At 57.6% G+C, this 56,324-nt stretch carries 59 protein-coding genes, 4 tRNA genes and 1 pseudogene (1 of these 64 running past the window's edge); 8 read left to right on the top strand and 56 right to left on the bottom strand.

Annotated features, from left to right (window positions below; genetic code table 11):
- Positions 1–531, bottom strand: partial view of a sugar nucleotide-binding protein gene (locus QLG10_RS15940; RefSeq protein ID WP_110755047.1) — the 5' portion only. The gene continues 354 nt to the left of window position 1, outside the view; only the first 531 of its 885 coding nucleotides appear in the window; it begins with the start codon at positions 529–531; the stop codon falls past the left edge of the window.
- Positions 532–837: 306 nt separating this feature from the next.
- Between QLG10_RS15940 and QLG10_RS15935 the strand changes: the two genes are divergently transcribed.
- On the top strand, positions 838–5,142 hold the full coding sequence (locus QLG10_RS15935; protein ID WP_282487659.1) for a DEAD/DEAH box helicase: 4,305 nt from the start codon (positions 838–840) through the stop codon (positions 5,140–5,142).
- A gap of 113 nt (positions 5,143–5,255) precedes the next feature.
- Here the strand turns inward: QLG10_RS15935 and QLG10_RS15930 are convergent, their stop codons facing one another.
- A complete protein-coding gene (locus QLG10_RS15930) occupies positions 5,256–7,385 on the bottom strand; it encodes a mechanosensitive ion channel domain-containing protein (protein WP_188265190.1) in 2,130 nt (709 codons plus the stop codon).
- A 78-nt stretch (positions 7,386–7,463) separates the two neighbouring features.
- On the opposite strand from QLG10_RS15930, the pseudogene QLG10_RS15925 reads away from it, so the two are divergent.
- The 5 genes and pseudogenes from QLG10_RS15925 to QLG10_RS15905 form a co-directional block, all read left to right on the top strand.
- A pseudogene (locus QLG10_RS15925) lies at positions 7,464–7,592 on the top strand (MFS sugar transporter); the annotation flags it as partial.
- Between the two features lie 125 nt (positions 7,593–7,717).
- Positions 7,718–8,644 carry a DUF72 domain-containing protein gene (locus QLG10_RS15920; RefSeq protein WP_282487658.1) on the top strand — a complete coding sequence of 309 codons (927 nt, stop codon included), beginning with the start codon at positions 7,718–7,720 and terminating at the stop codon, positions 8,642–8,644.
- Entirely contained in the window at positions 8,641–9,438 is a 798-nt protein-coding gene (locus tag QLG10_RS15915; protein WP_248679040.1) for an endonuclease/exonuclease/phosphatase family protein, read from the top strand. The genes QLG10_RS15920 and QLG10_RS15915 overlap by 4 nt, the downstream gene beginning before the upstream one ends.
- Positions 9,435–10,721 carry a cardiolipin synthase ClsB gene (gene clsB / locus QLG10_RS15910; protein ID WP_110755001.1) on the top strand — a complete coding sequence of 429 codons (1,287 nt, stop codon included), beginning with the start codon at positions 9,435–9,437 and terminating at the stop codon, positions 10,719–10,721. Before QLG10_RS15915 ends, clsB begins: the two co-directional genes overlap by 4 nt.
- A complete protein-coding gene (locus QLG10_RS15905) occupies positions 10,718–11,704 on the top strand; it encodes a lysylphosphatidylglycerol synthase domain-containing protein (RefSeq protein ID WP_110755002.1) in 987 nt (328 codons plus the stop codon). Before clsB ends, QLG10_RS15905 begins: the two co-directional genes overlap by 4 nt.
- Before the next feature lie 100 nt (positions 11,705–11,804).
- Here the strand turns inward: QLG10_RS15905 and QLG10_RS15900 are convergent, their stop codons facing one another.
- The 3 genes from QLG10_RS15900 to QLG10_RS15890 all read right to left on the bottom strand — a co-directional run bounded on the left by QLG10_RS15900 (position 11,805) and on the right by QLG10_RS15890 (position 14,871).
- Positions 11,805–12,563, bottom strand: a complete 759-nt coding sequence (locus QLG10_RS15900) for an alpha/beta fold hydrolase (protein WP_020800587.1) — start codon at positions 12,561–12,563, stop codon at positions 11,805–11,807.
- The gene (locus QLG10_RS15895; RefSeq protein ID WP_248679042.1) at positions 12,553–13,662 is read right to left on the bottom strand and encodes a DUF3182 family protein; all 1,110 of its coding nucleotides are present in this window, start codon (positions 13,660–13,662) and stop codon (positions 12,553–12,555) included. The genes QLG10_RS15900 and QLG10_RS15895 overlap by 11 nt, the downstream gene beginning before the upstream one ends.
- Before the next feature lie 216 nt (positions 13,663–13,878).
- A complete protein-coding gene (locus QLG10_RS15890; RefSeq protein WP_282487657.1) occupies positions 13,879–14,871 on the bottom strand; it encodes a GlxA family transcriptional regulator in 993 nt (330 codons plus the stop codon).
- Positions 14,872–14,973: 102 nt separating this feature from the next.
- Between QLG10_RS15890 and QLG10_RS15885 the strand changes: the two genes are divergently transcribed.
- Positions 14,974–15,528 (top strand): cysteine hydrolase family protein, encoded by a 555-nt coding sequence (locus QLG10_RS15885; protein ID WP_110755005.1) that lies wholly within the window; start codon positions 14,974–14,976, stop codon positions 15,526–15,528.
- A 187-nt stretch (positions 15,529–15,715) separates the two neighbouring features.
- Here the strand turns inward: QLG10_RS15885 and QLG10_RS15880 are convergent, their stop codons facing one another.
- Positions 15,716–16,234: a single-stranded DNA-binding protein gene (locus tag QLG10_RS15880; RefSeq protein WP_008065729.1), complete on the bottom strand. Its 519-nt coding sequence runs from the start codon at positions 16,232–16,234 to the stop codon at positions 15,716–15,718.
- Positions 16,235–16,243: 9 nt separating this feature from the next.
- Positions 16,244–17,641, bottom strand: coding sequence for an MFS transporter (locus tag QLG10_RS15875; RefSeq protein WP_008065728.1), 1,398 nt, complete (start codon positions 17,639–17,641; stop codon positions 16,244–16,246).
- Between the two features lie 191 nt (positions 17,642–17,832).
- Between QLG10_RS15875 and uvrA the strand changes: the two genes are divergently transcribed.
- Positions 17,833–20,667: an excinuclease ABC subunit UvrA gene (gene uvrA / locus QLG10_RS15870; RefSeq protein ID WP_110755006.1), complete on the top strand. Its 2,835-nt coding sequence runs from the start codon at positions 17,833–17,835 to the stop codon at positions 20,665–20,667.
- Positions 20,668–20,733: 66 nt separating this feature from the next.
- Here the strand turns inward: uvrA and bfr are convergent, their stop codons facing one another.
- The 49 genes from bfr to birA all read right to left on the bottom strand — a co-directional run bounded on the left by bfr (position 20,734) and on the right by birA (position 56,157).
- On the bottom strand, positions 20,734–21,198 hold the full coding sequence (gene bfr / locus QLG10_RS15865; RefSeq protein ID WP_008053867.1) for a bacterioferritin: 465 nt from the start codon (positions 21,196–21,198) through the stop codon (positions 20,734–20,736).
- A 149-nt stretch (positions 21,199–21,347) separates the two neighbouring features.
- Positions 21,348–22,802, bottom strand: a complete 1,455-nt coding sequence (locus QLG10_RS15860; RefSeq protein ID WP_282487656.1) for a catalase — start codon at positions 22,800–22,802, stop codon at positions 21,348–21,350.
- A gap of 238 nt (positions 22,803–23,040) precedes the next feature.
- Positions 23,041–23,427: a 50S ribosomal protein L17 gene (rplQ, locus tag QLG10_RS15855; RefSeq protein WP_007970429.1), complete on the bottom strand. Its 387-nt coding sequence runs from the start codon at positions 23,425–23,427 to the stop codon at positions 23,041–23,043.
- Positions 23,428–23,469: 42 nt separating this feature from the next.
- Complete coding sequence (gene rpoA, locus QLG10_RS15850; protein ID WP_007970428.1) at positions 23,470–24,471, bottom strand: DNA-directed RNA polymerase subunit alpha; 1,002 nt, start codon at positions 24,469–24,471, stop codon at positions 23,470–23,472.
- A 22-nt stretch (positions 24,472–24,493) separates the two neighbouring features.
- The gene (rpsD, locus tag QLG10_RS15845) at positions 24,494–25,114 is read right to left on the bottom strand and encodes a 30S ribosomal protein S4 (protein WP_003176404.1); all 621 of its coding nucleotides are present in this window, start codon (positions 25,112–25,114) and stop codon (positions 24,494–24,496) included.
- Between the two features lie 18 nt (positions 25,115–25,132).
- Positions 25,133–25,522 (bottom strand): 30S ribosomal protein S11, encoded by a 390-nt coding sequence (gene rpsK, locus QLG10_RS15840; protein WP_002555466.1) that lies wholly within the window; start codon positions 25,520–25,522, stop codon positions 25,133–25,135.
- 30 nt (positions 25,523–25,552) lie between these two features.
- Positions 25,553–25,909: a 30S ribosomal protein S13 gene (gene rpsM, locus QLG10_RS15835; protein WP_009045849.1), complete on the bottom strand. Its 357-nt coding sequence runs from the start codon at positions 25,907–25,909 to the stop codon at positions 25,553–25,555.
- Between the two features lie 130 nt (positions 25,910–26,039).
- On the bottom strand, positions 26,040–26,156 hold the full coding sequence (rpmJ, locus tag QLG10_RS15830) for a 50S ribosomal protein L36 (protein ID WP_002555468.1): 117 nt from the start codon (positions 26,154–26,156) through the stop codon (positions 26,040–26,042).
- Between the two features lie 24 nt (positions 26,157–26,180).
- Positions 26,181–27,509, bottom strand: a complete 1,329-nt coding sequence (gene secY / locus QLG10_RS15825; RefSeq protein WP_003228718.1) for a preprotein translocase subunit SecY — start codon at positions 27,507–27,509, stop codon at positions 26,181–26,183.
- Positions 27,510–27,947, bottom strand: a complete 438-nt coding sequence (gene rplO, locus QLG10_RS15820) for a 50S ribosomal protein L15 (RefSeq protein ID WP_003228720.1) — start codon at positions 27,945–27,947, stop codon at positions 27,510–27,512.
- A gap of 3 nt (positions 27,948–27,950) precedes the next feature.
- The gene (gene rpmD / locus QLG10_RS15815) at positions 27,951–28,127 is read right to left on the bottom strand and encodes a 50S ribosomal protein L30 (protein ID WP_003176408.1); all 177 of its coding nucleotides are present in this window, start codon (positions 28,125–28,127) and stop codon (positions 27,951–27,953) included.
- Positions 28,128–28,129: 2 nt separating this feature from the next.
- Positions 28,130–28,630: a 30S ribosomal protein S5 gene (gene rpsE / locus QLG10_RS15810; RefSeq protein ID WP_003186035.1), complete on the bottom strand. Its 501-nt coding sequence runs from the start codon at positions 28,628–28,630 to the stop codon at positions 28,130–28,132.
- 3 nt (positions 28,631–28,633) lie between these two features.
- Complete coding sequence (gene rplR, locus QLG10_RS15805) at positions 28,634–28,984, bottom strand: 50S ribosomal protein L18 (protein WP_003186037.1); 351 nt, start codon at positions 28,982–28,984, stop codon at positions 28,634–28,636.
- 10 nt (positions 28,985–28,994) lie between these two features.
- Positions 28,995–29,528 (bottom strand): 50S ribosomal protein L6, encoded by a 534-nt coding sequence (gene rplF / locus QLG10_RS15800; protein WP_003176412.1) that lies wholly within the window; start codon positions 29,526–29,528, stop codon positions 28,995–28,997.
- Positions 29,529–29,540: 12 nt separating this feature from the next.
- Positions 29,541–29,933 (bottom strand): 30S ribosomal protein S8, encoded by a 393-nt coding sequence (gene rpsH, locus QLG10_RS15795; protein WP_008065722.1) that lies wholly within the window; start codon positions 29,931–29,933, stop codon positions 29,541–29,543.
- Positions 29,934–30,142: 209 nt separating this feature from the next.
- Positions 30,143–30,448, bottom strand: a complete 306-nt coding sequence (gene rpsN / locus QLG10_RS15790; RefSeq protein ID WP_003176414.1) for a 30S ribosomal protein S14 — start codon at positions 30,446–30,448, stop codon at positions 30,143–30,145.
- A 13-nt stretch (positions 30,449–30,461) separates the two neighbouring features.
- The gene (rplE, locus tag QLG10_RS15785; protein ID WP_003210069.1) at positions 30,462–31,001 is read right to left on the bottom strand and encodes a 50S ribosomal protein L5; all 540 of its coding nucleotides are present in this window, start codon (positions 30,999–31,001) and stop codon (positions 30,462–30,464) included.
- Between the two features lie 20 nt (positions 31,002–31,021).
- A complete protein-coding gene (gene rplX, locus QLG10_RS15780) occupies positions 31,022–31,336 on the bottom strand; it encodes a 50S ribosomal protein L24 (protein ID WP_003186046.1) in 315 nt (104 codons plus the stop codon).
- Positions 31,337–31,347: 11 nt separating this feature from the next.
- Positions 31,348–31,716 (bottom strand): 50S ribosomal protein L14, encoded by a 369-nt coding sequence (rplN, locus tag QLG10_RS15775; protein ID WP_002555479.1) that lies wholly within the window; start codon positions 31,714–31,716, stop codon positions 31,348–31,350.
- A gap of 23 nt (positions 31,717–31,739) precedes the next feature.
- The gene (rpsQ, locus tag QLG10_RS15770; RefSeq protein ID WP_003176419.1) at positions 31,740–32,006 is read right to left on the bottom strand and encodes a 30S ribosomal protein S17; all 267 of its coding nucleotides are present in this window, start codon (positions 32,004–32,006) and stop codon (positions 31,740–31,742) included.
- Positions 32,007–32,008: 2 nt separating this feature from the next.
- Complete coding sequence (rpmC, locus tag QLG10_RS15765) at positions 32,009–32,200, bottom strand: 50S ribosomal protein L29 (RefSeq protein ID WP_002555481.1); 192 nt, start codon at positions 32,198–32,200, stop codon at positions 32,009–32,011.
- Positions 32,200–32,613 (bottom strand): 50S ribosomal protein L16, encoded by a 414-nt coding sequence (gene rplP, locus QLG10_RS15760; protein WP_003228729.1) that lies wholly within the window; start codon positions 32,611–32,613, stop codon positions 32,200–32,202. Before rplP ends, rpmC begins: the two co-directional genes overlap by 1 nt.
- Positions 32,614–32,625: 12 nt before the next feature.
- Positions 32,626–33,312 (bottom strand): 30S ribosomal protein S3, encoded by a 687-nt coding sequence (rpsC, locus tag QLG10_RS15755; RefSeq protein ID WP_008065719.1) that lies wholly within the window; start codon positions 33,310–33,312, stop codon positions 32,626–32,628.
- A gap of 13 nt (positions 33,313–33,325) precedes the next feature.
- Positions 33,326–33,658 carry a 50S ribosomal protein L22 gene (gene rplV, locus QLG10_RS15750; RefSeq protein ID WP_003103908.1) on the bottom strand — a complete coding sequence of 111 codons (333 nt, stop codon included), beginning with the start codon at positions 33,656–33,658 and terminating at the stop codon, positions 33,326–33,328.
- Positions 33,659–33,669: 11 nt separating this feature from the next.
- Positions 33,670–33,945 carry a 30S ribosomal protein S19 gene (gene rpsS / locus QLG10_RS15745; RefSeq protein ID WP_002555486.1) on the bottom strand — a complete coding sequence of 92 codons (276 nt, stop codon included), beginning with the start codon at positions 33,943–33,945 and terminating at the stop codon, positions 33,670–33,672.
- 16 nt (positions 33,946–33,961) lie between these two features.
- Positions 33,962–34,786, bottom strand: a complete 825-nt coding sequence (rplB, locus tag QLG10_RS15740) for a 50S ribosomal protein L2 (protein WP_003186055.1) — start codon at positions 34,784–34,786, stop codon at positions 33,962–33,964.
- A gap of 14 nt (positions 34,787–34,800) precedes the next feature.
- Complete coding sequence (gene rplW, locus QLG10_RS15735; RefSeq protein WP_002555488.1) at positions 34,801–35,100, bottom strand: 50S ribosomal protein L23; 300 nt, start codon at positions 35,098–35,100, stop codon at positions 34,801–34,803.
- A complete protein-coding gene (rplD, locus tag QLG10_RS15730) occupies positions 35,097–35,699 on the bottom strand; it encodes a 50S ribosomal protein L4 (RefSeq protein WP_003228735.1) in 603 nt (200 codons plus the stop codon). Before rplD ends, rplW begins: the two co-directional genes overlap by 4 nt.
- A gap of 12 nt (positions 35,700–35,711) precedes the next feature.
- Complete coding sequence (gene rplC / locus QLG10_RS15725) at positions 35,712–36,347, bottom strand: 50S ribosomal protein L3 (protein ID WP_003186059.1); 636 nt, start codon at positions 36,345–36,347, stop codon at positions 35,712–35,714.
- A gap of 80 nt (positions 36,348–36,427) precedes the next feature.
- Positions 36,428–36,739 carry a 30S ribosomal protein S10 gene (rpsJ, locus tag QLG10_RS15720; RefSeq protein WP_003186070.1) on the bottom strand — a complete coding sequence of 104 codons (312 nt, stop codon included), beginning with the start codon at positions 36,737–36,739 and terminating at the stop codon, positions 36,428–36,430.
- Positions 36,740–36,897: 158 nt separating this feature from the next.
- Positions 36,898–38,091, bottom strand: coding sequence for an elongation factor Tu (tuf, locus tag QLG10_RS15715; RefSeq protein ID WP_008065716.1), 1,194 nt, complete (start codon positions 38,089–38,091; stop codon positions 36,898–36,900).
- Positions 38,092–38,121: 30 nt separating this feature from the next.
- Positions 38,122–40,227, bottom strand: coding sequence for an elongation factor G (gene fusA, locus QLG10_RS15710; RefSeq protein ID WP_046815908.1), 2,106 nt, complete (start codon positions 40,225–40,227; stop codon positions 38,122–38,124).
- Between the two features lie 30 nt (positions 40,228–40,257).
- The gene (gene rpsG, locus QLG10_RS15705; RefSeq protein ID WP_002555493.1) at positions 40,258–40,728 is read right to left on the bottom strand and encodes a 30S ribosomal protein S7; all 471 of its coding nucleotides are present in this window, start codon (positions 40,726–40,728) and stop codon (positions 40,258–40,260) included.
- A 119-nt stretch (positions 40,729–40,847) separates the two neighbouring features.
- Positions 40,848–41,219, bottom strand: coding sequence for a 30S ribosomal protein S12 (gene rpsL, locus QLG10_RS15700; RefSeq protein ID WP_003186084.1), 372 nt, complete (start codon positions 41,217–41,219; stop codon positions 40,848–40,850).
- A 215-nt stretch (positions 41,220–41,434) separates the two neighbouring features.
- Positions 41,435–45,634, bottom strand: coding sequence for a DNA-directed RNA polymerase subunit beta' (gene rpoC, locus QLG10_RS15695; RefSeq protein ID WP_008065703.1), 4,200 nt, complete (start codon positions 45,632–45,634; stop codon positions 41,435–41,437).
- Positions 45,635–45,698: 64 nt separating this feature from the next.
- Positions 45,699–49,772, bottom strand: coding sequence for a DNA-directed RNA polymerase subunit beta (rpoB, locus tag QLG10_RS15690; protein WP_008018199.1), 4,074 nt, complete (start codon positions 49,770–49,772; stop codon positions 45,699–45,701).
- Between the two features lie 220 nt (positions 49,773–49,992).
- Complete coding sequence (gene rplL, locus QLG10_RS15685; RefSeq protein ID WP_034148078.1) at positions 49,993–50,358, bottom strand: 50S ribosomal protein L7/L12; 366 nt, start codon at positions 50,356–50,358, stop codon at positions 49,993–49,995.
- 75 nt (positions 50,359–50,433) lie between these two features.
- A complete protein-coding gene (rplJ, locus tag QLG10_RS15680; protein WP_110755008.1) occupies positions 50,434–50,934 on the bottom strand; it encodes a 50S ribosomal protein L10 in 501 nt (166 codons plus the stop codon).
- Between the two features lie 198 nt (positions 50,935–51,132).
- Positions 51,133–51,828, bottom strand: coding sequence for a 50S ribosomal protein L1 (gene rplA, locus QLG10_RS15675; protein WP_003186095.1), 696 nt, complete (start codon positions 51,826–51,828; stop codon positions 51,133–51,135).
- The gene (rplK, locus tag QLG10_RS15670) at positions 51,828–52,259 is read right to left on the bottom strand and encodes a 50S ribosomal protein L11 (protein ID WP_007933726.1); all 432 of its coding nucleotides are present in this window, start codon (positions 52,257–52,259) and stop codon (positions 51,828–51,830) included. Before rplK ends, rplA begins: the two co-directional genes overlap by 1 nt.
- A gap of 117 nt (positions 52,260–52,376) precedes the next feature.
- Positions 52,377–52,910, bottom strand: coding sequence for a transcription termination/antitermination protein NusG (gene nusG / locus QLG10_RS15665; RefSeq protein ID WP_007933727.1), 534 nt, complete (start codon positions 52,908–52,910; stop codon positions 52,377–52,379).
- 9 nt (positions 52,911–52,919) lie between these two features.
- Positions 52,920–53,288, bottom strand: a complete 369-nt coding sequence (gene secE / locus QLG10_RS15660) for a preprotein translocase subunit SecE (protein WP_192345266.1) — start codon at positions 53,286–53,288, stop codon at positions 52,920–52,922.
- A 45-nt stretch (positions 53,289–53,333) separates the two neighbouring features.
- Positions 53,334–53,409 (bottom strand) — tRNA-Trp (locus QLG10_RS15655).
- Positions 53,410–53,582: 173 nt separating this feature from the next.
- Positions 53,583–53,658: transfer RNA gene (locus tag QLG10_RS15650), tRNA-Thr, on the bottom strand.
- Positions 53,659–53,684: 26 nt separating this feature from the next.
- Positions 53,685–53,758, bottom strand: a tRNA-Gly gene (locus QLG10_RS15645).
- 24 nt (positions 53,759–53,782) lie between these two features.
- Positions 53,783–53,867: transfer RNA gene (locus QLG10_RS15640), tRNA-Tyr, on the bottom strand.
- A gap of 143 nt (positions 53,868–54,010) precedes the next feature.
- Positions 54,011–54,451 carry a hypothetical protein gene (locus QLG10_RS15635; RefSeq protein ID WP_110755009.1) on the bottom strand — a complete coding sequence of 147 codons (441 nt, stop codon included), beginning with the start codon at positions 54,449–54,451 and terminating at the stop codon, positions 54,011–54,013.
- Between the two features lie 7 nt (positions 54,452–54,458).
- Positions 54,459–55,208, bottom strand: a complete 750-nt coding sequence (locus tag QLG10_RS15630; RefSeq protein ID WP_110755010.1) for a pantothenate kinase — start codon at positions 55,206–55,208, stop codon at positions 54,459–54,461.
- On the bottom strand, positions 55,198–56,157 hold the full coding sequence (gene birA, locus QLG10_RS15625; protein ID WP_110755011.1) for a bifunctional biotin--[acetyl-CoA-carboxylase] ligase/biotin operon repressor BirA: 960 nt from the start codon (positions 56,155–56,157) through the stop codon (positions 55,198–55,200). The genes QLG10_RS15630 and birA overlap by 11 nt, the downstream gene beginning before the upstream one ends.
- Positions 56,158–56,324: the final 167 nt, after the last annotated feature.

The raw sequence follows: 56,324 nt of genomic DNA, 5'->3' as shown, positions 1-56,324 counted from the left end.
GGCCATCAACAGCTCCTGTGACTGCTCGGCGCGGCTGAGGAAGCGCCCGAGGGTGCCGTCGGGACTGTCATCGAGCAGCCAACCGAAACGCAACAGCACGTGTTGCGGGCAGGTGGCGCGTACGCTTTGTTCGATTCGCCACAATGCCTGGCCACGCAGGCCCAGCGGCTGCGGCTCGTCTTTTTCGCTGTAGGCTGTCGCCCGGGAGCCGTCGAACACGCGATAACTCGAGGGTTGCAGCAAGACGATGTTGTGATGCTGGCACAGTTCGGCCAGGCGCTCGATCGCCCGCTCCTGCCCGGCCAGGCGCTGTTCGCTGACCGTCTCCGCCTGGAACCAGTCAAAGTAGTAGGCGAGGTTGATCAACGCGTCCGGACGGGTGTCGTCGAGCAGTTGCGTCAGGCTCGCGGCATCCCAGCCGTCTTGAGGTGGGCGGGGGGCGAGGAAACCGATGTCTTCCTCCGCACCGAGGCGAATCAGCGCCTGCCCAAGGGCATTTCCGCCGCCCAGTAACATAAGGCGCATTCGCATAGAGTCAGCAGGCCCAGTCTGATTGGAACGATGGCTTAATCGACAGCGCCCGCGGGCAATGTCGTCGATAGTTGCCGGAATCGTTGCATTTTGCGGGTTTAGTGCGCAACCGTCATCCGTAAAGTGTAGATGTCCGAGATTTGTAGTGCAGCTACTGGCCTCTTCGCGAGCAGGCTCGCTCCCACAATGAAATTGTGTACACCGGCCCAATGTGGGAGCGAGCCTGCTCGCGAAGGGGCCGTAAAGCCCAGCAAAGGTCTTGAGCGGTACTTGCATCTTCACTGAGTCACCCGCATAAATCAGACCATGAACCTGCCCATTTCCGCAGACAGTGCCCTGGCCGGCTTCCACCCCGCCGTCAGCGCCTGGTTCAGCAAGACTTTCGCGACGGTCACCGCCGCCCAGGCCCAGGCGTGGCCGCTGATCCGCCAGCGCCGCTCGACCCTGATTGCCGCCCCCACGGGTTCCGGCAAGACCCTCACCGCCTTCCTCGCCGTCATCGACGACCTGGTCCACCGTGGCCTGGAAACCTTCGAAGGCTTGCCTGACGAAACCCTGGTGGTCTACGTTTCGCCGCTCAAGGCGCTGTCCAACGACATCCAGATCAACCTGCAAAACCCGTTGGCCGGCATCAGCGAACAGTTGAGGGTGATGGGCCTGCCCGAGTTGCGCATCAGCACCGCCGTGCGCACCGGCGATACATCGCAAAAAGACCGCTCGGCGATGCGCAAGACCGCGCCGCACATTCTGGTCACCACCCCGGAATCGCTGTACGTGCTGCTCGGCTCCGACTCAGGCCGAAAAATGCTCGGCACCGCACGCACGGTGATCGTCGACGAAATCCACGCCATCGCCGCCAGCAAGCGCGGCAGCCACCTGGCCCTGAGCCTGGAACGCTTGCAGGCGTTGTGCGCCGAACCGCTGGTGCGTATCGGCCTGTCGGCCACGCAAAAACCCATAGAAGCGGTATCGCGCTTCCTGGTCGGCCGCGATCGAGACTGCGAAATCATCGACATCGGCCATGCACGCCCACGAGATCTGGGCATCGAGGTTCCACCCGTGCCGCTGTCGGCGGTGATGGCGAACGATGTCTGGGAACTGGTCTATGACCGTCTGGCCGCCCTGGCCCGCGAGCACCGCACTACGCTGGTGTTCGTCAACACCCGGCGCCTGGCCGAGCGCCTGAGCCGGCACCTGAGCGAACGCCTGGGCAAGGACGCCGTAGCCGCCCACCACGGTAGCCTGGCCAAGGAGTTTCGCCTGGACGCCGAACAGCGGCTCAAGCGCGGCGAGCTGCAAGTGTTGATCGCCACCGCGTCGCTGGAATTGGGCATCGACATTGGCGACGTCGACCTGGTGTGCCAGATCGCCTCGCCGCGTTCGATTGCCGGCTTTTTGCAAAGGGTTGGACGCTCCGGACATCAGGTCGGCGGCACGCCCAAGGGCCGTTTGTTCGCGACCACCCGCGACGACCTGATTGAATGCGTCGCGCTGCTCGACTGCGTGCGCCGGGGCGAGCTCGACACCCTGCTGATCCCCGAGGCACCGCTGGATGTCCTGGCGCAACAGATCATCGCCGAAGTCAGTTGCCAGGAATGGCCAGAGGACGCCTTGCTGGCGTTGTTCCGGCAGGCCTCGCCCTATGCCGCGCTCGACGAAAAACATTATCAGGCGCTGCTGCGGATGCTTGCCGAGGGTTACAACGGGCGACAGGGTATTCGCAGCGCCTATCTGCACCGCGACGCCGTGAACCGTACCCTGCGTGGTCGTCGCGGCGCCAAGCTGACGGCCGTGACCAGCGGCGGGACGATTCCGGACAACGCCGACTACGCCGTATTGCTGGAGCCGCAAGCGCTGAATATCGGCAGCGTCAACGAAGATTTCGCCGTGGAGAGCATCGCTGGCGATGTGTTCCAGTTGGGCAATACCTCGTACCGGATCCTGCGGGTCGAAACCGGCAAGGTCCGGGTCGAAGACGCTCAGGGCCAGCCGCCGACGATTCCGTTCTGGCTTGGCGAAGCCCCGGGGCGCAGTGCTGAACTGTCGTTTGCCGTAGCGCGCCTGCAGGCCCGACTCGATGAGCTCTTGGGCGCCACGCCAGGCAATTTGCAGCCAAGCCTCGATTGGTTGACCGACAACCTCGGCCTGAACCTGGCCAGCGCCGAACAACTGGTCGAATACCTCGCCCGTGCGCGCCAGTCCCTCGGCGCCCTGCCCTCTCAAGACACGCTGCTGATGGAGCGGTTTTTCGATGAGTCGGGCGGTACGCAACTGATCATCCACAGCCCGTTCGGCAGCCGCATCAATCGCGCGTGGGGCTTGGCCCTACGCAAGCGTTTTTGCCGCACCTTCAATTTCGAATTGCAGGCGGCCGCCAGCGAGGACGCCATCGTCTTGTCGTTGTCCACCAGCCACAGCTTTGAACTCGATGAGGTCTGGCGCTATTTGCACAGCAATAGCGCGCAACACATTCTTATCCAGGCCGTGCTCGACGCGCCGTTGTTCGGTGTGCGCTGGCGCTGGAATGCCGGTGTGGCACTGGCGTTGCCGCGCTATACCGGCGGGCGCAAGGTCGCGCCGCAGATCCAGCGCATGAAAAGTGAAGACCTGATCGCCAATGTGTTTCCCGATCAGATTGCCTGCGTGGAAAACCTGGTCGGCGAACGGGAAGTCCCCGACCATCCGCTGGTGGAACAAACCCTCGATGATTGCCTGCACGACGCCATGGACAGTGAAGGCTGGCTGGCGCTGTTGCGGCGCATGGAGCGCGGTGAGGTCCGCCTGATCAGCCGAGACCTGCCGGCGCCCTCGCCGCTGGCGGCGGAAATACTCAGCGCCCGGCCATACACCTTTCTTGACGACGCGCCACTGGAAGAGCGCCGCACACAAGCCGTTATCAATCGACGCTGGAGCGAGCCAGAATCCACCGATGACCTCGGTGCATTGGACCTCGAGGCGATTGCCGCCGTGCGCGAAGAAGCCTGGCCGACACCAGGCGGTGTGGATGAAATGCACGAGGCGTTGATGAGCCTGGCGTGCATCACCGAGGCCGAGGCCAGCGCCAACGCCCCGTGGCTCGATTGGCTCAATACCTTGGCCGACAGCGGCCGCGCCTGCCGCATCAGCCATTCACTTTGGCTGGCGCGGGAACGACTGACCTGCCTGCGGGCCATTTATCCACAGGCTGTCTTGATGCCGGCGCTGGAGGCGTTGCCGGGGTTCGATGAACACTGGGAAGTGGACGACGCGGTGCTTGAAGTGATTCGCGCACGGCTCAGCGCGTTTGGTCCATTGCCGCTGCAGGCGATCGCCGAACCGCTCCAATTGCCAGCGACACACGTCACCCGGGCGCTGGCGCTACTCGAACACGAAGGCTATGTGCTGCGCGGCCGGTTCACTCCGGGCAGCACTGAAGATGAGTGGTGCGAGCGACACCTGCTGGCACGGATTCACCGCTATACGGTCAAGCGCCTGCGCCGGGAAATCGAGCCCGTGGCCTTGCAGGATTTCATGCGCTTTCTGTTCGATTGGCAACACCTGTCCAACGCCACCCGAGGCCAGGGCAGCTCGATGTTATCGGCCATCAGTGCTCAGTTCGAAGGCTACCCCGCTGCTGCTTCGGCCTGGGACAGCGACCTGCTGCCCGCGAGGCTCAAGGACTATTCGCCCACCTGGCTCGATGATGCCTGCCGTAGCGGCAAGCTGGTCTGGACCCGGTTGACCGCACGCAACCGCAGCACCGGCACCGCGCTGCGCAGCACGCCGATCGTGTTGTTGCCGCGTCAGCGGGTCGGTCTCTGGAGCGACTTGACCGAGCAGACGCCGGTCAGCGAATTGTCGCCCAAGACACAGAAGGTTCACGCCGCCCTCAGCCAGCACGGCGCGCTGTTTTTCGATGAGCTGATTCACGAAGCCCACCTGTTGCGCACGGAACTGGAAATCGCCCTGCAGGAACTGGTCGGTGCCGGGTTGGTCAACGCCGACAGCTTTGCCGGCCTGCGTGCATTGATCACCCCGGCCAGCAAGCGCCAGCAGCGTAGTGGCCGGCGCGGGCGCGGGGCCTTTGTCGGCGGCATGGACGATGCCGGGCGCTGGGCACTGTTGCGTCGTGGGACTGCCGCGCCAGTGGTGGATAATCCGCGACCGACGCCAACACCCGCAGACACCCTGGAACACATCGCCATGACCTTGTTGCGCCGCTACGGCGTGGTGTTCTGGCGATTGCTGGAACGTGAGGCCGATTGGCTACCGAGCTGGCGGGAATTGCTGCGCACCTTCCATCGCTTGGAGGCGCGCGGAGAAATTCGGGGCGGGCGCTTTGTCAGTGGCTTGGCGGGCGAACAGTTCGCACTGCCGCAGGCTATTCCACTGCTGCGCGAAGTACGGCGACGGCCCCACGACGGCAGTTTGATCGCAGTCTGCGGGGTCGATCCGCTGAACCTCGCCGGCACCCTGCTGCCCGGTGCGAAAGTACCGGCGCTGGCGAGTAATCGACTGGTGTATCGCGATGGTCTGCCGGTGGCTGCGCAGATAGCTGGCAAGCAGCATGTGTGGCTGGAGCTGGATCAGCCGGGCATGGCTGAAGTGCAGAGCAAGCTGATCCGGCATTGATGTTGTCTCATCCGGCCCCTTCGCGGGCAGGCCCGCTCCCACATTGGACCGGTGTACATAAATCCATTGTGGGAGCGAGCCTGCTCGCGAAGAGGCCATCACTGCCAACAAATTTATTGGGGCCGAAGCTGATCCGGCATCAACACCGCCGAATGCCCAGGCTCGGCCACCCCATCATTCACAGGTTCCGCCGCCTTCCTCGGCATCAAGACCTGCTGTGGATAAGTCTGCGCAAAATGCACCTCGGGACTGTTATCCACAAGCTTTTTCAAACGCTGGTTGAATGCCCGGCTTACCGCATACTGCCCTCCCGACACGGTGCGAAATTGTGCCGTCAAGACCACGCCATTGAGGTCCATCTTGTCGACGCCGAACACATCCAGCGGCCCTTGCAGGTTGTACCTGAGGAACGGGTCGTCGCTGATCGAATGCCCGGCTTCGCGAATCAGTTCGATGGCCTTGTCGACATCGGTGTCATAGGTGAACTGCACGGAGAAGAACGCGTAGGCAAATTGCCGCGATTGGTTGGTCACGGCCTTGATCTGGCCAAAGGGCACCGAGTGCACGAACCCTTTGCCGTCGCGCAGGCGCAGGGTGCGGATAGTCAGGCCTTCGACCGTGCCGGCATGCCCGGAATCGAGCACCACCCAGTCGCCGATCGACAGGGTGTCTTCAATGATGATGAACAAACCGGTGATCACATCCTGCACAAGTTGCTGGGAGCCGAAACCGATGGCCAGGCCAATGACCCCGGCACCGGCCAGGAACGGCGCAACATTGATTCCCAGATTGGCCATGGTGGTGATGGCGCAGATCACCACCAAAATGATTTTGATCGCATTGCGCAGCAACGGCAGGATCGTCTTTACCCGCGTACTTGGCTGGCGCGCCCCGCGCTTGTTGAGCGGTGGTTTCAAGGCTTCCTGGATCGCCGTGTCCAGCACGACCCAGACCATCCACGTCACCAGGAAGATCAAGCCGATATGGCTCAACGCGTCACTGATCGCCCGCCCCACCGCATTGCTGACCGCAAAATCGAACAGTGACACGCCCCAGATTCGTCCGAGGATATCGATGAACACGATGGCCATGGCGATACGCAACAACGCATGGGAGAGGCTCAGGAAGCGCTCTTTGTAGGCGCCACTGCGGCGCACATCGGATTCGCTGCGGGACTTGAACAAGTGATGCAACGTAGTACTGAGAAACACCGTCGCGATCAGCAGCACCGTGGTGAACAGCGCGCTGCGCAACACTTGCTGGTTGTCATCGCCAATGCCGATCAAGTTGATGACAGACACCAGCACCATCAACAGGATCGGCCAATACCAGAGCCCGGAAAAAATCCGTAGGGTTTCGCGCAAGGCCGGCTGCGCCCGCCGCTGGGCCAGCGGCAGGATGCGGATGACATGGGCGACCGGACGGCGCATGCGGATCACCAGCAAACCAAAGGCAATCGAGGCGGCGAGCCCGGTCAATACGGCGATGCTGCTGGTGAGGTTGTTACCCAGTTGATGGGCGATCTGCGGACTGGTCAAGGCGTCGCTGAGGGCGACCAGGAAGCCGATCGCGAACAGCGGCCGCGGGCTGTCCTGGCGAATGATCTGCACTGCCCGGCGCTTGTGCCCGACATTGAACAGCACCACCAGGGACATCACCAACGACGCCGCGAACACGCCACTGCTGGTGGCATAGGCAAAACACAACGCCAGCGCCCGACCCGCTGACAAAGCCATGAACTGGCTGGCATAGATCGTCAACGGCAGGCTGATCACCGCAGGGAGACTGTAGGGCAAGACATACCCAAGCAATGCCTGCCCACGCTCTCGACTGAGCAGCAAGCGATGACGGCACAGGCGTTCGGTCAATAACTTGCCGAACATCCACAGCAAGCCGAAGACACCTGCCCACACCGCCGTCAGCAGCAGGAAATCGCCCGCCACGCTCCAGCTCGAGCGGGCCGATGGACGATTGACCAATTGATCCACCTCATCGGCCGCACGATCCGCACGCAGACGCCAGGCGTCGAGCAGGTCCTTGTTGAAATTGAGCTTGTCCTGGATGCCATCGATGCTTGAACTGATGGCGCCCAGCAACCCGCCCTGAACCAAGGGTTCGGGATGTGCCGGCGGTGTGGCGGCGGTGGCCGCTGCCGGTACACCCGGTATCGCCGCCGCTTCCAGTTCCTCGCTGCCGAAGAACAACAGCGCCCCCATTAATATCGCCGTCTTGAGCCTGATCAAGGCATCCGCTCCTTTGGATAGGACTGTAAGGAACTGATCGAGAAATGCCGGACTAGTTCGGTGTCGGCCGGCAAATGCCAAGCGCCGGGCTACGCGCTGATCCTGTCGCGGATCGTCACCGGCCTGGCGCACGGGGTGTTTTTCTCGATTGGCTCGACTGTCGCCACCAGTCTAGTGCCCGAGGAAAAAGCCGCCAACGCGATCGCCAGCAAACCGGCCCCTACGGGTATTGCGGTGATGTATGAAATGCATACCGTCCGTAGTCCCACCGAAACTTTCGTCAGCCTCTGGCAGTCATCAAAAGATCAGGGGGCAGTCAGACGGGAGGCGACATGGCGGCGATTCACATTGGCATTTCAGGTTGGCGCTACACGCCCTGGCGGGGGGATTTCTACCCGAAGGGACTGGCCCAGAGGCGCGAATTGCAATTCGCCTCAAGGGCAGTCAACAGCATCGAAATCAATGGGTCGTTCTACGCCCTGCAGCGGCCCGAACGCTATGCCCAGTGGTATGCCGAAACCCCGGAGCACTTTGTGTTCAGCGTCAAGGCGCCGCGCTTCATTACCCATATCAAGCGTTTGCGTGACATCCATAAACCCCTGGCGAATTTTTTCGCCTCCGGCGTCCTGGAACTCAGGGAAAAACTCGGCCCGATTCTCTGGCAGTTCCCGCCCAACTTCAAATTCGACGCCGAGCTGTTCGAGAGCTTCCTCGAGCAATTGCCCCAAGACACGGAGCAGGCCGCTGCCCTTGCCCGCCAGCACGACGCCCATGTGAATGGCCACGCCAGCCTTAAGACAAGCAAGAAAAAGCCCTTGCGCCATGCCGTGGAAATCCGCAACGACAGCTTCATCGATCCGGCATTTGTCCGCCTGCTCAAACGCTACAACACGGCCCTGGTGATTGCCGACACCGCCGGTAAATGGCCCTATCGCGAAGACCTCACCAGCGACTTCGTGTACCTGCGCCTGCACGGTGCCGAAGAGCTCTACGCCAGTGGCTACACCCCTCAGGCACTGAAGCGTTGGGGTGACCGGATCGATGCCTGGCATCATGGTCGGCAACCGGCTGATCCCCACCTGATCGCACCTCGCCTCAAACCCAGGGTGCGAAAGTCTCGAGAAGTTTTCTGCTATTTCGATAACGACATCAAGGTCCGCGCGCCCTTCGATGCGCGCCGTTTGCTGGCACGCTTCGACCTCGACAAAGAGTTGCTCACCGCCCCCGGTGAGCCCGCTGCAGAAGGGGTGCTGCCATGAGTGTTTCCGACCCGGTTGGCACCACCGACGAGCAGGCGACCATCGATACCACGGTGCAGCGTTTCACCGTACTGACGGTCAACACCCACAAGGGCTTCACGGCGCTGAACCGGCGATTCATCCTGCCTGAACTGCGCGAGGCGGTGCGCAGTGTCTGCGCCGACGTGGTGTTTCTGCAGGAGGTACACGGCACCCACGAGCATCACCCCAAGCGCTACGACAACTGGCCAGCGATGCCCCAGTATGAATTCCTCGCGGACACCCTCTGGCCGCAGTTTGCCTACGGCCGCAATGCGGTCTATCCGGCAGGTGATCACGGCAACGCCTTGCTGTCGAAATTCCAGATCGTTCGGCACGACAACCTCGACGTGTCCATCAGCGGACACGAGAACCGCGGCATTTTGCATTGCGTATTGCGCCTGCCGGGAGAGGGCCCGGAGGTGCATGCCATTTGCGTCCATCTTGGCTTGCGCGAAACCCATCGCAATGAACAACTCAGGTTGCTACGCCACCGCCTTGAGTCGTTGCCAGGCGACGCCCCGGTGATTGTCGCCGGTGATTTCAACGACTGGCGCCAACGCGCCGATGCCCTGCTCCAGCCTTGTGGTCTGCGCGAAGTGTTCGCCGAGCACCACGGCAAGCCGGCGCGCAGTTTTCCCGCGCGATTGCCGACCTTGCGCCTGGACCGTATCTACGTACGTAACCTCAAGGCCAGCTATCCGCAGGTATTGGCGAACCGTCCCTGGTCACACCTATCGGATCACGCACCGTTGTCGGTGGAGATCGAGCTATGAGCATCCCGTCGATGGAAAAAAACACGCTGGAAAGAACCATTGCCGCGCCGCCCATCAGCGAGCCGGCGGCCGTCGACGTCGAGTACGGTTGGCAAGGCAACAATCGGGTCCAACTGCTGGAAAACGGCGAAGCCTATTTCCCCAGAGTGTTCGAGGCGATGCGCCAGGCCACCACCGAAATCCTCCTGGAAACCTTCATTGTGTTCGAGGACAAAGTCGGTGAAGAATTGAAGGAGGTGCTGATCGAGGCGGCACAACGGGGTGTCCGCGTGACTGCCAGCTTCGACGGGTTTGGCTGCGGAGAACTGACAGCCGATTATCTTTCCGCCCTGAGCGGTGCCGGCGTGCATTTACAGATGTTCGACCCGGCACCCAAGCGCCTGGGCATCCGCACCAACTGGTTCCGACGCCTGCACCGCAAGATCGTGGTGGTGGACGGGACGATTGCGTTCATTGGCGGGATCAACTTCTCCGCCGATCATTTGGCCGATTTCGGCCCCGAAGCCAAGCAGGATTATTCGGTTGAAGTGCAAGGCCCGGCGGTGGCCGATATTCACCACTTTGCCCTGCTGCAATGCGGTCGCCCGGCCCGCGCCAAATACTGGTGGCAACGGCGTCGACAACGGCGTTCGGAATTGGCCGTCACCGATCACGACGGTCAGGTACGACTGGTGTACCGCGATAACGCCGAGCACGCGACCGACATCGAAGAGGTCTACCGCCTGGCGCTGCGCACGGCGCAGCGGCGCGTGGTCATTGCCAACGCCTACTTTTTCCCGGGCTACAGGTTGCTGCGCGAAATCCGCAACGCCGCGCGCCGCGGCGTAGAAGTGCGCCTGATCCTGCAGGGCCAGCCGGACATGCTGGTGGCCAAATTGGCGGCGCGCATGACTTACGATTACCTGCTCAAGTCCGGGGTGAAAATCTTCGAATACTGCGACCGGCCACTGCACGGCAAAGTCGCGCTGGTGGACGAAGACTGGAGCACCGTTGGCTCCAGCAATCTTGACCCGCTGAGCCTGTCGATGAACCTGGAGGCCAACGTGTTGATCCGTGACCGCGCGTTCAACCGCGACCTGTTCGATCGGCTTGAAGAACTCAGCGATAACCATTGCAAGGCCATGTCGGTGGACAAGGCCCCACGCGGGCGCATCTGGCACATGACCGTGGGCTTCCTGGTGTTCCACTTCCTACGCCATTTCCCGGCATGGGCCGGTTGGCTGCCAGCGCACAAACCACGCTTGAAACCGTTCACCCCCACCGACCGGGAGCGATCAACATGAGCCGCACTGAAGCGCACGCGGCGTCCCACGCCGAGCACCCGGCGAAATCGCGCTGGAGTCGTTGGAAAAGACCACTGACAATGCTGTTTTTCCTGGCGTTGATCGTCCTCTTGACGATGTTTGCCCAGCGCATCGAATGGAACGAGGTGCTCGACACCCTGGCCGATTTCAAGGTACGCACCTTGATCATCGCGTCAGGGCTGACACTGATGAGTTTCCTGGTCTACGCCTGCTTCGACCTGATCGGCCGAACCTACATCCGCCAGGACCTGACGTGGAAACAGATCCTGCCGGTGGGGATCATCAGCTACGCCTTCAACCTCAACCTGAGCGCCTGGGTGGGTGGCATCGCCATGCGTTATCGGCTGTATTCACGACTTGGGGTGAGCAAGGCCAACATTGCGAAAATCCTCGGCCTGAGCCTGGCGACCAACTGGTTCGGCTACATGGTGATTGCCGGCGCGGTGTTCAGCAGTGGGCTGGTGCGCATGCCGCCAGGCTGGAAACTCAGTAGCGGCGCGCTGCAAGGCGTGGGCGTCTTACTCTTGCTGGCGAGCGCGGGATATCTCGCGGCCTGCCAGTTTTCCAAACGCCGCGAGTGGGCGATCCGCGGGGTCGAAATCAACTTGCCATCACTGCGCATGGCGGTCCTTCAACTGGCCCTGGGGGCGCTGAACTGGTCGTTGATGGCCGCGGTCATTTTCACGCTGCTACCGAGCAAACTGGACTATCCGCTGGTGCTTGGCGTGTTGCTGATCAGCGCCATCGCCGGGGTCATCACCCACATACCTGCAGGGCTCGGTGTGCTGGAAGCGGTGTTCGTGGCACTGCTGCAACACGAGGTATCCCGAGGCAGCCTGGTGGCGGGCTTGTTGGCGTATCGGGCGATTTATTTCCTGTTACCGTTGTTGATCACGCTGGTGATGTACCTGGTGGTGGAGGCCAAGGCCAAGTCGTTGCGAATATCGAAAAAACCCAAATAATGGGTGGACGCCTTCGCGAGCAGGCTCGCTTCCACATTTGAAATGCATTCCCCTGTGCGAGCGAGCCTGCTCGCGAAGGCGTCATGAGCGACACTACCATTCATTTCGACTGAATAATGCTCAACCGCTCACCCACCACCATTTCCGTAATCCAGTCCACCAGGATCGAGGTGTAGGCCTGCTGGGAAACCGGATCGCTCAGCGCATGATCGGCGCCGTCGATGATGCGGTGGGTCAGCGAGTGGGTCTGCTGGCACGCCGCGCGATAACTCATGATGGTCGCGTGAGGTACGTAATCATCGGTTTCGGACTGCACCAACAACACGTCACCGGTGAATTGCGAACAGGCATGCAGTGCCCGATTGCTGTCGGCGCGCACCAGCGTGCTGCGGTAATCGCGCAGATCGAGCTTGTCCAAGTCGCGCTTGGGCGTGTGCCATTGATCATCGCGGTACAGCGCCGGCACTCGCAGCGCCAGCCAGCGTACAGGCCGTAGCGAGGTGAGGATCGAGGCCAGGTATCCGCCGTAACTGGTGCCGACCACGGCAATCGCCGAGGTATCCAGCGCCGGATGCGCCAGCAAGCGGTCGTAGGCCGCCAGCAAGTCACGCAGATTGTCTTCACGGGTCACGCGGGTCAACGGAATACCCGTGCCGCCGGTATGCCCGCGCAGGTCGAAGGTCAAACACACGCAACCCAGACCGGCAATGCCTTTCGCCCGCTCCAGGTCTCGCTCCTGGCTACCCCCCCAACCGTGCACGAACAGCACGCCAGGGACTTTTGATTTGGGGCTCAGGAACGTCCCGCTCATCTGTTCGTCGTCGATGTCGATTTGAATGCTTTCGCTTCTAGCCGTCATAGGATTTGACCGTTACGTACTTGAGAAGAAAATCACTGTTTTCCGCTGGCCCGCGGTACACCTCGATGGCGTCCGCCGGCAGTGGCTGATCGATGTAGGTTTCCACCGAAGACACACGAATCGCGCGCATCCCCGGATCGTTGACGAAGCTCTGCAACGCTGCCACTTCCGCGCTGCTGGCCCCGCCCATGCGCCAGGATTGCTCGAGCACGCCGCTGCGTCGCTGGCCGTCGCTGGCAATTCCCTGGGCGATGTCGTAATTACGCCGCGAGGCGTAGAAACCGGGATAGGCTTCATCGGCGGCCGCGTCGAAGACCTTGGCCTGCCTGATCGCCAATCGCACATCGTCAGGCAAGTCCAGCGCCAGCAGATCATCGTAGCCACCCTGCACCACCAGCAGGTTTGAACCACCATAGACCTCTTCGCCGCGAGCGTCTTTGGTCAAGTATTGATCACCGCAATAACTGAGCAACCTGGCGCCGATGAAACTCTGCCCGACGCTGTGGGTAATCACCTGGTCCAGGTCCTGCTCCAGTACCACACCTTCACTGAACAGCGCCTTGGCTTCAGGACGGGCGAGGATTTCGTCGAACTGGTCGAGACTAGTGATGACTTCCTGGCCGCGCCCCGCACAGGCATGAATCGGCTTCATACGGATCGGACCGCTGTAGAGCAGATGCTCCGCCGCCGGCCGTGCATCGTCGAAGGAGAAAACACTGAGACCGTCGAGCACTACCGTGCGCACCCGTTCGGAAAACATCGGCGCCCAGCCTTGCGGTGCATGGGCATGCCTGTTCAACAAACCATGGCTGATGGCCTTGGTGCAGATGAAATCGTGCTCGACGTATCCGCCCCATAAATCCTCTGGTCCCTTGACGCCCAACTGCCGGGCGGCAGCGGCGCCCACCAGGGTCTGGGTCGGCAACACATAGATGTCCCGCCCGCCATGCACCTGCGGGTCGTAGCTGCCGCCGTATTTGAGCCCGAGGATTTGCGCCAGCCAACGGGCCAGGGCGCGATTGGTTTCGACTTCGTGCTGCGGCGCATCGGGGCGCACCGAATGGGCGACTACCAGTTTTTTGCGGTTGGCTGGGGTCATGCGTCCCCCCTTCAATTGTCGCTAAATGAATGTAGCTGATGGAGGTGCAGGGTTCAGGCCAAGCATATCTTGAGAAAAACGCCTCTCAAATCAACCTGTTGCACAAAGGATAGTGGCACCGCGCCTGCTTTATTCTGCACGACACCCTTCAACATTCCGGCATTTTGCACGACTCAAGCGCTCCCACAGGGGATTTGCGGTGAAGCGTCTAAGCGTCTATCGGGGGCCCGCACTCGGTATCGCCCCAAACCGCGCCCGGTAATCACTGGGGGCCAGCCCGGTAATCTTCTTGAATGTCGAACGAAACGCCCCCGGATCCTGATAGCCCACGGTCCAGGCGATGTGATCGATGGTGCCATTGGTGAATTCAAGCATTTCCCGGGCTTTGCCGACTCGCAGGTGCTGGCAATACTCCGTGGGCTTGAGGCCGGTTGCCGCGCGAAATCGGCGCAGGAACGTCCGTTCTTCCAGCCCTGCCCGTTCAGCCATCGCCGTCAGCGAGACATCGGTGGCACCCGTGCTTTGCAGCCAGTGTTGAACCCTGAGGATCGCGGCATCGCCATGATTGAGAATCGGGGCGAAATTGCTGCCGCACTCACTGGCGCTGTCGCTGTGTTCCACCACCAGAAAACGCGCAGTGCCGGTGGCAATGCTGGGGCCCAACAGACGATTGACCAGGCGCAGACCCAATTCGGACCACGCCATCAGGCCGGCCGTGGTAATCAGGTCGCCGTCATCGACGATGGGCGTATCAGCCTTGAGCTTGATCGCCGGGTAGCGCTCGGCGAAGGTTTTCGCGGAAGTCCAATGAGTGGTGGCGCTGCGACCGTCCAGCAGTCCGCTTTCAGCCAATAGCAGCGAGCCCACGCAGACACCCCCCAGGGTCGCGCCATTGGCGTGCTGCTGGCGAAGCCAACGCAGCAGCGCTTGCGGCGCCTGGGCTTCGGTGAAGCCGGCAATCGACGGCGGAATCAACACCGCTACCAATGCGCTGTCCGCTGCGGGATGGCTGTCATAGACACGAACGGGCGCCTGTTCGCCATCGACCTGCCAATGGCTGATCCGCAACAAAGGCAAGCGCGCCGCCTGATGCTCTGCAGCGATACGGTTGGCCACCCCGAACAGGTCCGTCAACCCATGCACCGCCGCCATCTGCGCGCCGGGATAGATCAACACGCCCAGCTCGGCGATTGCCCTTTGTGCATCCATTGTCAGTTTTCCCCCTTCTATTGTCGGTGCGGCCAATCCCCGGACGGTCTGTCAGGGTCAATACTTCATTCCACACCCAAACCGCACTTCGAGGAAACCGTCATGGCCAAGCAAGCACTCATCGTAGTCGATATCCAAAAAGACTACTTCCCCCAGGGCAAGTGGCCGTTGGTCGGCGCCGATGCCGCCGCAGACAACGCTGTTCGTCTGCTCAAGGCCTTTCGTGAGGCCGGTGATTCGGTGGTGCACATCCGCCACGAATTCACCTCCGCACAAGCACCGTTTTTCACCCCGGGCTCCGACGGTGCGAAACTGCACCCGAAAGTCCTCAACCAGGGCAATGAGCCGGTGGTGCTCAAGCACTTCGTCAACTCGTTCCGTGACACCGAACTGCAGAGCATTCTCGACGAGCAAGGCATCAAGGAGCTGGTGGTGGTCGGCAGCATGAGCCACATGTGTATCGACGGCATCACCCGCGCCGCCAACGACCTCGGCTACAGCGTCACGGTGATCCACGATGCCTGTGCCTCCCGTGACCTGGAGTTCAACGGACTGACCGTTCCAGCAGCCCACGTGCATGCCGCGTTCATGTCGGCATTGGGTTTTGCCTACGCCAAGGTGGTGTCCACCGACGAATTCCTCGCCGCCAACCGTTAACCAAAAAAAACCGCCTTGCCGCGCAATGCGGCTTTCTGTAGGCGCTGCCGCAGGCTGCGATCTTTTGATCTTTTAAAACAAGATCGCAGCCTGCGGCAGCTCCTACAGAGGAATCGAAAACTGCGGGTAACAAAAAGCCCGGCATCCTGAAGGGAGTGCCGGGCTTTGATTCGATCTAAGCTATTGCTTAGAACGGAATATCGTCATCAAAGCTGTCGAAGTCCGGAGCTGGCTGCGGCGCGGCCTGCTGAGGAGCCGGACGCGACTGTTGCGGTGCCGACTGCTGTGGACGCGGAGCCTGCTGGCGCGGAGCGGATTGCTGGTAGTTACCGCCGCCCTGGCCTTGTTGGTCACCCTGTTGAGGGCGACCGCCCAGCAGTTGCATGGTGCCTTGCATGTCGACCACGATTTCAGTGGTGTAACGCTTGATACCGTCTTTTTCCCACTCGCGGGTCTGCAGCTTGCCTTCGATGTAGACCTGCGAGCCTTTACGCAGGTATTCGCCGGCAATTTCCGCGACCTTGCCAAACATCGACACGCGGTGCCATTCGGTTTTTTCGACTTTCTGACCGGTTTGCTTATCGGTCCACTGTTCGCTGGTTGCCAGACTCAGGTTGGTCACGGCGTTGCCATTCGGCAGGTAACGAACTTCAGGATCCTGGCCGCAAGTGCCGACCAATATGACTTTGTTAACCCCACGGGCCATTACGTTCTCCTAGGCTACGCACGCTGCCCCGGCCGGGTTGTTCACCAGGCTTTCAAGGGTGGTGCGATCCAATAGTTCGGTGTCCAATTTGATGTAAATCGCCGCTTCGTCTGCGACTATCACTGCATCTGTTACCCCTACGACAGCCTTCAGGCGCTCAACCAGCCCCGCTTCGCGGATCGCCTCGGGCGACAATGGCAAGCGCAGGCTTGTCACGTAGGGAGGTTCACGCATGGTAACAGCAAAGGCCAGCCAGAGGGCAGCCAGACCAGCGCATCCAAGGAACACAACCGACAGACCGCCATGCTGGAACAACCAGCCGCCGAGTATGCCGCCCAGTGCCGAGCCAAGGAACTGACTGGTGGAGTAGACCCCCATCGCCGTGCCCTTGCCGCCCGCCGGTGAAACCTTGCTGATCAGCGACGGCAACGAAGCTTCCAGCAGATTGAAGGCGGTGAAAAACACCACGGTACCAATCACCAGAGCCCGCAAGCTGTCGCCGAACTGCCAGAAGAATAGCTCAGTGAGCATCAGCGTCACGACGGCGCCGAGTAAAACACGTTTCATTTTGCGTCTCTTCTCGCCGTAGATGATGAACGGGATCATGGCGAAGAAGGAAATCAGCAGCGCGGTCAGGTACACCCACCAATGCTGCTCCTTGGGCAGCCCGGCTTTTTCGACGAGCGCCAGGGGCAAGGCGACGAAACTCGACATCAGCATTGCGTGCAACACGAAGATACCAAGATCCAGGCGCAGCAGGTCCGGGTGCTTGAGCGTCGGTATCAGCGCCTGGCGCGCGACACCGGATTCACGGTGCTGCAACGGGCCCGTGGAGCGCGGCACCATGAACATCACGATCACGATGCCAACCAGCGCCATGCCACCTGTGGCAAGGAACAGTCCGGACAGCCCGAAAGCACGGGTCAGCAACGGCCCTACTACCATGGCGACAGCAAACGACAGGCCGATCGTCATGCCGATCATCGCCATGGCCTTTGTCCGGTGTTGTTCGCGGGTCAGGTCTGATAGCAAAGCCATCACCGCGGCGGAAATCGCCCCGGCACCTTGTAGGATGCGACCGGCGATCACCCCCCAGATCGAGTCGGCGTTGGCCGCCAGGACGCTGCCAAGCGCGAAGACGATCAGCCCCAGGTAAATCACCGGGCGGCGGCCGATGCGGTCGGAAATGAAACCGAAGGGAATCTGGAAAATCGCCTGGGTCAGGCCATAAGCGCCAATCGCCAGCCCGATGAGGGCCGGGGTCGCTCCTGCCAGGTCCATGCCATAGGTCGCCAATACCGGCAACACCATGAACATGCCGAGCATACGGAAGGCGAACACCAGGGCCAGACCGCTTGCCGCGCGGGTCTCGCTACCACTCATGCGCTCGCTGTGGGGATCGTGCATGGAAAAACCTCATGTGAACCGGCGGCGATTCTACCAGTCCCATCGATTGGCAGGGTATATCGCGACGCTTTGCCGCGTGTAGATGACAGAGCTTTCATGTAAGGCAGCCATAGCAACATTCGATAGTGTGCATCCATCCAGTATTTGGCCGTATACTCCTACGTTTTCGACGCCCGCCGAGCGAGGCCACCTTGGACAAGATCCTGATTCGTGGGGCTCGAACCCACAACCTGAAGAACATCGACCTGACCCTGCCACGGGACAAGCTGATCGTCATCACCGGCCTGTCCGGCTCGGGCAAGTCGTCCCTGGCTTTCGACACGTTGTACGCCGAAGGTCAGCGCCGCTATGTCGAGTCGCTGTCGGCCTATGCCCGGCAGTTCCTGTCGATGATGGAAAAGCCTGACGTCGACACCATCGAAGGCCTGTCGCCGGCGATTTCCATCGAACAGAAGTCGACCTCGCACAACCCGCGTTCGACCGTGGGCACCATCACCGAAATCTACGACTACCTGCGCCTGCTCTATGCGCGCGTCGGCATTCCACGCTGCCCGGACCACGACATTCCCCTGGAAGCGCAGACCGTCAGCCAGATGGTCGACCTGGTCCTTGCCGAACCTGAGGGCCGCAAGCTCATGCTGTTGGCCCCGGTCATTCGCGAGCGCAAAGGTGAGCACCTTTCAGTCTTCGAGGAACTGCGCGCACAAGGTTTCGTCCGTGCCCGGATCAACGGCAAGTTGTATGAGCTGGACGAAGCACCGAAGCTCGATAAACAGAAAAAACACACCATTGATGTCGTCGTCGACCGCTTCAAGGTCCGCGCCGATCTGCAACAGCGCCTGGCCGAATCCTTCGAGACCGCGCTGAAACTGGCAGACGGCATCGCCCTGGTGGCGCCGATGGACGACGAGCCGGGTGAAGAGATGATCTTCTCCGCGCGCTTCGCCTGCCCGATTTGCGGGCATGCCATCAGTGAACTCGAGCCCAAGCTGTTTTCCTTCAACAACCCGGCCGGTGCCTGCCCGACCTGTGACGGCCTGGGGGTCAAGCAGTTCTTCGACATCAAGCGCCTGGTTAATGGTGAGTTGACCCTGGCCGAAGGCGCGATTCGCGGCTGGGACCGGCGCAACGTCTATTACTTCCAGATGCTTGGCTCGCTGGCCTCCCACTACAAGTTCAGTCTGGAAGTGCCGTTCAACGAACTGCCCGCCGAGCAGCAGAAGAGCATCCTGCACGGCAGCGGTTCGCAAAACGTCGATTTCAAATACCTGAATGACCGGGGCGATATCGTCAAGCGCTCGCACCCGTTCGAAGGCATCGTGCCAAACCTGGAACGCCGCTACCGTGAAACCGAGTCGGCCTCGGTACGCGAGGAACTGGCCAAGTTCCTCAGCACACAGTCCTGCCCTGATTGCCGCGGCACCCGTCTGCGTCGCGAAGCGCGGCATGTATGGGTCGGCGAGAAAACCCTGCCAGCGGTGACCAACCTGCCAATCGGTGATGCCTGCGACTATTTCGAAGGGATGAAGCTGACTGGCCGCCGTGGCGAGATCGCCGACAAGATCCTCAAGGAAATTCGCGAACGCCTGCAGTTCCTGGTCAACGTCGGCCTCGATTATCTGTCGCTGGATCGCAGCGCAGACACCTTGTCCGGTGGTGAGGCCCAGCGTATCCGCCTGGCCAGCCAGATCGGCGCCGGGCTGGTCGGTGTCCTGTACATCCTCGACGAACCCTCGATCGGCCTGCACCAGCGTGATAACGACCGGTTGCTCGGCACGCTGAAACACCTGCGGGACATCGGCAATACGGTGATCGTGGTAGAGCACGATGAAGACGCGATTCGCCTGGCCGACTATGTGGTGGATATCGGCCCTGGTGCGGGGGTTCACGGCGGGCACATCGTCGCTGAGGGTACGCCGGCCGAGGTGATGGCGCATCCCGACTCCCTGACCGGCAAGTACCTGTCGGGCCGCGTGAAGATCGCGGTGCCGGCCAAGCGTACGCCGCGCAACAAGAAGCTGTCGCTGACGCTCAAGGGCGCCCGTGGCAACAACCTGCGCAACGTCGACCTGGATATTCCCATCGGCCTGCTGACCTGCGTGACCGGCGTGTCCGGCTCAGGCAAGTCGACACTGATCAACAACACGCTCTTTCCGTTGAGTGCCACGGCGCTCAACGGTGCAACCACCCTGGAAGCGGCTGCTCACGACAGCATCAAGGGGCTGGAGCATCTGGATAAGGTCGTCGACATCGACCAGAGTCCCATCGGTCGTACGCCACGCTCCAACCCGGCCACCTACACCGGCCTGTTCACACCGATTCGTGAGCTTTTTGCCGGCGTACCGGAGTCGCGATCACGCGGTTATGGCCCCGGGCGCTTCTCCTTCAACGTGAAGGGCGGACGCTGCGAGGCTTGTCAGGGTGATGGCCTGATCAAGGTGGAAATGCACTTCCTGCCGGACATCTATGTGCCCTGCGATGTGTGCAAGAGCAAGCGCTACAACCGCGAAACCCTTGAGATCAAATACAAGGGCAAGAGCATTCATGAAACCCTCGAGATGACCATCGAGGAGGCCCGGGAGTTCTTCGATGCGGTGCCGGCTTTGGCGCGCAAACTGCAAACTCTGATGGACGTCGGCTTGTCGTACATCAAGCTGGGACAATCGGCGACCACACTGTCCGGTGGTGAGGCCCAGCGGGTCAAACTGTCGCGCGAACTGTCCAAGCGTGACACTGGCAAGACCCTGTACATCCTCGACGAGCCAACTACCGGGCTGCACTTTGCGGACATCCAGCAACTGCTGGATGTGTTGCACCGTCTGCGCGACCACGGCAATACGGTGGTGGTGATCGAGCACAACCTAGACGTCATCAAGACCGCCGACTGGCTGGTGGACCTGGGCCCGGAGGGCGGATCCAAGGGCGGGCAGATCATTGCCGTTGGCACGCCGGAAGAGGTTTCAGAGATGAAGCAATCCCATACCGGTTATTACCTCAAGCCCCTGCTGGAGCGTGACAGGGCTTAACTGCGCCCCGACGAAAAAGCCCCTGTCACTTCATCGGTGACAGGGGCTTTTTTGTATTCGCCGCAATCAGGTGTGCGATTGCAGGTAATTCTCAAGACCGATCAACTTGATCAGGCCGAGCTGCTTTTCAAGCCAGTAAGTGTGATCTTCTTCGGTGTCATGCAGTTGGACCCGCAGCATTTCACGGCTGACATAGTCCTTGTGCTGCTCGCAGAGCTTGATGCCCTTGCACAGCGCGGCCCGAACCTTGTATTCCAGGCGCAAGTCCGCTTCGAGCATTTCTGTAACCGTGGTGCCGACATCCAGATCGTCCGGGCGCATGCGCGGCGTGCCTTCGAGCATCAGAATCCGGCGCATCAGTGCATCAGCGTGCCCTGCTTCTTCTTCCATCTCGTGGTTGATTCGTTCGTAGAGCTTGGTGAAACCCCAGTCCTCATACATCCGCGAGTGGACGAAATATTGATCACGCGCGGCCAGTTCGCCGGTCAGCAACGTGTTGAGGTAATCGATAACGTCTGGGTGGCCTTGCATCGCCCTACATCTCCCTGCTTGAAAGTCTGTAGTTTGAACCAACATGACCACAACGTCACTCACCGCACGCAATAAAAGCGAAGATATTCTGAGAAAAGCAGCTTAAATAACGCAAAAACCGCCCTAATAAGGGCGGTTCTGCTTCTCATTTAGACTTCGTTAAGCTGTACATTGAGCAGCGTTGCAATTGCTTCTCCATACGCCGGATCGGCCTTGAAGAAATGCTGCAGTTGACGGTCGACGACGTCGCTTGAGACACCCGCCATTGCTCCCGCAATGTTGTGGACCAGCAACGCTTTCTGTTCGTCATTCATCAATCGGTACAGCGCACCGGCGTGACTGTAATAGTCGGTGTCTTTGCGATGATCGTGACGATCAGCTGCGCCGCTTAATGCCAATGCAGGTTCAGCATAACGGGGCGCCTGCTTTGGCGACTCGATATAGCTATTGGGCTCGTAGTTTGGCGCCGCACCACCATTGCTGCCAAACGCCATCGCGCCATCGCGCTGATAGGTGTTCACCGGACTGCGCGGCGCATTCACCGGCAACTGCTGGTGATTGGTGCCGATACGGTAGCGGTGCGCATCAGCGTAAGCGAATACCCGACCTTGCAGCATGCGATCTGGCGACAGACCTACACCGGGCACCATGTTGCTTGGGCCAAACGCGGCTTGCTCGACCTCGGCGAAGTAATTCAATGGATTTCGATTGAGCTCCAACTCACCGACTTCGATCAACGGGAACTCCTTCTGAGACCAGGTTTTAGTCACGTCGAACGGATTCTCATAGTGCGCGCAAGCCTGGGTCTCGGTCATGATCTGAATGCACACGCGCCATTTTGGGAAATCGCCTCGCTCGATCGCTTCGAACAAGTCGCGCTGGGCGTAATCCGGATCGATACCTGCCAGCCGCGCCGCCTCTGCTGGCGCAAGATTCTTGATGCCTTGCTGGGTCTTGTAGTGCCACTTCACCCAATGACGCTCACCCGTGGCGTTGATCAGGCTGTAAGTGTGGCTGCCGAAGCCGTGCATGTGACGATAGCCGTCGGGAATGCCTCGGTCGGAGAACAGAATGGTGACCTGGTGCAACGCCTCCGGAGAGTGCGACCAGAAGTCCCACATCGCCTGTGCACTTTTGAGGTTGCTTTGTGGCAGTCGCTTTTGAGTGTGGATAAAGTCCGGGAACTTGAGTGGGTCGCGAATGAAGAATACCGGCGTGTTGTTGCCAACAATGTCCCAGTTGCCTTCTTCGGTATAGAACTTCAGCGCGAAGCCACGAGGATCACGTTCGGTGTCCGCCGAACCGCGTTCACCACCGACAGTGGAGAATCGCAGGAAGGTTGGCGTTTGCTTACCGACAGCCTCAAATAGCTTGGCGCTGGAGTATTGGGTGATATCGCGGGTGACGGTAAATGTACCGTAAGCACCTGATCCCTTCGCGTGGACACGACGCTCCGGGATATTTTCACGGTTGAAGTGGGCGAGCTTTTCGAGCAGGTGGAAGTCGTCGAGCAGCAATGGGCCGCGAGGGCCGGCGGAGCGGGAATTCTGGTTGTCGGCGACAGGAGCGCCACTGGCAGTTGTAAGCGTGTTGTTTTGGCTCATGTGATCTTCCTTTCTCTGTCAGTCTTGAACTGCCGGCTAATCGGCTGAGAGGGAGTATTGATCATCAATGTGACGCCTACAAATTCATTAACCTGCAGACATCGATAGAAAATTACTAATGATCATCCCCGACCCATGATGACCACTTGAAGCGGTTAAAAGCTTGTACGCAGCGCGCTTTACTTTCAGGCACAAAAAACCGGGCACTAGGCCCGGTTTTTTGTTTCAGACTGACGTCTTACTCGGCGGATACAGCTTCGCCAGCAGTAGCACGATCAACCAACTCGACGTACGCCATAGGCGCGTTGTCGCCAGCGCGGAAACCGCACTTGAGGATGCGCAGGTAGCCACCCTCACGGGTAGCGTAACGCTTGCCCAGGTCGTTGAAGAGCTTACCAACGATAGCTTTCGAACGAGTACGGTCGAAAGCCAAACGGCGGTTAGCAACGCTATCTGTCTTGGCCAAAGTGATCAGCGGCTCGGCAACGCGGCGCAGTTCTTTAGCTTTTGGCAGAGTAGTTTTGATCAGCTCGTGCTCGAACAGCGACACCGCCATGTTTTGGAACATGGCCTTGCGGTGCGAGCTGGTGCGGCTCAGGTGACGACCACTTTTACGATGACGCATGGTTCATTCCTTACCAAACACTACGTTCGGTGATTACGACGATCAGGCAGTCGCCTTGTCGTCCTTCTTAAGACTTGCAGGCGGCCAGTTGTCGAGGCGCATGCCGAGGGACAGACCGCGGGAGGCCAGAACGTCCTTGATTTCAGTCAAGGATTTCTTGCCCAGGTTCGGAGTCTTCAACAGCTCTACTTCGGTACGCTGAATCAGGTCGCCGATGTAGTAGATGTTTTCCGCCTTAAGGCAGTTAGCCGAACGTACAGTCAGTTCCAGATCGTCAACCGGGCGAAGCAGGATCGGATCGATCTCGTCTTCCTGCTCGACAACCACTGGCTCACTGTCACCCTTGAGGTCGACGAACGCAGCCAACTGCTGTTGCAGGATGGTTGCAGCACGACGGATAGCCTCTTCAGGATCCAGGGTACCGTTGGTTTCCAGATCAATAACCAGCTTGTCCAGGTTAGTACGCTGCTCGACACGGGCGTTTTCCACCACGTATGCGATGCGGCGAACCGGGCTGAACGAAGAGTCAAGCTGCAAGCGACCGATGCTGCGGCTTTCGTCTTCATCGCTCTGACGCGAGTCTGCCGGTTCATAACCACGACCACGAGCTACTACGAGCTTCATGTTCAGGGCGCCGTTAGACGCCAGGTTAGCGATTACGTGATCGGGATTAACGATCTCGACATCATGATCCAGCTGAATATCGGCAGCGGTAACCACCCCCGAACCCTTCTTCGACAAGGTCAGCGTAACTTCGTCACGGCCGTGCAGCTTGATAGCCAGACCTTTAAGGTTCAACAGGATTTCAATTACGTCTTCCTGTACACCTTCGATGGCGCTGTACTCGTGGAGCACACCGTCAATCTCGGCCTCGACTACTGCACAGCCGGGCATTGAGGACAACAGGATGCGGCGCAGCGCGTTGCCCAGGGTGTGGCCAAAGCCACGCTCGAGAGGCTCGAGCGTGATCTTGGCGCGGGTTGGACTGACAACCTGCACATCAATGTGGCGGGGTGTCAGGAACTCATTTACCGAAATCTGCATGGATGCACCTATTTTCTAGCCCTTACTTGGAGTAGAGCTCGACAATCAGGCTTTCGTTGATGTCGGCGGACAGATCACTGCGAGCTGGAACGTTCTTGAAAACGCCCGACTTCTTCTCAGTGTCTACTTCTACCCATTCTACGCGGCCACGTTGGGCACACAGATCGAGAGCTTGGACAATGCGAAGTTGGTTTTTTGCTTTCTCGCGAACAGCAACCACGTCACCAGCACGAACCTGGTAGGACGGAACGTTAACGGTCTGACCGTTTACGCTGATCGACTTGTGCGATACCAGCTGACGGGATTCGGCACGAGTCGAACCAAAGCCCATACGGTATACAACGTTGTCCAGACGGCATTCGAGCAGTTGCAGCAGGTTTTCACCGGTTGCACCTTTCTTGCCAGCAGCTTCTTTGTAGTAGCCGCTGAATTGACGCTCGAGAACGCCGTAGATACGACGGACCTTCTGCTTTTCACGCAGTTGGGTGCCGTAATCGGACTGGCGACCGCGGCGTTGGCCGTGGATACCAGGTGCTGCTTCAATGTTGCACTTCGATTCGATCGCGCGCACGCCGCTCTTCAGGAAGAGATCGGTGCCTTCGCGACGAGCGAGTTTGCATTTTGGACCAATGTAACGAGCCATTCTTTACAATCTCCTGGATTACACGCGGCGCTTCTTCGGCGGACGGCACCCGTTGTGCGGGATAGGCGTCACGTCGGTGATGCTGGCGATCTTGTAGCCACAGCCGTTCAAAGCGCGGACTGCGGATTCACGACCTGGACCTGGACCTTTGACGTTTACGTCGAGGTTTTTCAGGCCGTATTCCAGCGCAGCTTGACCAGCACGTTCAGCAGCTACTTGAGCAGCGAACGGGGTGGACTTGCGGGAACCGCGGAAACCCGAACCACCGGAGGTAGCCCAGGAAAGAGCGTTACCTTGACGGTCGGTAATGGTCACGATGGTGTTGTTAAAAGAAGCATGGATGTGGGCGATGCCATCAACCACTGTCTTTTTAACTTTTTTACGAGGACGAGCAGCAGGTTTTGCCATGATAATTTTCCTGTCGATTCGCTGGGGCGATTACTTGCGGATCGGCTTACGCGGACCTTTACGGGTACGCGCGTTGGTCTTGGTACGCTGACCGCGTACTGGAAGACCACGACGATGACGCAGACCGCGATAGCAACCGAGGTCCATCAAGCGCTTGATTTTCATGTTGATTTCGCGACGCAGGTCACCTTCAGTGGTGAACTTCGCCACTTCGCCACGCAGCTGTTCAATCTGCTCGTCGCTCAGATCCTTGATCTTTGCGGCTGGGTTTACCCCAGTCTCTGCACAAATTTTCTGTGCAGTAGTGCGACCAACACCATAGATGTAGGTCAGCGAGATAACAGTATGCTTGTTATCTGGAATGTTAACGCCTGCAATACGGGCCATTCAGTGGGACTCCAATTGACAGCTACCTACGCCCCGGAAGCCAAGAAATAGGGCGCGAGATAATATCGCTGTAATAACAAATAATCAACCCGGCAGCGCACTAGCTGCCGGGCTTGAAGCACAATCACACTCAGCCTTGGCGCTGTTTGTGACGCGGTTCCGCGCTGCAAATTACTCGAACAACACCTTCGCGGCGAATAATCTTGCAGTTACGGCACAGCTTTTTCACCGATGCACGAACTTTCATCACCAACTCCTCGAACCTTATGGGTCAGCGCAGCATGCCGCTGCCGTAACCCTTCAGGTTGGCTTTCTTCATCAGGGATTCGTACTGGTGCGAAACGAGGTGCGATTGTACTTGGGACATGAAGTCCATCACAACCACGACGACGATCAGCAACGAGGTCCCGCCAAGGTAGAACGGAACGTTGGCTGCAACCACCAGGAACTGGGGCAACAGGCACACGGCCGTCATGTAAAGAGCACCGAACATGGTCAAGCGAGTCAGAACGCCATCAATGTAGCGCGCAGACTGCTCACCTGGACGGATGCCCGGAATAAAGGCACCGGACTTCTTCAGGTTTTCCGCTACGTCTTTCGGATTGAACATCAACGCCGTATAGAAGAAGCAGAAGAAAATAATCCCTGCACTAAACAGCAGAATATTCAACGGCTGACCAGGAGCGATCGACTGCGAGATGTCCTGCAACCAGCCCATACCTTCAGACTGACCGAACCAGGCACCCAACGAAGCCGGGAACAGCAAAATGCTGCTCGCGAAAATAGCCGGGATAACACCGGCCATGTTCACCTTCAGCGGCAAGTGGCTGGTCTGCGCAGCGAAAACCTTGCGGCCTTGCTGACGCTTGGCGTAGTGAACAGCAATACGACGCTGACCACGCTCAATGAACACCACGAAACCGATAATCGCTACTGCCAGCAAACCGATGGCAACCAAGGCGAAGATGTTGATATCACCCTGACGCGCAGACTCGAAAGACTGCCCGATCGCTCTCGGAAGACCGGCGACGATACCCGAAAAAATCAACATCGAGATACCGTTGCCAACACCACGCTCAGTAATCTGCTCACCCAGCCACATCATGAACATCGCACCAGCCACAAAAGTGGATACCGCGACGAAATGGAAGCCAAAGTCACCAGTGAACGCAACGCCCTGCCCCGCCAGACCAATGGACATGCCAATGGCCTGGACGAGAGCGAGGACGACAGTGCCGTAGCGGGTGTACTGGCTGATCTTGCGACGGCCAGCTTCACCTTCCTTCTTCAACTGTTCCAGCTGCGGGCTGACGGCGGTCATCAGTTGCATGATGATCGATGCCGAGATGTACGGCATGATCCCCAGTGCAAAAATGCTCATCCGCTCCAGCGCGCCGCCGGAAAACATGTTGAACAAGCTAAGAATGGTCCCCTCATTCTGTCGAAACAGGTCCGCGAGTCGGTCCGGGTTGATACCTGGAACCGGGATGTGTGCGCCTATTCGGTAGACGATAATCGCCAGGAACAGAAAACGCAGACGAGCCCAGAGTTCAGACATACCGCCTTTGCCGAGCGCAGAGAGAGCACCTTGCTTAGCCATTTATTCCTCGAACTTGCCGCCAGCTGCTTCGATAGCCGCACGCGCACCTTTGGTGGCGCCGATTCCCTTGCCGATAGTGACAGCGCGAGTCACTTCACCGGACAGCATGATTTTCACACGCTGTACGTTGACGTTGATCACGTTGGCATCTTTCAGGGACTGCACGGTGACGATGTCGCCTTCCACTTTAGCCAGCTCGGACAGACGCACTTCTGCGCGGTCCATGGCTTTCAGGGAAACGAAACCGAACTTCGGCAGGCGACGATGCAGCGGCTGTTGACCGCCTTCAAAGCCTGGAGCAATGGTGCCACCGGAGCGGGAAGTCTGACCTTTGTGACCACGGCCACCAGTCTTACCCAAACCACTACCGATACCACGGCCCGGACGATGCTTTTCGCGACGGGAACCCGGCGCTGGACTCAGATCATTGAGTTTCATCGATTAACCCTCGACACGCAGCATGTAGTAAGCCTTGTTGATCATCCCGCGATTCTCGGGAGTATCCTGGACTTCTACAGTGTGACCGATGCGACGCAGACCCAGACCCTTAACGCACAGTTTGTGGTTAGGGATGCGGCCGGTCATGCTTTTGATCAGCGTAACTTTAACGGTAGCCATGATCAGAAGATCTCCTTGACGCTTTTGCCACGCTTGGCGGCAATGGATTCAGGAGACTGCATTGCTTTCAAACCCTTGAAAGTGGCGTGAACCACGTTTACCGGGTTAGTCGAGCCATAGCACTTGGCCAGAACGTTCTGAACGCCAGCAACTTCGAGAACGGCACGCATTGCGCCGCCAGCGATGATACCGGTACCTTCAGAAGCAGGCTGCATGTACACCTTCGAAGCGCCGTGGGCGGACTTCATTGCGTACTGCAGGGTGGTGCCGTTCAGATCAACCTGGATCATGTTGCGGCGAGCAGCTTCCATTGCCTTCTGGATCGCAGCAGGCACTTCACGCGACTTGCCACGGCCGAAGCCAACACGCCCTTTACCATCACCTACCACGGTCAACGCGGTGAAAGTGAAGATACGGCCGCCTTTAACGGTTTTGGCTACGCGGTTAACTTGAACCAGCTTCTCGATGTAGCCTTCGTCGCGCTTTTGGTCGTTATTTGACATAACTTAGAACTCCAGCCCAGCTTCACGAGCAGCATCAGCCAGCGCTTTAACGCGGCCGTGGTACTTGAAGCCAGAGCGGTCGAAAGCCACCTGCGAGACGCCAGCGGCCTTAGCACGCGTAGCGACCAGCTGGCCAACCTTAGTGGCCGCGTCGATGTTGCCAGTGGCGCCATCACGCAGTTCTTTATCCAAAGTCGAGGCGCTTGCCAGGACTTTGTTGCCGTCGGCCGAAATGACCTGGGCGTAGATGTGCTGCGACGAGCGGAACACGCAGAGACGCACGACTTCGAGTTCGTGCATTTTCAGGCGTGCTTTGCGAGCGCGACGCAGTCGAGTAACTTTTTTGTCGGTCATTTGCTATGCCCTACTTCTTCTTGGCTTCTTTACGACGGACGACTTCGTCCGCGTAGCGCACACCTTTGCCTTTGTACGGCTCTGGTGGACGGAAGTCGCGGATCTCGGCGGCCACTTGACCTACCAGCTGCTTATCGATGCCCTTGATCAGGATATCGGTCTGGCTAGGAGTCTCAGCGGTGATGCCTTCCGGCAGTTCATAATCCACTGGGTGCGAGAAGCCAAGAGCCAGGTTCAGCACTGTGCCTTTTGCTTGCGCTTTGTAACCAACACCGACCAGCTGGAGCTTGCGCTCGAAGCCTTGGCTTACGCCTTGGACCATGTTGTTTACCAACGCACGAGTGGTACCAGCCATTGCGCGAGTTTGTTGATCGCCATTGCGAGCAGCGAAACGCAGCTCACCAGCTTCTTCAACGATCTCAACGGACGAATGGATGTTCAGTTCGAGAGTGCCCTTGGCACCCTTCACCGAAAGCTGTTGGCCTGCGAATTTTACTTCGACGCCGGCTGGCAGCTTAACGGGGTTCTTAGCGACGCGAGACATGCTTATCCCCCCTTAGAACACAGTGCAAAGAACTTCGCCGCCGACACCGGCAGCGCGCGCAGCACGATCAGTCATCACACCCTTGTTGGTGGAGACGATAGACACACCGAGACCGCCACGAACTTTTGGCAGATCATCGACGGACTTGTACTGACGCAGGCCTGGACGGCTAACGCGCTTCACTTCTTCGATAACCGGACGGCCTTCGAAGTATTTCAGCTCGATAGACAGCAGTGGTTTTGTTTCGCTGCTGATCTGATAACCCGCGATGTAACCTTCGTCCTTCAGGACTTTGGCAACAGCTACCTTCAACGTGGAAGATGGCATGCTTACGACGGACTTTTCAGCCATCTGGGCATTACGGATTCGAGTTAGCATGTCCGCTAACGGGTCCTGCATACTCATGGGCTAGACGCTCCTAATACAGAAAAATTAGCCTTGCGGCTACTACGTGTCGCCGAGAATCTCCGGGTATAAAAAACACGGGCTCAGGCGAGCCGGGTATTCTAGACACACCCCAGAAATGAATCAAGCCCCAAAAGGGGCTTGATCCAGATTCAAGGCCACCGGTGGTCAGGTTCTTGCGAACCCTTGCACCGAGACTTTGACAGTACTTACCAGCTGGCTTTAACCAGACCTGGTACGTCACCACGCATTGCCGCTTCACGCAGTTTGTTACGGCCGAGGCCGAACTTGCGGTAAACGCCGTGTGGACGACCGGTCAGGCGGCAGCGGTTACGCATGCGCGAAGCGCTTGCGTCACGTGGCTGCTTCTGCAGGGCAACTGTAGCTTCCCAACGCGCTTCTGGACTTGCGTTCAGATCAACGATGATAGCTTTCAGTGCTGCACGCTTCTTGGCGTACTTGGCAACCGTGAGCTGACGCTTCAGCTCGCGGTTTTTCATGCTCATCTTGGCCATGGTCCTACTCCAATCAGTTGCGGAACGGGAATTTGAACGCACGCAGCAGAGCGCGGCCTTCATCATCGTTCTTGGCAGTGGTGGTCAGGGTGATGTCCAGACCGCGGAGAGCATCGATCTTGTCGTAGTCGATTTCCGGGAAGATGATCTGCTCTTTCACGCCCATGCTGTAGTTGCCACGACCATCGAAGGACTTGGCATTCAGGCCGCGGAAGTCGCGAACCCGAGGCAGGGAGATCGACAGCAGACGATCCAGGAACTCGTACATACGCTCACGGCGCAGGGTCACTTTGACGCCGATCGGCCAACCTTCACGGACTTTAAAGCCAGCGATGGATTTGCGAGCGTAGGTCACAACGACTTTCTGGCCGGTGATCTTTTCCAGGTCAGCTACAGCGTGCTCGATGACTTTTTTGTCGCCGATCGCTTCGCCCAGACCCATGTTCAGGGTGATTTTGGTAACGCGCGGAACTTCCATCACGTTCGAAAGCTTAAGTTCTTCCTTAAGTTTCGGAGCGATTTCCTTCCGGTAAATCTCTTTTAGTCGTGCCATGGTCTTCTACCTAGCAGTGTTCAAGCATCAACCGCTTTTTGGGTCGACTTGAAGACACGAATTTTCTTACCGTCTTCTACTTTGAAACCAACGCGGTCAGCCTTGTTGGTTTCGCCGTTGAAGATGGCGACGTTAGAAGCGTGCAGTGGCGCTTCTTTCTCGACGATACCGCCTTGTACGCCCGACATCGGGTTAGGCTTGGTATGACGCTTGACCAGGTTCAGACCACCAACAACCAGACGGTTGTCAGCAAGAACCTTCAGCACCTTACCGCGCTTACCTTTGTCTTTGCCGGCGATCACGATGATCTCGTCGTCACGACGAATCTTTTGCATGTCGGATCTCCTTACAGCACTTCTGGGGCGAGCGAGACGATCTTCATGAACTTCTCAGTACGAAGTTCACGGGTCACTGGCCCAAAGATACGGGTGCCGATCGGCTCTTGCTTGTTGTTCAGAAGAACAGCAGCGTTGCCATCAAAGCGGATAATGGAGCCATCAGCACGACGTACGCCGTGACGAGTGCGGACTACAACAGCAGTCATCACTTGGCCTTTTTTCACTTTACCGCGAGGAATTGCTTCCTTCACGGTAACTTTGATGATGTCACCGATACCAGCGTAACGACGATGGGAGCCACCCAGCACCTTGATGCACATAACACGGCGAGCGCCGCTGTTATCGGCCACATCGAGCATGGATTGAGTCTGAATCATATAATTTCTCCGACCCCTAGTCCTTAGACTTCCACAGCGCGTTCGAGAACATCAACCAGCGCCCAAGACTTGGTCTTGGCCAAAGGACGAGTTTCACGAATAGTGACTTTGTCGCCGATGTGGCACTGATTGGTTTCGTCGTGCGCGTGCAGCTTAGTCGAACGCTTAACATATTTACCGTAGATCGGGTGCTTAACGCGACGCTCGATCAGAACGGTGATGGTTTTGTCCATCTTGTCGCTGACAACACGGCCAGTCAGCGTACGGACAGTTTTTTCGGCTTCAGCCATGATTACTTACCTGCCTGCTGGTTGAGCACAGTCTTCACGCGAGCGATGTCACGCTTAACTTGCGAGAGCAGATGAGACTGCCCCAACTGGCCAGTTGCTTTCTGCATACGCAGATTGAACTGGTCGCGCAGCAAGCCGAGCAGTTGCTCGTTCAGCTGCTGTGCGGATTTTTCACGAAGTTCATTCGCTTTCATCACATCACCGTCCGTTTAACAAAGGAGGTGGCGAGCGGCAGCTTTGCAGCAGCCAGGGCGAAAGCCTCACGCGCCAGCTCTTCAGAAACACCCTCGATTTCATACAGGACTTTGCCTGGCTGAATCTGGGCAACCCAGTATTCCACGTTACCCTTACCTTTACCCATCCGAACCTCGAGAGGTTTTTTGGAGATCGGCTTGTCCGGGAATACACGGATCCAGATCTTGCCACCACGTTTTACGTGACGGGTCAGAGCACGACGCGCTGACTCGATCTGACGAGCGGTGAGACGACCACGAGCTACAGACTTCAGCGCGAACTCGCCGAAGCTGACTTTGCTACCGCGCAATGCCAGGCCACGGTTGTGACCAGTCATTTGCTTGCGGAACTTCGTACGCTTTGGTTGCAACATTTGGCGTACCCCTTACTTAGCAGCTTTTTTACGAGGCGCTGGTGCTTGTGGTTTCAGTTCTTCTTGGCGACCACCAATTACTTCGCCTTTGAAGATCCAAACCTTTACACCGATCACACCGTAGGTGGTGTGAGCTTCGTAGTTGGCATAGTCGATGTCGGCACGCAGGGTGTGCAATGGCACACGACCTTCGCGATACCATTCAGTACGTGCGATTTCAGCACCGCCGAGACGACCGCTCACTTGGATTTTGATGCCTTTGGCACCAATGCGCATGGCGTTCTGTACAGCGCGCTTCATAGCGCGACGGAACATTACGCGACGCTCCAGCTGCTGAGCTACGCTCTGCGCAACCAGCATACCGTCGAGCTCCGGCTTGCGGATCTCTTCGATATTGATGTGCACAGGCACACCCATTTGCTTGGTCAGGTCCTGACGCAGTTTCTCAACATCTTCACCTTTCTTCCCGATAACGATACCTGGACGAGCGGTGTGGATGGTGATGCGTGCAGTTTGAGCCGGACGATGGATATCGATACGGCTTACGGACGCGCTTTTTAGTTTGTCTTGGAGATACTCACGCACCTTCAGATCTGCGAGCAAATAGTCCGCATAAGTCCGACCGTCTGCGTACCAGACGGAGGTGTGCTCCTTGACGATTCCCAGGCGAATGCCAATGGGATGTACTTTCTGACCCATCTCTTCGACTCCGTTACTTGTCAGCAACCTTGACAGTGATATGGCAAGACCGCTTGACGATGCGATCAGCACGGCCTTTGGCACGTGGCATGATGCGCTTCAGCGAACGCCCTTCGTTGACGAAAACGGTGCTGACCTTCAGGTCATCAACGTCTGCGCCTTCGTTATGCTCGGCGTTGGCTACGGCCGACTCCAGCACTTTCTTCATGATCTCGGCGGCTTTCTTACTGCTGAAAGCCAACAGGTTGAGCGCTTCGCCCACCTTCTTCCCGCGGATCTGGTCGGCGACCAAGCGGGCTTTCTGGGCGGAGATTCGAGCGCCCGACAACTTAGCGGCTACTTCCATTTCCTAACCCCTTAACGCTTGGCTTTCTTGTCTGCCACGTGCCCGCGATAAGTGCGGGTACCGGCGAACTCGCCCAGTTTGTGGCCGACCATGTCTTCGTTCACGAGAACTGGGACGTGCTGACGACCGTTGTGTACTGCGATGGTCAGACCGACCATTTGTGGCAGGATCATCGAACGACGCGACCAGGTTTTCACCGGTTTGCGATCGTTCTTTTCCGCCGCCACTTCGATCTTCTTCAGTAGGTGAAGATCGATAAAAGGACCTTTTTTCAGAGAACGTGGCACTGTCGTATCCCTCTATTTACTTGCGACGACGGACGATCATTTTGTCGGTACGCTTATTACCACGAGTCTTCGCGCCCTTAGTCGGGAAGCCCCATGGCGATACCGGATGACGACCACCAGAGGTACGACCTTCACCACCACCATGTGGGTGGTCAACCGGGTTCATGGCAACACCACGAACGGTTGGGCGAACGCCACGCCAGCGTTTGGCACCAGCTTTACCCAGCGAACGCAGGCTGTGCTCGGAGTTCGAGACTTCGCCCAGGGTCGCACGGCATTCAGCCAGGACTTTACGCATTTCACCGGAACGCAGACGCAGGGTAACGTACACGCCTTCACGAGCGATCAGCTGAGCCGAAGCACCAGCGGAACGAGCGATCTGAGCGCCTTTACCTGGCTTCAATTCGATGCCGTGTACGGTGCTACCAACTGGAATGTTACGCAGTTGCAGAGCGTTGCCCGGCTTGATCGGTGCCAGGGCACCTGCGATCAGCTGGTCGCCAGCGCTCACGCCTTTAGGGGCGATGATGTAGCGACGCTCGCCATCTGCGTACAGCAGCAGAGCGATGTGAGCAGTACGGTTTGGATCGTATTCGATACGCTCGACAGTGGCAGCGATGCCATCTTTGTCGTTGCGACGGAAATCGACCAGACGATAATGCTGCTTATGACCACCACCGATGTGACGAGTGGTAATACGGCCATTGTTGTTACGACCACCAGACTTCGACTTCTTCTCGAGCAGCGGTGCGTGAGGAGCGCCTTTATGCAGCTCCTGGTTGACCACCTTGACCACAAAACGGCGGCCAGGGGAAGTCGGTTTGCATTTAACGATTGCCATGATGCACCCCTTCCTTACTCAGCACTGCTGCTGAAATCGAGATCTTGGCCTGGCTGAAGGGAGATAACTGCCTTCTTCCAGTCATTACGCTTGCCCAGACCGCGAGCAGTGCGCTTGCTCTTACCCAGAACATTCAGGGTAGTAACACGCTCTACTTTCACGCTGAACAGGCTTTCGACGGCCTTCTTGATTTCCAGCTTGGTTGCATCAGTAGCAACCTTGAAAACGAACTGGCCTTTCTTGTCTGCCAGAACCGTAGCCTTCTCGGAAACGTGCGGGCCAAGCAGAACTTTAAATACGCGTTCCTGGTTCATCCCAGCAGCTCCTCGAATTTCTTCACGGCCGACACGGTGATCAACACCTTGTCGTATGCGATCAGACTAACTGGATCGGAACCTTGCACGTCACGTACATCTACGTGTGGCAGGTTACGAGCAGCCAGGTACAGGTTCTGATCAACAGCGTCCGACACGATCAGAACGTCGGTCAGGCTCATGTTGTTCAGCTTGCCCAGCAGGTCTTTGGTTTTCGGCGTTTCAACGGCGAAATCCTGAACCACGACCAGACGATCAGTACGCACCAGCTCAGCAAGGATGGAACGCATTGCTGCGCGATACATCTTCTTGTTCAGCTTCTGCGAGTGATCCTGAGGACGAGCTGCGAAAGTGGTACCGCCGCCACGCCAGATTGGGCTACGGATAGTACCGGCACGAGCACGGCCAGTACCTTTCTGACGCCATGGGCGCTTACCGCCACCACGAACGTCGGAACGGGTCTTCTGCTGCTTGCTACCCTGACGGCCGCCAGCCATGTAGGCCACGACTGCTTGGTGAACCAGCGTCTCGTTGAATTCGCCGCCAAATGTCAGTTCGGAAACTTCGATCGCTTGAGCGTCATTTACATTTAATTGCATGTCAGCTTCCCCTTAACCGCGAGCCTTGGCTGCTGGACGTACAACCAAGTTGCCGCCAGTAGCGCCAGGAACAGCGCCCTTGACCAACAACAGATTGCGTTCAGCGTCCACGCGCACTACTTCGAGGGACTGCACGGTCACGCGCTCAGCGCCCATATGACCGGACATTTTTTTGCCCTTGAATACACGACCAGGAGTCTGGCACTGGCCGATAGAGCCTGGAACGCGGTGGGATACGGAGTTACCGTGGGTGTTATCTTGCCCGCGGAAATTCCAACGCTTGATCGTACCCTGGAAGCCTTTACCCTTGGACTGACCGGTTACATCAACCAGTTGACCAGCGGCGAAGATTTCAGCGTTGATCAGATCGCCGGCCTGGTACTCGCCTTCTTCAAGGCGGAATTCCATTACGGTACGACCAGCGGCAACGTTCGCTTTAGCGAAGTGGCCAGCCTGAGCTGCTGTTACACGCGAAGCACGACGCTCGCCGACAGTGACTTGCACTGCACGATAGCCATCGGTCTCTTCAGTTTTGAACTGGGTGACGCGATTCGGTTCGATCTCAATGACCGTGACCGGAATGGAGACACCTTCTTCGGTGAAAATACGGGTCATACCGCATTTACGACCGACTACACCAATAGTCATGTTGTAAACCTCATGAGTGTACGGGGCTTTCACCCGCTATGGCCGCCCATTTCAGAGCGTTACACGACTAAGACCGAGTCTTAGCCGAGGCTGATCTGCACTTCCACACCGGCCGCAAGATCAAGCTTCATAAGTGCATCAACGGTTTTATCCGTTGGCTGGACGATGTCCAGAACGCGCTTATGAGTACGGATCTCGTACTGGTCACGCGCGTCTTTGTTGACGTGCGGGGAGACCAGAACGGTGAACCGCTCTTTACGGGTAGGCAGTGGAATTGGACCACGCACTTGAGCACCAGTACGTTTCGCGGTTTCCACGATTTCCTGGGTGGATTGGTCGATCAGGCGATGGTCAAAAGCCTTCAACCTGATACGGATTTGCTGATTTTGCATTGGATTTCAGACTCCGGCTGCTATTCCCACCAGGCGCAATACGCCTGTTAAAAGGAGGCGCAATTCTATAGACGCCCCAGATAGGTGTCAACCCAATAAAAAAGGCCCCCGCTGAGCGGGGGCCTTTTCAAAACATCAAAGCTTTCTCGGTGAAGAGATTACTCGATGATTTTAGCTACAACGCCAGCACCAACGGTACGGCCGCCTTCACGGATAGCGAAGCGCAGACCGTCTTCCATTGCGATGGTTTTGATCAGGGTAACAGTCATCTGAATGTTGTCACCTGGCATTACCATTTCAACGCCTTCTGGCAGCTCGCAGTTACCGGTCACGTCAGTAGTACGGAAGTAGAACTGTGGACGGTAGCCTTTGAAGAACGGAGTGTGACGACCGCCTTCTTCCTTGCTCAGAACGTAAACTTCTGCGGTGAACTTGGTGTGCGGCTTAACCGAACCTGGCTTAACCAGAACCTGACCACGCTCAACGTCGTCACGCTTGGTACCACGCAGCAGAACGCCGCAGTTCTCGCCAGCACGACCTTCGTCGAGCAGCTTGCGGAACATTTCAACACCGGTGCAGGTGGTGGTGGTGGTGTCACGCAGACCAACGATTTCCAGTGCATCTTGAACGCGAACGATACCGCGCTCGATACGACCAGTCACAACAGTACCACGACCCGAGATCGAGAATACGTCTTCGATTGGCATCAGGAATGGCTTGTCGATAGCACGCTCTGGCTCTGGGATGTAGGTGTCCAGAGTTTCGACCAGCTTACGAACGGCAGTGGTGCCCATTTCGTTGTCGTCTTTGCCTTCCAGCGCCATACGAGCAGAACCGATGATGATCGGAGTGTCGTCGCCTGGGAAGTCGTAGGTGGACAGCAGGTCGCGAACTTCCATCTCAACCAGTTCCAGCAGCTCAGCGTCGTCTACCAGGTCAGCCTTGTTCAGGAAAACCACGATGTACGGAACGCCTACCTGACGGGACAACAGGATGTGCTCACGGGTTTGTGGCATCGGACCATCAGCGGCCGAGCAAACCAGGATCGCGCCGTCCATCTGGGCAGCACCGGTGATCATGTTCTTCACGTAGTCAGCGTGACCTGGGCAGTCAACGTGAGCGTAGTGACGAATGTTCGAGTTGTACTCGACGTGCGCGGTGTTAATGGTAATACCGCGAGCTTTTTCTTCTGGTGCGCTGTCGATCTTGTCGAATTCAACTACGGCCGAACCGAAAACTTCGGAGCAGACGCGAGTCAGAGCAGCGGTCAGAGTGGTTTTACCGTGGTCAACGTGGCCGATGGTGCCAACGTTTACGTGCGGTAGGGAACGATCAAATTTTTCTTTAGCCACGACAATTAACTCCTTGCCTAAAGGACTGAATCAGCCTTGTTTTTTGGTAACGGTTTCGACGATGTGCGACGGAGCCGTATTGTATTTTTTGAATTCCATAGAGTAGCTTGCGCGACCCTGGGACATCGAACGAACATCGGTCGCATAACCGAACATCTCGCCCAACGGAACTTCAGCACGGATAACCTTACCGGAAACCGTATCTTCCATACCCAGAATCATGCCGCGACGACGGTTCAGGTCGCCCATCACGTCACCCATATAGTCTTCAGGCGTAACAACCTCTACCGCCATGATCGGCTCGAGCAACTCACCACCGCCCTTCTGGGCCAGTTGCTTGGTCGCCATGGAAGCAGCCACCTTAAACGCCATCTCGTTCGAGTCGACGTCGTGGTAAGAACCATCAAACACGGTAGCCTTCAGGCCGATCAGCGGATAGCCGGCAACAACACCGTTCTTCATCTGCTCTTCGATACCCTTCTGGATAGCCGGGATGTATTCCTTAGGAACCACACCACCCACTACTTCGTTCAGGAATTGCAGACCTTCCTGACCTTCGTCAGCAGGTGCAAAACGGATCCAGCAATGACCAAACTGGCCACGACCACCGGACTGACGAACGAACTTGCCTTCGATTTCACAGCTCTTCGTGATGCGCTCACGATAGGAAACCTGAGGCTTACCGATGTTGGCTTCGACGTTGAACTCACGGCGCATCCGGTCAACCAGGATGTCCAGGTGCAACTCGCCCATGCCAGAGATGATCGTCTGACCAGTCTCTTCATCAGTTTTGACGCGGAAAGACGGGTCTTCCTGAGCAAGTTTGCCCAGAGCGATACCCATTTTTTCCTGGTCATCCTTGGTCTTAGGCTCTACGGCAACCGAAATAACCGGCTCCGGGAAGTCCATGCGAACCAGGATGATTGGCTTGTCAGCGTTGCACAAGGTTTCACCAGTGGTGACGTCCTTCATGCCGATCAAGGCCGCGATGTCACCAGCGCGTACTTCCTTGATCTCTTCGCGGGCGTTTGCGTGCATTTGCACCATACGACCCACACGCTCTTTCTTGCCTTTAACCGAGTTGATCACGCCGTCGCCGGAGGCCAACACGCCCGAGTAAACGCGGACGAAGGTCAAGGTACCCACGAATGGGTCGGTAGCGATCTTGAACGCCAGAGCCGAGAACGGCTCGTTGTCGTCTGCATGACGCTCCATCTGCTTTTCCTCGTCATCCGGGTCAGTACCCTTGATGGCAGGAATGTCGGTTGGAGCCGGCAGGTAGTCGATAACGGCGTCGAGAACCAGGGGAACACCCTTGTTCTTGAAGGAAGAACCGCAAACAGCCAGGACGATTTCACCAGCGATAGTACGCTGACGCAGAGCGGCCTTGATTTCCTCGATGGAAAGCTCTTCACCTTCGAGGTACTTGTTCATCAGCTCTTCGCTGGCTTCGGCCGCAGCCTCAACCATGTTGCTGCGCCACTCTTCAGCCAGTTCCTGCAGTTCAGCAGGGATGGCTTCGCGACGTGGAGTCATGCCCTTGTCGGCATCGTTCCAGTAAACCGCTTCCATGGTCATCAGATCGATCTGACCCTGGAAGTTGTCTTCGGAACCGATAGCCAACTGGATTGGCACCGGGGTGTGACCCAGACGCTGCTTGATCTGAGCGATCACGCGCAGGAAGTTCGCGCCAGCACGGTCCATCTTGTTCACGTAAACGATACGTGGAACACCGTATTTGTTGGCTTGACGCCATACGGTTTCGGACTGAGGCTCAACGCCGGAAGTGCCGCAGAACACAACGACCGCGCCGTCGAGTACACGCAGGGAACGTTCAACTTCAATGGTGAAGTCTACGTGGCCCGGGGTATCGATGACGTTGAAGCGGTATTGGTCCTTGTGCTGCTTCGCAGAACCCTGCCAGAAGGCGGTAATAGCAGCAGAAGTAATGGTAATACCACGCTCCTGCTCCTGAACCATCCAGTCTGTGGTCGCGGCGCCGTCATGCACCTCGCCCATCTTGTGACTTTTGCCAGTGTAAAAAAGGACGCGCTCGGTGGTGGTGGTTTTACCAGCATCCACGTGAGCAACGATACCAATGTTACGGTAGCGATTAATCGGTGTAGTACGAGCCATAAAGCCCTCGCAAAATGAGTGACGCTAAAATTAGAAGCGGTAGTGCGAGAAAGCTTTGTTAGCTTCAGCCATACGGTGCACGTCTTCACGCTTCTTAACTGCAGCACCTTTACCTTCGGCAGCGTCCAACAGTTCGCCAGCCAAACGCAGAGCCATAGACTTCTCGCCGCGCTTACGGGCGAAGTCTACCAACCAGCGCATTGCCAGAGCGTTACGACGGGACGGACGAACTTCAACCGGAACCTGGTAAGTAGCACCGCCTACACGGCGCGACTTCACTTCGACCAGCGGAGCGATGGCGTCGAGAGCTTTCTCGAAGATTTCCAGGGGGTCGCTGTTCTTGCGTTCTTTAACCTTTTCCAGCGCGCCATAAACGATACGCTCGGCAACGGCTTTCTTGCCGCTTTCCATCACGTGGTTCATGAACTTGGCCAGGATTTGGCTTCCGTATTTTGGATCGTCAAGCACTTCGCGCTTGGCTGCTACGCGTCTTCTTGGCATGGATAAGCCCTCAAACGGTCTTCAGGTTCGCTCGGAATCGGTGCCCGTTACGGGACGCCTCCGACCTTACTCTTATCGACTCAGAAAAATAGAAATCAGTTTTTTGCAGCAAGCGACCATTACTTCGGACGCTTGGTACCGTACTTCGAACGACCCTGGTTACGACCTTTAACGCCGGAAGTATCCAACGAACCGCGAACGGTGTGGTAACGAACACCTGGCAAGTCTTTTACACGACCGCCGCGGATCAGTACCACGCTGTGCTCTTGCAGGTTGTGGCCTTCACCGCCGATGTACGAGGAAACCTCGAAACCGTTGGTCAGGCGCACACGGCATACTTTACGCAGTGCCGAGTTAGGTTTTTTCGGCGTGGTGGTGTACACACGGGTGCACACGCCACGGCGTTGCGGGCAGTTCTGCAGCGCAGGCACGTCGGATTTCTCGACGATACGCTTACGCGGCTGACGTACCAGCTGGTTGATAGTTGCCATCTACTAGCTCCACTGTTGTCTTGCGACGCTATTGTCTTGCAAGAAAAGCAAAATGGCAGGAACGAATTCCCGCCAAATTTAGGGGTACAAGAGTCTAAAGAGGATCTTGTCCCCAGTCAAGGCAAGGCCCCGACCTCCCCGCCCATCAAATCTCGACAAATTGTCTCGATTCGATGAACGGAGTGACCAGGGCCTCAGCTCATTTACCGCAGAACTCAGTTACCGCTCGAGTTCAGCGCTTCGGTCAGTGCAGCTTCCACTTCACTGGCGCTTACGCGCAACGGCTTGTCTGCATCACGGCGGCGCTTACGCTCGCTGTGATAGGCCAGGCCGGTACCCGCCGGGATCAGACGACCCACGACCACGTTTTCTTTCAGGCCGCGCAGGTAGTCGCGCTTGCCGGTAACCGCCGCCTCGGTCAGTACACGGGTGGTTTCCTGGAAGGAAGCCGCCGAGATGAACGATTCGGTGGACAACGACGCCTTGGTGATACCCAGCAGAACGCGAGTGAACTTGGAGACAAATTTGTCTTCGCCGCTCAAACGCTCGTTCTCTACCAGAACGTGAGTCAATTCCATCTGGTCGCCTTTGATGAAACTGGAATCGCCAGATTCAGCGATCTCAACTTTACGCAGCATCTGACGCAGGATGGTCTCGATGTGCTTGTCGTTGATCTTCACGCCTTGCAGACGGTAAACGTCCTGGATCTCGTTGACGATGTACTTGGCCAGCGCACTCACACCCAGCAGACGCAGGATGTCGTGTGGATCGCTTGGGCCGTCGGAGATAACTTCGCCGCGGTTTACCTGTTCGCCTTCGAACACGTTCAGGTGACGCCACTTCGGAATCAGCTCTTCGTACGGATCGCTACCGTCGTTCGGGGTAATAACCAGACGGCGCTTGCCCTTGGTTTCTTTACCGAACGCGATGGTGCCGCTGACTTCAGCCAGAATCGAGGCCTCTTTCGGACGACGAGCTTCGAACAAGTCGGCAACACGCGGCAGACCACCGGTGATGTCACGGGTCTTCGAAGTTTCTTGCGGAATACGAGCGATAACATCACCGATCGCGATCTTCGCGCCGTCCGCCACACCGACCAGGGCGTTGGCTGGCAGGAAGTACTGAGCGATAACGTCAGTGCCTGGCAGCAACAGATCCTTGCCGTTGTCATCAACCATCTTCACAGCAGGACGGATATCTTTACCGGCAGCTGGACGGTCTTTGGCGTCGAGTACTTCAATGTTGGTCATACCGGTCAATTCGTCAGTCTGACGCTTGATCGTGATGCCTTCTTCCATGCCCACGTAGGTCACGGTACCTTTCATTTCGGTAACGATCGGGTGAGTGTGCGGATCCCACTTGGCCACGATGGCCCCAGCGTCGACCTTGTCACCTTCCTTAACCGAAATTACCGCACCGTACGGCAGCTTGTAACGCTCGCGCTCACGACCGAAGTCATCAGCGATAGCCAGCTCACCGGAACGGGACACGGCAACCAGGTGACCGTCCACTCGCTCAACGTGTTTCAGGTTGTGCAGACGGACGGTACCGCCGTTCTTCACCTGAACGCTGTCGGCCGCGGAGGTCCGGCTTGCCGCACCACCGATGTGGAACGTACGCATCGTCAGCTGGGTACCCGGCTCACCGATGGACTGGGCAGCGATAACGCCGACCGCTTCACCGATGTTCACCTGATGACCACGAGCCAGGTCGCGACCGTAGCACTTGGCGCAGATACCGAAACGGGTTTCGCAGCTGATCGGCGAACGTACGATCACTTCATCGATGCTGTTGAGTTCGATGAACTCGACCCACTTCTCGTCGACCAGGGTGCCGGCAGGAACGATGACGTCCTCGGTACCTGGCTTGAATACGTCACGGGCGATAACACGACCCAATACGCGCTCACCCAACGGCTCTACAACGTCACCGCCTTCAATGTGCGGAGTCATCAGCAGGCCGTGTTCGGTGCCGCAATCGATCTCGGTTACAACCAGGTCTTGCGCCACGTCTACCAGACGACGAGTCAGGTAACCCGAGTTCGCCGTTTTCAACGCGGTATCCGCCAGACCTTTACGAGCACCGTGAGTGGAGATGAAGTACTGGAGTACGCTCAAACCTTCACGGAAGTTCGCGGTAATCGGCGTTTCAATGATGGAACCGTCCGGCTTGGCCATCAAACCACGCATACCGGCCAGCTGACGAATCTGTGCTGCGGAACCCCGCGCACCCGAGTCGGCCATCATGTACATCGAGTTGAAAGACTCTTGGTCGACTTCGACGCCATGACGGTCGATGACTTTCTCTTTCGAGAGGTTGGCCATCATCGCCTTGGAAACTTCGTCGTTCGCCTTGGACCAAAGGTCGATCACTTTGTTGTACTTCTCGCCCTGGGTTACCAGGCCGGAGGCGTACTGACTTTCGATCTCTTTCACTTCGTCGGTGGCTGCACCGATGATGCGGGCTTTCTCATCCGGGATAACGAAGTCGTTAACACCGATGGAAACGCCGGAAATGGTCGAATAGGCAAAACCGGTGTACATCAACTGGTCAGCGAAGATCACGGTCTCTTTCAGACCAACCACGCGGTAGCACTGGTTGATCAGCTTGGAGATCGCCTTTTTCTTCATCGGCAGGTTGACGACGTCGTACGACAGCCCTTTTGGCACAACCTGGAACAACAGCGCACGGCCGACAGTGGTGTCGACGATACGGGTGTTGGTCACGCTGCCGCCATCACGGTCGTTGACGGTTTCGTTGATCCGCACTTTGACCTTGGCGTGCAGTGCGGCTTCGCCGGCACGGAACACACGGTCAACTTCCTGCAGATCCGCGAACACGCGACCTTCGCCCTTGGCGTTGATCGCTTCACGCGTCATGTAGTACAGACCCAATACAACGTCCTGCGACGGAACGATGATTGGCTCACCGTTGGCTGGCGACAGAATGTTGTTGGTCGACATCATCAACGCACGCGCTTCCAACTGGGCTTCCAGTGTCAGCGGTACGTGCACGGCCATTTGGTCGCCGTCGAAGTCGGCGTTGTACGCGGCGCAGACCAGAGGGTGCAGCTGGATAGCCTTACCTTCGATCAGTACCGGTTCAAACGCCTGGATACCCAGACGGTGAAGGGTCGGTGCACGGTTGAGAAGAACCGGGTGTTCGCGAATCACTTCAGCGAGAACGTCCCAAACTTCTGGCAATTCGCGCTCGACCATCTTCTTGGCGGCTTTGATGGTGGTAGCGAGACCACGCATTTCCAGCTTGCCGAAAATGAACGGCTTGAACAGCTCGAGAGCCATCTTCTTCGGCAGACCGCACTGGTGCAGACGCAGGGTCGGACCTACGGTAATTACCGAACGGCCGGAGTAGTCAACACGCTTACCGAGCAAGTTCTGACGGAAACGACCTTGCTTACCCTTGATCATGTCAGCCAGGGATTTCAGAGGACGCTTGTTGGAACCGGTGATAGCGCGGCCACGACGACCGTTGTCGAGCAGTGCGTCGACGGCTTCCTGCAACATACGCTTTTCGTTGCGCACGATGATGTCCGGAGCGGACAGGTCCAGCAGGCGCTTCAAGCGGTTGTTACGGTTGATCACTCGACGATACAGATCGTTGAGGTCGGAAGTCGCGAAGCGACCGCCATCCAGCGGGACCAGTGGACGCAGATCTGGCGGCAGAACCGGCAGAACGGTCAGCACCATCCATTCTGGAAGGTTGCCGGAACCCTGGAAGGCCTCCATCAACTTCAGACGCTTGGACAGCTTCTTGATCTTGGTTTCGGAGTTGGTTTGCGGAATTTCTTCACGCAGACGGCCAATCTCGTGCTCCAGGTCGATAGCGTGCAGCAGTTCGCGGACAGCTTCGGCACCCATGCGGGCATCGAAATCGTCGCCGAACTCTTCCAGCGCTTCGAAGTACTGCTCATCGTTCAGCAGCTGGCCTTTTTCAAGGGTGGTCATGCCTGGATCGATAACGACATAGCTCTCGAAGTAGAGAACGCGTTCGATATCACGCAGGGTCATGTCCATCAGCAAACCGATACGGGACGGCAGCGATTTCAGGAACCAGATGTGGGCAACCGGCGAGGCCAGTTCGATGTGCGCCATGCGCTCACGACGAACTTTAGCCAGCGCGACTTCAACGCCGCACTTCTCGCAGATCACACCACGGTGCTTCAAGCGCTTGTACTTACCGCACAGGCACTCGTAATCCTTTACCGGGCCAAAGATCTTGGCGCAGAACAGGCCGTCACGCTCAGGTTTGAACGTACGGTAGTTAATGGTTTCCGGCTTTTTAACTTCGCCGAACGACCACGAACGGATCATCTCAGGCGACGCCAATCCGATACGGATGGCGTCGAACTCTTCGACTTGACCCTGGTTTTTCAGCAAATTCAGTAGGTCTTTCAAGGCCTTTCCTCCTGGCGGAGCAGAGAGCGGGCAGTGCTGCCCCGCTCTCGATTCGCGTCACGTGTTATTCGGTTTCCAGATCGATATCGATGCCGAGGGAACGAATTTCCTTGATCAACACGTTGAAGGACTCGGGCATGCCCGGCTCCATACGGTGATCGCCATCCACGATGTTCTTGTACATCTTGGTACGGCCGTTCACATCGTCCGACTTCACTGTGAGCATTTCTTGCAGAGTGTAAGCGGCACCGTATGCTTCCAGTGCCCAGACCTCCATCTCCCCGAAACGCTGACCACCGAACTGCGCCTTACCACCCAGCGGCTGCTGGGTAACCAGGCTGTACGAACCGGTAGAACGCGCGTGCATCTTGTCGTCTACCAAGTGGTTCAGCTTCAGCATGTACATGTAGCCAACGGTAACCGGGCGCTCGAACTTGTTGCCGGTACGGCCGTCGGTCAGCTGCATCTGGCCGCTTTCTGGCAGGTCTGCCAGTTTCAGCATGGCCTTGATTTCGCTTTCCTTGGCGCCGTCGAACACTGGAGTGGCCATTGGAACGCCGCCACGCAGGTTTTGAGCCAGGTCCAGGATTTCCTGGTCCGAGAAGTCATCGAGGCTTTCCTGACGACCGCCGATCTCGTTGTAGATCTCGTGCAGGAACTTACGCAGCTCGGCAACTTTGCGCTGCTCTTCAACCATGCGGTTGATCTTCTCGCCCAGACCTTTGGCCGCGAGGCCCAGGTGGGTTTCAAGGATCTGACCAACGTTCATACGCGAAGGTACGCCCAACGGGTTGAGGACAACGTCGACCGGGGTGCCATTGGCATCGTGCGGCATGTCTTCAACCGGCATGATCACGGAGACCACACCCTTGTTACCGTGACGACCGGCCATCTTGTCGCCCGGCTGGATGCGACGACGGATTGCCAGGTAAACCTTGACGATTTTCAGCACGCCTGGCGCCAGGTCATCGCCCTGCTGCAGTTTGCGCTTCTTGTCTTCGAACTTGTCGTCCAGCAGACGGCGACGATCAACGATGTAGGCCTGAGCCTTTTCGAGCTGCTCGTTCAGAGCATCTTCAGCCATGCGCAGTTTGAACCACTGGCCGTGCTCAAGACCGTCGAGCACTTCGTCGGTGATGTCCTGGCCTTTCTTCAGACCGGCGCCGCCTTCGGCTTTGTGGCCGACCAGAGCGGAGCGCAGACGTTCGAAAGTAGCACCTTCAACGATACGGAACTCTTCGTTGAGGTCCTTGCGGATCTCGTCCAGCTGGGACTTCTCGATCGACAGGGCACGCGCATCACGCTCAACGCCGTCGCGGGTGAAGACCTGTACGTCGATGACAGTACCTTTGGTACCGGTAGGTACACGCAGGGAGGTGTCTTTAACGTCGCTGGCTTTTTCACCGAAGATCGCACGCAGCAGTTTTTCTTCCGGAGTCAGTTGGGTCTCGCCTTTCGGAGTGACCTTACCCACCAGGATGTCGCCTGCGCCAACTTCAGCACCTACGTAAACGATACCGGCTTCGTCCAGCTTGTTCAGTGCGGCTTCACCCACGTTCGGGATGTCCGCAGTGATTTCCTCTGGGCCAAGCTTGGTGTCACGGGCCACACAGGTCAGTTCCTGAATGTGGATCGTGGTGAAACGGTCTTCTTGAACAACGCGTTCCGACAGGCAGATGGAGTCTTCGAAGTTGAAGCCATTCCATGCCATGAAGGCGATGCGCATGTTCTGACCCAGTGCCAGTTCACCCATGTCGGTGGACGGACCGTCGGCCATGATGTCGCTACGCTGAACCCGATCACCCTTACGCACCAGCGGACGCTGGTTGATGCAGGTGTTCTGGTTGGAGCGGGTGTACTTGGTCAGGTTGTAGATGTCGACACCGGCTTCACCGGTTTCAACTTCGTCATCGGCAACACGAACCACGATACGGCTGGCGTCGACGGAGTCGATCACGCCGCCACGACGAGCCACGACGCAAACGCCGGAGTCACGGGCTACGTTACGCTCCATGCCGGTACCTACCAGCGGCTTGTCAGCACGCAGGGTTGGTACAGCTTGACGCTGCATGTTCGAACCCATCAACGCACGGTTGGCGTCGTCGTGCTCGAGGAACGGAATCAGCGACGCTGCAACCGAAACTACCTGTTTCGGCGATACGTCCATCAAGGTGACGTCTTCCGGCGCCTTGACGGTGAATTCGTTCAAGTGACGAACAGCTACCAGCTCGTCGATCAGGACTTTCTTGTCGTTCATCGTGGCCGAAGCCTGGGCGATCACGTGATCAGCTTCTTCGATGGCGGACAGGAACACGATCTCGTCGGTGACCAGGGCGTCTTTCACCACGCGGTACGGGCTCTCGAGGAAGCCGTACTGGTTGGTGCGCGCATAGGCCGCCAGGGAGTTGATCAGACCGATGTTCGGACCTTCCGGCGTTTCGATCGGGCAAACACGACCGTAGTGCGTCGGGTGTACGTCACGAACTTCAAAGCCGGCACGCTCACGCGTCAGACCACCAGGGCCGAGTGCAGAGACACGACGCTTGTGGGTGATCTCGGACAGCGGGTTGTTCTGGTCCATGAACTGGGACAGCTGGCTGGAACCGAAGAACTCTTTCACCGCTGCAGCCACTGGCTTGGCGTTGATCAGGTCTTGCGGCATCAGGCCTTCGCTTTCAGCCATCGACAGGCGCTCTTTGACCGCACGCTCAACACGTACCAGGCCAACGCGGAACTGGTTCTCGGCCATTTCGCCTACGCAGCGAACACGACGGTTACCCAGGTGGTCGATGTCATCGACGATGCCTTTACCGTTACGGATGTCGACCAGGGTCTTCAGTACCGCGACGATGTCTTCCTTGCACAGCACGCCCGAACCTTCGATCTCGGTACGACCGATACGACGGTTGAACTTCATCCGGCCGACCGCAGACAGGTCATAGCGCTCAGGGCTGAAGAACAGGTTGTTGAACAGGGTCTCTGCAGCGTCTTTGGTTGGCGGCTCGCCAGGACGCATCATGCGATAGATCTCGACCAGCGCTTCCAGTTGGTTGCTGGTGGAGTCGATCTTCAGTGTGTCGGAGACGAACGGACCGCAGTCGATATCGTTGGTGTACAGAGTTTCGATGCGAACAACGCCGGCCTTGGCGATTTTCGCCAGGATCTCGGTGTTCAGCTCGGTGTTGCACTCTGCCAGGATTTCGCCGGTGGCCGGGTGCACGATGACCTTGGCGGTTGTGCGACCCAGGACGTAGTCCAGCGGCACATCCAGCTCTTTGATCCCGGCTTTTTCCAGCTGGTTGATGTGGCGAGCGGTAATACGACGACCCTGCTCGACAATAACCTTGCCTTTGTCGTCCTGGATATCGAGGACAGCGATTTCACCGCGCAGGCGCTGAGGCACCAGTTCCAGGCTCAGGGTCTCGCCCTTCACGTGGAATACGTTGGTGGTGTAGAACGCGTCCAGCACTTCTTCAGTGGTATAGCCCAGCGCGCGCAGCAGTACCGATGCAGGCAGCTTGCGACGACGGTCGATACGCACGAATACGCAGTCTTTCGGGTCGAACTCGAAGTCCAGCCACGAACCGCGGTAAGGAATGATGCGCGCGGAGTACAGCAGTTTACCGGAGCTGTGCGTCTTGCCACGGTCGTGGTCGAAGAACACGCCAGGGGAACGGTGCAACTGGGAAACGATTACACGCTCGGTACCGTTGATTACGAAGGTACCGTTCTCAGTCATCAGGGGGATTTCACCCATGTAGACTTCTTGCTCTTTGATGTCCTTGATCGCTTTGTTCGACGATTCTTTGTCGAAAATGATCAGGCGCACTTTTACCCGCAAAGGTACGGCGTAAGTTACACCGCGCAATACGCATTCTTTGACATCAAATGCCGGTTCGCCCAAGCGATAACCGACGTACTCCAGCGCAGCATTGCCGGAGTAGCTGATGATCGGGAAAACGGATTTGAAGGCCGCATGCAGGCCCACGTCGCGGAACTGATCTTTAGTCGCTCCCGCTTGCAAGAATTCACGATACGAATCCAGCTGGATGGCCAGGAGGTAAGGCACATCCATGACGTCCGGCAACTTGCTAAAGTCCTTGCGGATACGTTTTTTCTCAGTATATGAGTAAGCCATCAGCGTTCCCCAGCTTGGTCACCTGCTTGTTTGGCCCCTCCCGACGGGAGCGACCAGAAAATCGTGCAAACCCCATGGTTTGCGCCACCGCATCGGGTGGTTACAGCTCGTTACCGGCACCGACCCAGTCGGCTGCCAATAACGGAAAAAGGCCGGTGGCAAGAGCCACCAGCCATCAGCCTGTCGCTTAACGCTCGGGCTGGAGACGCAAGGTCGGAGCTTACTTCAGCTCGACTTTAGCGCCTGCTTCTTCCAGAGTTGCTTTGGCTTTGTCAGCTGCGTCTTTGGCAACAGCTTCCAGAACCATGGCAGGAGCGCCGTCAACTACAGCCTTGGCTTCTTTCAGGCCCAGACCGGTCAGTTCACGTACTGCCTTGATCACGTTAACTTTCTTCTCGCCAGCTTCGGTCAGCATGACGTTGAATTCAGTTTGCTCTTCAACAACGGCGGCAGCAGCGGCAGGACCTGCCGATGCAGCAGCAGCGGTAACGCCGAATTTTTCTTCGAAAGCTTTGATCAGCTCAACAACTTCCATTACGGACATGTTGCCAACTGCTTCAAGGATATCGTTCTGAGAGATAGACATGAATCTAATTCCTGATATTGGGGACGGCCTACGCGACCATCGAAAAAAACAAAAAACGCGAGAAGTTGACGAGCCTTAGGCTGCAGCAGCTTCTTTCTGGTCGCGAATTGCCGCCAGGGTACGAGCCAATTTGCTGGTAGCGCCTTGAATCACGCTCATCAGCTGAGAAATTGCTTCGTCACGGGTCGGCAGAGTTGCCAGTACGTCGATTTGGTTAGCTGCGAGGAACTTGCCCTCGAACGCAGCTGCCTTGATCTCGAACTTGTCCTGACCCTTTGCGAACTCTTTGAAGATCCGGGCAGCAGCGCCTGGATGTTCCTTGGAGAAGGCAATCAGGGTAGGGCCAGTGAACGTGTCGTTGAGAACACTGAATTCAGTGTCAGCAACGGCGCGCTTGAGCAGGGTGTTACGTACGACACGTACGTAAACGCCAGCTTCACGAGCCTCTTTACGGAGTCCGGTCATCGCGCCTACTGTTACGCCACGGGCATCAGCCACGACAGCGGACAGAGCGACTTTGGCAGCCTCGTTGACTTCAGCGACGATGGCCTTCTTGTCTTCGAGTTTAATTGCCACGGGTTTAACTCCTGCTTGTTACCGTTTCATTCGATCGAAACCGAATGTCGTTTTGGTGTCTGATTCGGTAAGGAACCGGGAGCACCATCTGCGTAGGCTTGTGGTTTAAGACTTGCGTCGCCTACGGTCTTGGATAGCCCCCGCCAGGCAGGGACCCCAATTTTTCAATTGGCGCAATCACTTGCGCCAATCTGTGTCTTACGCGTCGAGCGAGCTTTGGTCGATGACCAGACCTGGGCCCATAGTGGTGCTCAGGGTAACGCGCTTGACGTAGATGCCTTTCGAGGAAGCTGGCTTGATACGCTTCAGGTCAGCGATCAGGGCTTCAACGTTTTCCTTCAGCTTGACGGCGTCGAAGCCGATCTTGCCAACGGAAGTGTGGATGATGCCGTTTTTGTCGGTGCGATAACGAACCTGACCAGCCTTGGCGTTTTTAACCGCGGTAGCTACGTCTGGGGTTACGGTGCCAACTTTAGGGTTAGGCATCAGGCCACGTGGACCGAGGATCTGACCCAGCTGACCTACAACGCGCATGGCATCCGGGGATGCGATCACTACGTCGTAGTTCAGGTCGCCGCCTTTCATTTCGGCAGCCAGGTCGTCCATGCCTACACGGTCAGCGCCGGCAGCCAGAGCGGCTTCAGCAGCAGGACCCTGGGTGAACACGGCAACGCGAACGGTCTTGCCAGTGCCGTGCGGCAGCACAGTAGCGCTACGAACGACCTGGTCGGATTTACGTGGGTCAACGCCCAGGTTTACAGCAACGTCGAACGACTCGCTGAACTTGACAGTCGACAGCTCAGCCAGCAGAGCAGCGGCGTCTACAAAGTTGTAGGCCTTGCCTGCTTCGATTTTGCCGGCGATAGCCTTTTGACGCTTGGTCAGCTTAGCCATTACACACCCTCCACGTTAAGGCCCATGCTACGAGCAGAACCGGCGATAGTACGCACGGCTGCTTCCATATCAGCTGCAGTCAGATCCGCGTTTTTGGTTTTCGCGATTTCTTCCAGCTGAGCACGGGTTACAGTGCCAACCTTAACGGTGTTCGGACGAGCGGAACCGCTGGTCAGACCGGCCGCCTTCTTCAGCAGAACCGAAGCAGGGGTGGATTTGGTTTCGAACGTGAAGCTACGGTCGCTGTAGACAGTGATGATCACTGGAGTCGGCAGACCTGGCTCAAGACCCTGAGTACGGGCGTTGAAAGCCTTGCAGAATTCCATGATGTTCACGCCGTGCTGACCCAGAGCAGGACCAACAGGTGGGCTTGGGTTAGCCTGAGCGGCCTTCACTTGCAGCTTGATGTAAGCGGTAATCTTCTTGGCCATGAGGCACTCCAATTACGGGTTCAAACGCCTCGAAAGGCTCCCCGGTTACTTGCGCGTTTATCCCAGTGACGACAAAACCCCACAGCCTAAGGCTGCGGGGTTGGGATGCTTGCTCAGCTAGACCTTTTCGACCTGACTGAACTCCAACTCTACCGGGGTAGAGCGTCCGAAAATGAGCACCGCGACCTGGATCCGGCTCTTTTCGTAGTTGACCTCTTCGACCGTGCCGGTGAAATCGGCAAACGGACCGTCGTTGACACGTACCGACTCGCCCGGCTCGAACAACGTCTTCGGCTTAGGCTTGTCGCTACCGTCGGCGACGCGACGCAGAATCGCTTCTGCCTCTTTATCGGTAATCGGTGCCGGCTTATCAGCAGTACCGCCGATAAAGCCCATCACACGAGGAGTATCCTTGACCAAGTGCCAAGTACCCTCGTTCATATCCATCTGGACCAGCACATAACCAGGGAAGAACTTGCGCTCGCTTTTGCGCTTCTGGCCATTACGCATTTCAACCACTTCTTCAGTGGGAACCAGAATTTCGCCGAAGCCATCTTCCATGCCAGCCAGCTTTACGCGCTCGATCAGCGAGCGCATTACATGCTTCTCGTAACCGGAGTAAGCATGCACAACGTACCAACGCTTAGCCACGGGACACCCTTAGCCGACAATCAAGGAAACAAGCCAGCCGAGCAGGGAATCGAGCCCCCACAACAGCAACGCCATAACCAGGACAACAGCCACAACGATCAACGTGGTCTGCGTGGTTTCTTGGCGAGTTGGCCATACGACTTTACGAATTTCGGTGCGCGCTTCCTTAACCAGTACAAAGAAAGACTTGCCCTTGACTGTCTGCAGGCCTACAAAGGCAGCTACGACAGCAATAACAAGCAAAGCGAGTACGCGGTACAGGATCGGCGAAGCAGAGTAATACTGATTGCCAACAACGCCAACAACCACCAAAGCGACTACTACAAGCCACTTGAGGAGGTCGAAACGAGAGCCTTGAGCTTCAGCTTTAGGAGTCATCTATGAAGATCCTGTGAAAAGAAAGCCAGACACACCGAGTGAATCTGGCAGGTCAGGAGGGAATCGAACCCCCAACCTACGGTTTTGGAGACCGTCGCTCTGCCAATTGAGCTACTGACCTAAAACAAAATCAGGCCGACCATTATGCAGACCTGAAAAAGACTTTACAACCACTTGCTAGGCGACCCGACCGAAACACCCCTACTCACAAGAGAAAGAACCCTCAGAGCCACAACGGGGCGCAGCCTTAGCCGCCTAAAACAAAGGCAGATATTTGCATATCTGCCTTTTGTATGGAGCTCTTGAGCGGATTTGAACCGCTGACCTCACCCTTACCAAGGGTGTGCTCTACCAACTGAGCTACAAGAGCGTAACACTGTGCAAAACCTGCAAACTTGGAGCGGGTAGCGGGAATCGAACCCGCATCATCAGCTTGGAAGGCTGAGGTTCTACCACTAAACTATACCCGCGAGGCTTGCAGCTCTCGCTAAAAATGGTGGAGGGGGAAGGATTCGAACCTTCGAAGTCGTAGACGTCAGATTTACAGTCTGATCCCTTTGGCCGCTCGGGAACCCCTCCTAAGCGAGCCGGCATTCTACATCATGCCAGCCTTCTGTCAAGCATTTTTCTCATTAAAATCCTGAGCTTATCTGCGTTGACCTCGCTTCACTTCGTTGACCGCTTTAGGTCTTCGCTGTGGAGCGGGCGCCATTCTATGCAAACTATTCGGTGGGTGCAACCCCCCCACAAGGCATTATTTTATGTTTTAACTCATTGAATTCTCTAGAAAGGTTTATCAGCTGCAAGTCATCCAGCCAACGCTTGCTTTCAGGAGCCACTCGAACCCAGTACGCCGGGGGTTCAGCCGGACTAGCAGGCAGCGATTGATATTTCACGCCCATGCCCGTCAACCTGCGCTCGAGCCCCTTCTCGACGTCCTGACTTACAAATCCACCCAGATAAAGGCATTCAGCCTCTGCCTGCGCCACCTTCCCTTTATCCTTGGCCGTATCCGTCGCCTCGCTCAAGAGACGAATGTCCTGCTGAGAGCCGCGATACAGACTCAAAGGCGTTACGTCCTTGGCACGCAGAGGCGCCTCCTGTTGATGCCAGATGTAATAAAACACATTGAGAACGAGCAGCAGCAGAAACAACCAACGCATAAAGACCTCAAGACAAAGGGCATGCCATCGCCAAGCCAACGAACACCAGATCGGGGACCACCCGGGCCTCAGGCACTATCTCGGACACCAACGACGCATCACCACCGGTGAGGAACACCGTAAAGTTCTCCCCCCAATAACCCCGCGCCATCTCCAGCTGCGTCAGCACAAATCCGCGAAGCATCAACAGGCACCCACGCTCAACCGCTTCGACCGTTGTGCGCCCCGGAACAAGACGTTCCAAAGCGCGCTCAGCCGCAAGATCTCCGTAACGAATCTTGCGGGTATGGGTGCGCAGTTGGTTTCGCATCAACGGCATCCCAGGGCATATGAACCCACCCAGATGCTCACCATCCCCGGCAACGAAGTCCGCGGTCACCGCAGTACCGAAATCAAGCACCAGGCACGCGCCAGAAGCCAGATGAAACCCTCCGAGCAGCGCCAACCAGCGATCAAGACCGAGCCGCTCAAATTCTTCATAGCCATTACGAACACCGGCCATTTCCTCGACTGGAGCGGCACAGACCACCGAAATATGGAAGGCAGCCTTCAGCCGGGCGATCAATTCCCCGGTCTCTTCGGCAGTCCTGACACTCACCAGCCGACAGAACTTCAACGCAAGGCCCTCAACCCCCTTCACACCCTCGAGCAATGCCAGGTCGGAATCGACTACTCCCTCCCCCACCACCTGACGGGCGTCCGCCTTGAGCACACGCCACTTGATGAAACTATTTCCGCAGTCGAGCTCAAGAATCATGACGCAACCTCAGGCTCAGCTCACCGCCACTGAAGACTTTCTCCACACCACCCACCTTCAAGCGCAGCGCACCCTGACTATCGATACCCAGCACTTCGCCATCTATTTGGTTTGCACCCGCGATCAACGACACCGCACGCCCCTGCCACAGGTGATGCTGCTCCCACTCAGCCTGGATCGCCGAAAATCCATCGGCCTGGTGGCGAGCCAAGTATTTGTGAAGCATTTCACCCAGCGCCGCGACCAGGCGATTGCGATCAAACGCCTTGCCCGACTCCAGGCGCATGGACGTCCATTGCTGGTCGACTTCGTCGGTCATCTGCATGTTTACATTAATTCCGACACCCAGCACCACGTGACAGACGTCGGCAGGATCCCCGACCAGCTCAAGCAGTATTCCGGCAATTTTCTTCTGCCCTACCAGGACATCATTGGGCCATTTCAACCCCACCCCGGGAACCCCAAGCTCACGCAAGGCCTGCATGACGGCGAGCCCCACTACAAGGCTCAAGCCCTCCAGCTGGCGCATACCGCCCTCAACCCGCAACACCAGGCTGTAATAGACATTCTCCGCGAATGGACTGACCCACTTGCGCCCTCGCCGCCCGCGCCCGGCAGTTTGCCGCTCGGCAAGCACCAGAAAAGGCGCAGCCTGGTGTCGCTCGATGGCGCGCAGGGCTTCAGCATTGGTGGAGTCAATAGAGTCGAAGACCAGGACCGGCCAATTAGACGTGGGAGACAGTCGCCCTATCTCCGCAGGATCAAGCAACGTCAACGGTGCGGCCAATTGATAGCCGCGCCCCCGAACCTTGTGTATGGACAACCCCAGCTCAGCCTCAAGATGCTGAAGCTGCTTCCACACAGCACTGCGACTGATGCCCAAGGCAGCGCCCAATGCCTGACCCGAATGGAATCGGCCATCCTTAAGAAGCTTTAACAACGTCAGCATGCAAGTCTCGCCTCACAATGAGGCCCGCATGATAGCCACGCCCCGAGCCGTTGCATAGAAACCCGAACAGACAGATTTTCCAGCGGACAAAAACAAAACCCCTACCTGCATGCGCAGATAGGGGTTTTGGAATTTAATCTTGACGATGACCTACTCTCACATGGGGA

It is taken from the genome of Pseudomonas sp. V98_8 (assembly GCF_029967975.1).
In the GTDB taxonomy this organism is placed as follows: domain Bacteria; phylum Pseudomonadota; class Gammaproteobacteria; order Pseudomonadales; family Pseudomonadaceae; genus Aquipseudomonas; species Aquipseudomonas umsongensis.
This window is presented reverse-complemented; position numbering and strand designations above follow the sequence as displayed.

Excerpts from the sequence above, each read along its gene's own strand:
- rpmC (WP_002555481.1), bottom strand. The coding sequence starts at position 32,200 with ATGAAAGCGAATGAACTTCGTGAAAAATCCGCACAGCAGCTGAACGAG.
- rplF (WP_003176412.1), bottom strand. The coding sequence starts at position 29,528 with ATGTCTCGCGTCGCTAAGAACCCCGTTAAGCTGCCAGCCGGCGTCGAA.
- QLG10_RS15915 (WP_248679040.1), top strand. The coding sequence starts at position 8,641 with ATGAGTGTTTCCGACCCGGTTGGCACCACCGACGAGCAGGCGACCATC.
- rplX (WP_003186046.1), bottom strand. The coding sequence starts at position 31,336 with ATGCAAAAGATTCGTCGTGACGACGAGATCATCGTGATCGCCGGCAAA.
- rpsC (WP_008065719.1), bottom strand. The coding sequence starts at position 33,312 with ATGGGTCAGAAAGTACATCCCATTGGCATTCGCCTGGGAATCGTCAAG.
- secE (WP_192345266.1), bottom strand. The coding sequence starts at position 53,288 with ATGACTCCTAAAGCTGAAGCTCAAGGCTCTCGTTTCGACCTCCTCAAG.
- fusA (WP_046815908.1), bottom strand. The coding sequence starts at position 40,227 with ATGGCTCGTACTACACCGATTAATCGCTACCGTAACATTGGTATCGTT.
- rpsM (WP_009045849.1), bottom strand. The coding sequence starts at position 25,909 with ATGGCCCGTATTGCAGGCGTTAACATTCCAGATAACAAGCATACTGTT.
- rpsH (WP_008065722.1), bottom strand. The coding sequence starts at position 29,933 with ATGAGTATGCAGGACCCGTTAGCGGACATGCTAACTCGAATCCGTAAT.
- QLG10_RS15935 (WP_282487659.1), top strand. The coding sequence starts at position 838 with ATGAACCTGCCCATTTCCGCAGACAGTGCCCTGGCCGGCTTCCACCCC.
- rpsD (WP_003176404.1), bottom strand. The coding sequence starts at position 25,114 with ATGGCTCGTTACATTGGTCCAAAATGCAAACTCGCTCGTCGCGAAGGC.
- QLG10_RS15920 (WP_282487658.1), top strand. The coding sequence starts at position 7,718 with ATGGCGGCGATTCACATTGGCATTTCAGGTTGGCGCTACACGCCCTGG.
- rplL (WP_034148078.1), bottom strand. The coding sequence starts at position 50,358 with ATGTCTATCTCTCAGAACGATATCCTTGAAGCAGTTGGCAACATGTCC.
- rpsG (WP_002555493.1), bottom strand. The coding sequence starts at position 40,728 with ATGCCAAGAAGACGCGTAGCAGCCAAGCGCGAAGTGCTTGACGATCCA.
- QLG10_RS15885 (WP_110755005.1), top strand. The coding sequence starts at position 14,974 with ATGGCCAAGCAAGCACTCATCGTAGTCGATATCCAAAAAGACTACTTC.
- rplD (WP_003228735.1), bottom strand. The coding sequence starts at position 35,699 with ATGCAATTAAATGTAAATGACGCTCAAGCGATCGAAGTTTCCGAACTG.
- QLG10_RS15900 (WP_020800587.1), bottom strand. The coding sequence starts at position 12,563 with ATGACGGCTAGAAGCGAAAGCATTCAAATCGACATCGACGACGAACAG.
- rpsQ (WP_003176419.1), bottom strand. The coding sequence starts at position 32,006 with ATGGCTGAAGCCGAAAAAACTGTCCGTACGCTGACTGGCCGTGTTGTC.
- rpsE (WP_003186035.1), bottom strand. The coding sequence starts at position 28,630 with ATGTCAAATAACGACCAAAAGCGCGACGAAGGCTACATCGAGAAGCTG.
- QLG10_RS15895 (WP_248679042.1), bottom strand. The coding sequence starts at position 13,662 with ATGACCCCAGCCAACCGCAAAAAACTGGTAGTCGCCCATTCGGTGCGC.
- rplR (WP_003186037.1), bottom strand. The coding sequence starts at position 28,984 with ATGACCGACAAAAAAGTTACTCGACTGCGTCGCGCTCGCAAAGCACGC.
- rplB (WP_003186055.1), bottom strand. The coding sequence starts at position 34,786 with ATGGCAATCGTTAAATGCAAACCGACTTCCCCTGGCCGCCGTTTTGTG.
- rpmJ (WP_002555468.1), bottom strand. The coding sequence starts at position 26,156 with ATGAAAGTTCGTGCATCGGTGAAAAAGCTGTGCCGTAACTGCAAGATT.
- birA (WP_110755011.1), bottom strand. The coding sequence starts at position 56,157 with ATGCTGACGTTGTTAAAGCTTCTTAAGGATGGCCGATTCCATTCGGGT.
- rplE (WP_003210069.1), bottom strand. The coding sequence starts at position 31,001 with ATGGCACGACTAAAAGAGATTTACCGGAAGGAAATCGCTCCGAAACTT.
- QLG10_RS15880 (WP_008065729.1), bottom strand. The coding sequence starts at position 16,234 with ATGGCCCGTGGGGTTAACAAAGTCATATTGGTCGGCACTTGCGGCCAG.
- rpmD (WP_003176408.1), bottom strand. The coding sequence starts at position 28,127 with ATGGCTACCGTTAAAGTTACGCTGATCAAAAGCATGACCGGCCGCATC.
- QLG10_RS15630 (WP_110755010.1), bottom strand. The coding sequence starts at position 55,208 with ATGATTCTTGAGCTCGACTGCGGAAATAGTTTCATCAAGTGGCGTGTG.
- rpsN (WP_003176414.1), bottom strand. The coding sequence starts at position 30,448 with ATGGCCAAGATGAGCATGAAAAACCGCGAGCTGAAGCGTCAGCTCACG.
- rpoA (WP_007970428.1), bottom strand. The coding sequence starts at position 24,471 with ATGCAGATTTCGGTAAATGAGTTCCTGACACCCCGCCACATTGATGTG.
- rplV (WP_003103908.1), bottom strand. The coding sequence starts at position 33,658 with ATGGAAGTAGCCGCTAAGTTGTCGGGCGCTCGAATCTCCGCCCAGAAA.
- rplQ (WP_007970429.1), bottom strand. The coding sequence starts at position 23,427 with ATGCGTCATCGTAAAAGTGGTCGTCACCTGAGCCGCACCAGCTCGCAC.
- rplN (WP_002555479.1), bottom strand. The coding sequence starts at position 31,716 with ATGATTCAGACTCAATCCATGCTCGATGTGGCCGATAACAGCGGCGCT.
- rpoB (WP_008018199.1), bottom strand. The coding sequence starts at position 49,772 with ATGGCTTACTCATATACTGAGAAAAAACGTATCCGCAAGGACTTTAGC.
- rpsL (WP_003186084.1), bottom strand. The coding sequence starts at position 41,219 with ATGGCAACTATCAACCAGCTGGTACGTCAGCCGCGTAAGCGTATCGTC.
- rpsK (WP_002555466.1), bottom strand. The coding sequence starts at position 25,522 with ATGGCAAAACCTGCTGCTCGTCCTCGTAAAAAAGTTAAAAAGACAGTG.
- bfr (WP_008053867.1), bottom strand. The coding sequence starts at position 21,198 with ATGCAAGGCCACCCAGACGTTATCGATTACCTCAACACGTTGCTGACC.
- QLG10_RS15905 (WP_110755002.1), top strand. The coding sequence starts at position 10,718 with ATGAGCCGCACTGAAGCGCACGCGGCGTCCCACGCCGAGCACCCGGCG.
- rplK (WP_007933726.1), bottom strand. The coding sequence starts at position 52,259 with ATGGCCAAGAAGATTACCGCTTACATCAAGCTGCAAGTGAAGGCCGCT.
- QLG10_RS15875 (WP_008065728.1), bottom strand. The coding sequence starts at position 17,641 with ATGCACGATCCCCACAGCGAGCGCATGAGTGGTAGCGAGACCCGCGCG.
- clsB (WP_110755001.1), top strand. The coding sequence starts at position 9,435 with ATGAGCATCCCGTCGATGGAAAAAAACACGCTGGAAAGAACCATTGCC.
- rplA (WP_003186095.1), bottom strand. The coding sequence starts at position 51,828 with ATGGCTAAGCTGACCAAGCGTCAAAAGGCTATCGCCGGCAAAATCGAA.
- rplO (WP_003228720.1), bottom strand. The coding sequence starts at position 27,947 with ATGAAACTCAATGATCTGAGTCCAGCGCCGGGTTCCCGTCGCGAAAAG.
- rplW (WP_002555488.1), bottom strand. The coding sequence starts at position 35,100 with ATGAACCAGGAACGCGTATTTAAAGTTCTGCTTGGCCCGCACGTTTCC.
- secY (WP_003228718.1), bottom strand. The coding sequence starts at position 27,509 with ATGGCTAAGCAAGGTGCTCTCTCTGCGCTCGGCAAAGGCGGTATGTCT.
- rplC (WP_003186059.1), bottom strand. The coding sequence starts at position 36,347 with ATGACTATTGGTGTAGTCGGTCGTAAATGCGGTATGACCCGTATTTTC.
- rpsJ (WP_003186070.1), bottom strand. The coding sequence starts at position 36,739 with ATGCAAAATCAGCAAATCCGTATCAGGTTGAAGGCTTTTGACCATCGC.
- rplP (WP_003228729.1), bottom strand. The coding sequence starts at position 32,613 with ATGTTGCAACCAAAGCGTACGAAGTTCCGCAAGCAAATGACTGGTCAC.
- QLG10_RS15635 (WP_110755009.1), bottom strand. The coding sequence starts at position 54,451 with ATGCGTTGGTTGTTTCTGCTGCTGCTCGTTCTCAATGTGTTTTATTAC.
- QLG10_RS15890 (WP_282487657.1), bottom strand. The coding sequence starts at position 14,871 with ATGGATGCACAAAGGGCAATCGCCGAGCTGGGCGTGTTGATCTATCCC.
- QLG10_RS15860 (WP_282487656.1), bottom strand. The coding sequence starts at position 22,802 with ATGAGCCAAAACAACACGCTTACAACTGCCAGTGGCGCTCCTGTCGCC.